This is a genomic window from Caballeronia sp. LZ029, from assembly GCF_031451275.1.
Classification (GTDB): Bacteria; Pseudomonadota; Gammaproteobacteria; order Burkholderiales; family Burkholderiaceae; genus Caballeronia; species Caballeronia jiangsuensis.
In genome coordinates, this window is the sequence record NZ_JARUXO010000003.1 from 213039 (window position 1) to 261320 (window position 48282).

Here is a 48282-nt window from a genome sequence, read left to right on the forward strand (position 1 = left end):
TGATCGTCGATGCGCCTTTCACGCTCACCTGTTGCCCGACGATCGTGCGCACCACGAGTTCGAAGCCGGACCACGCGCCCGGCACGCGCAAGCCCGGCGCGGCCGCGACGAGTGGCGCGAGCACCGGGTCATCGCCGAGGCATCGGGCGATTTCGCGTGGATCGACATGCAGATCGAACATGCGCGAGAGCGGCGCGGCGAGCGCATCGGCGTGGCGCGCCACGGCGCCCTCGACGTTCACGACGAGCCGATGCCTGCTTTCGTGCCGCGTGACTTCGATGGTGCCGTCGTCGCCTTGCCATTCGATCGCGCGCCGATACACGCCGTCTTCAACCGACTCGACGCCCGCGGACGCCCGCCCGGCGATGAATTTCAGCATGCGCGTCCAGTCGAAAGGCCGCTTGAAGGGCAGTTCGAGCGTGGCGTTCGATACATCGATGGTTGAATGCATTTTGAATGCCGTACGCGCGATGGTCGATTGCATGCCGATCTTACTCCGGCGGCTTACATGATCGCCGCGCGCCGATGCTCACTCTTCGCTAACTTTCGGCGGCCACAATGCCTCACATCGACAGCAACGATTCAGCGACAACAGCCAAAGGAGCCGAACATGAACGCCATCTCGATCAGCATCGCCGCCATCGTCATCACCGCCGCGCTCGCGGCCATCGCACCGGTCACGCATTACACGCAGCATGAAATCGCCATGCTCAGTGCGCATGCGGCGAGCACACGCGCCGAGGTTCAGCTCGGCACGGGCAGCGGGCTGACGGCCTGATCGATGCGCGCGATCACTGACGCCGCGCGAGTTCCATCGTGCTCGCGTTCAGCATCTGTCTGAATTCTGGGTCTTGAGATAGGGTCTGTCGCGCGCTCGTGACCAGTTGCGGACGGCGGTCCCATTGATCGGAACGCACGACGCAGCGCGCGAGGACATCACTGTAGATGGGACGAAGCCCTTCGCGGTCGTGCACCGCGGTCAGTCGGGCGATGCGGACTTTCTCGTCACGCGTGAGTCCGCGCGTGAGACAGTCGACAGTCTGGCGGTCCATGGCGGCCTGCGCATTGTCGAAGTCCGAAGAGTGATAGAAGGTGATGCCGGTAATGACGAGCACCACGCCGAGCGCGATGCATGCCCCTCGAATTCTGGTCAACGTTTTCCCCGATAGAAGGCTCTGGCGGCCCTGGGCCGGTATCGTATCCCATCTTCCGAGAAATCGCGTGACCGTTCTATTCTCTAGCGCTCATCCACCGTCGACTTTGTTCGTCGCACGCTTTTTCTGCGTCGCGGGTTTCACCGTCGTCAGCGTGCGCTCGGCGAGAACCGCGTCGCGCTTGGACAGCAAGTGCTTGCGCAGGATCTCGCCCATGCGCCTGCCGTCGCGAGTCTCGAGCGCCTCGATCATCTCTTCGTGATCGCGAATGGCGCTGTCCCACTTCGGCGTCTGGAAGTTCGAACGAAAACGCAGCGCCATCAGCCGCCGGTTGATCGACACATAGGTCTGACGCAAGGCGGTATTGCGCGCGGCTTCGTTGATCTTGTCGTGAATGGCCTGGTTGCGGCTGTAATAGCCCGAGAGATCGTTCTGCGCGCGGCACGCGAGCATCGCGTAATGCAGCGCCTTGATCTCCGCGATCTCCAGCGGCGTGATGCGCTCGCACGCCAGTTCACCCGAAAACGCTTCCAGCCCGCTCATCAATTCGAACATCTCGCGAATCTCGAACTCGCTCATCTGCGATACCGATGCGCCCCGGTTCGGCGAAATCTCGATCAGGCCTTCGGCGGCCAGCACCTTCAGCGCCTCGCGAAGCGGCGTGCGCGAAATGCCGAGCGTCTCGCATAGCTTGCGTTCGTTGAGCTTCACGCCCGGCGCGAGCAAGCCCTCGACGATGAAGCCGCGCAAGTGATCGACGACGGTGTCGTGCAGGCGCAGCCGCTCGACCTTCGGCAGTGACGAGGAAACGTGCGTTTCCGGAAAATCGGGATTTTGCATTCAATACCTCTGATTCCATTTGCGGCAATTTTAACCCAGCGCAAGCGGAAAAAACCGCCAGCGGGTTATCCCTAGGCCGTTCGGCCTATGTATTCCTTTACGCGCCTCGATCGCTGCGTTATTGTATTTTGCATTCAAAATTACATTTAAGAGGACGCGGACTCATGTTCAAGCTCGACTTCCATCCTGCTGGCCGTCACTTTCTGCAGATTCCTGGGCCGAGTCCGGTCCCCGATCGCATTCTGCGTGCAATGAGCTATCCGACGATCGATCATCGCGGCCCCGAATTCGGCGCGCTCGGATTGAAGGTGCTCGACGGCATCAAGAAGGTCTTCAAGACGAGTCAGCCGGTGGTGATCTATCCGGCATCGGGCACGGGCGCATGGGAGGCGGCGCTCTGCAACACGCTGAGTTCCGGCGACACGGTACTGATGTACGAGACGGGCCACTTCGCGACGCTATGGAAGAAGATGGCCGAGAACCTCGGGCTCAAGCCGGAGTTTCTGGGTTTGCCTGGCATCGACGGATGGCGGCGCGGCGTGCAGGCCGACATGATCGAGAAGCGCTTGCGCGAAGACACGCAAGGCGTGATCAAGGCCGTATGCGTGGTGCATAACGAAACGTCGACGGGCGTGACGTCCGATATCGCCGCCGTGCGGCGCGCCATCGACGCCGCGAAGCATCCTGCGCTGCTGATGGTGGACACGATCTCGGGTCTCGCGTCGGCGGATTATCGTCACGACGAATGGGGCGTGGACGTCACGGTCTCCGGGTCGCAGAAAGGCTTGATGCTGCCGCCCGGAATCAGCTTCAATGCGGTGTCGGAGAAGGCGCGCGAGGCGTCGAAACGGGCCACGCTGCCGCGTGCATTCTGGGACTGGACCGAGATCATCGAGATGAACAAGCAGGGTTACTGGCCTTACACGCCGAACACGAACCTGCTCTACGCGCTTTCGGAAGCGCTCGACATGATCCTCGGCGAAGGGCTCGATAACGTGTTCGCTCGCCATCAACGGCTCGCGGCCGCGTGCCGCTCGGCGGTCACCGCATGGGGACTCGAGATTCAATGCGCCGATCCCGCCGTGTATTCGCCGGTGCTGACGGGCGTGATGACGCCCGAAGGCGTCGATGCCGATGCGGTGCGCAAGCTCATCTACGAACACTTCGACATGTCGCTCGGCACGGGGCTCGGCAAGGTGAAGGGACGCATGTTCCGGATCGGCCATCTCGGCGATTGCAACGATCTCACGCTGATGGCCGCGCTCTCCGGCTGCGAGATGGGATTGAGGCTCGCGGGTATCGAAGTGAAGGGCAGCGGTGTCGCGGCGGCGATGGACTATCTGACGAGCCACGTCGCGAAGCCCGCGCTGAAGGCGGCAGCATGAGCGCCGTGTTCGACGCGGACGCGCTCGCACGGCTTTTTGTCGAGGCCCGCGCGCATCGGGCGAAGCTCGACGTGTTGCCGGAAGGCGCGCGCCCGCAGAACGCCGATGAAGCCTACGCAGCGCAGGAAGCGACGTTGCGTGCGCTGAACGCGGACATCGGCGGATGGAAGGTCGGCGCGAAATCGCACGATGGCCCGATTCAGGGCGCGCCGCTTCCTGCCGATGGCACGCATGATTCCGGCGCGCGTCTCTCGATGCATGCATTCGGCAAGGCCGGGCTGGAACTCGAAGTCGCGTTCAGGCTCGGCCGGCGCTTCGAGCCGGGCAGCGGTCCCTATAGCGATGAAGACGTGTTTGCCGCGATCGAGTCGGTGCATGCCGCGATCGAAGTCGTGGCGAGCCGTTTCGCCGCGTGGCCCGATGTCGAGAAGCCCTGGCAACTCGCCGACCTGCAGAATCATGGCGCGTTGATCGTGGGCGATGGCGTGCCCTACGACGCGGCGTTTCCTTTCGTGTCGCCCGCGATGACGTTCACCTTCGACGGCGCGCCGCTCTTTCAAGGCGCTCCCGCGAACCCTGCGGGCGACCCGCGTCGTCTGCTTGCCTGGACGGTGAACCACAGTGTGTCGCGCGGGTTTGCCGTCGAGCGCGGCACCGTGCTCACGGCGGGCTCGTACACCGGCCTCGCATTCCCCGATGCGCCCGGCACGGCTGTGGGCAGCATCGAAGGCTTGCCTGCCGTCGAATTGCATTTCGCATAACGCATTCATAAGGCCACGAACCGCACAGCGCTCTGGCACTCACCGACAGCGACGATGCTCAATTCCCCTACAGACCGGCTCGTCAAGCCGATTCATTTGATGCCCGCTTCCGCGCGTGCGCGGCCCGGGTCCACGCCGACGCCGCTGCAGGCGCGACTGCAACGCGAGCTGAAAGGCGATGTGATGTTCGATCGCGCATCGCGCGGGCGCTACGCCACCGATGCGTCGATCTATCAGATCATGCCGCTCGGCGTCGTCGTGCCGAAGGATCAGGACGATTTACGCCTCGCATTGCAGATTGCACGCGACAGCCACGCGAACGTGCTCGCACGCGGCGCGGGCACCAGTCAGTGCGGGCAGACGGTCGGCGAGGCGCTCGTCATCGACACGACGAAGTGGCTCAACAACATCGTTCATTTCGACAAGGATGCACGCACGGTCACGGTCGAACCGGGCGTCGTGCTCGATCATCTTAACGCGTGGCTCAGACCGTATGGCCTGTGGTTCCCGGTGGACGTTTCGACGAGCGCGCAATGCACGATCGGCGGCATGGCGGGCAACAACTCGTGCGGCTCGCGCTCGATGGAATACGGGATCATGGTGCATAACGTCGATGCGATCGACGCGATCCTCGCCGATGGTCACGAAGCACGCTTCGGCAAGCTCTCAACCATGACGAACGATGCACGCGTACGCGATCTCGTCGACGGCGTGCGTGGTATCGCGCTACGCGAGCAGCAGGAAATGCGCGAGCACATCCCCAAGGTGCTCCGGCGCGTCGCAGGCTACAACCTCGATCTCTTCGATTGCCAAAGCCCGCTCGCTTTCAGCGCCGACGGCGAGCCGAATCTCGCAAGTCTGCTTGTCGGTTCGGAAGGCACGCTTGCGTTCAGCCGTCAACTGACATTGAAGCTCGCGCCGCTGCCCGCGCACAAGACGCTCGGCGTGGTGAACTTCCCGAGCTTCTACGATGCGATGGATATGACGCAGCACATCGTGAAGCTCGGACCGGTCGCGGTGGAACTCGTCGATCGCACGATGATCGATCTCGCGATGTCGAATCCCGCCTTCCGCCCTGTGATCGAAAAGGCTTTGGTCGGCGAGCCGAAAGCGATCCTGCTCGTCGAGTTCGCGGGCGCGGATCACGATGCACAAGTCGCGAAGCTCGCGCAACTCGTCGAACTGATGAGCGATCTCGGCTTGCCCGGCTCGGTCGTGCAGATGCCCGACGCGGGTCCGCAAAAAGCGCTGTGGGAAGTGCGCAAGGCGGGCCTCAACATCATGATGAGCATGAAGGGCGACGGCAAGCCGGTGTCCTTCATCGAGGATTGCGCGGTGCCGCTCGAACATCTGGCCGAGTACACGAGCCGGCTGACCGAAGTCTTCAGGCAGCACGGAACCGAAGGTACGTGGTATGCGCATGCGAGCGTCGGCACGCTGCATGTGAGGCCGATTCTCGACATGCGCCGCGACGGGGCCATCAAGATGCGCGCGATCGCGGAAGAGGCCGCGGCGATGGTGCGCGAATACAAGGGCGCATTCTCGGGCGAACACGGCGACGGCCTGTGTCGCGGCGAATGGGTTGCGTGGCAATACGGCCCGCGTATCAATCAGGCCTTTCGCGAGATCAAGCAGCTCTTCGACCCGGAGAACTGCTTGAGCCCGGATCGAATCGTCACTCCGCCGAAGATGGACGATGCGCGCAACTTCCGCTTTCCGCCTTCTTATCGCGAGCGCGCGATGACACCGCGGCTCGACTGGTCCGCATGGAACGTGACGCGTGATCCATCGACGGGCGAAGAGGGCGCGGCGGGATCGGGCGGCGATCTGTCGGGCGGACTCGCGAAAGCGGTCGAGATGTGCAACAACAACGGTCATTGCCGCAAGTTCGATGCTGGCACGATGTGCCCGAGCTATCGCATCACGAAGGACGAGCAGCATCTCACGCGCGGCCGTGCGAACACGTTGCGGCTCGCGTTGTCGGGACAGTTGGGCGATGACGGGCTCGCGAGTCAGGATGTGAAGGACGTGCTCGATCTGTGCGTGTCGTGCAAGGGTTGCAAGCGTGATTGCCCGACAGGCGTCGATATGGCGCGCATCAAGATCGAGGCGCGCGCCGCATGGACCGAACGTCATGGCCTGCGCTTGCGCGAGCGATTGATTGCGTTCCTGCCGCGCTATGCGCCGTATGCGAGCCGCCTGCCGGCGCTGTCGAACGCGTTCGAAGCAAATATGCCGGGCGTTGCACGCTGGCTCAAGTCCAGGCTCGGCCTCGCGCCGCAGCGAATGTTCCCGCGCTTTGCAAAGCCCTTCCTCACCGATGCGGCCAGCAAACCGGTTGCATCTGCGACTAACGAAGTTCTGCTCTTCGTCGATACCTTCAACAACTACATGGAGCCGGAGAACGCGCGGGCCGCAAAGCGCGTGCTCGAATCGGCCGGCTACACGGTTCACCTGAACATCAAGGCGGGCGAGCGGCCGCTGTGTTGCGGACGCACGTTCCTCTCGGCGGGTCTCGTCGATGAAGCGAAGGCCGAAGCGCGCCGCGCGCTCGATGCGCTCATGCCGTATGTCGAACGTGGCGTGGCGATCGTTGGACTGGAACCGTCGTGCCTGCTCTCGTTGCGCGACGAGTTTCTCGGATACGGCTATGGCGATAGCGCTCGCGACCTCGCGCGCGTGTCGTTTCTGTTCGAGGAGTTCCTCGTGCGCGAAGAGGCGGCAGGGCGCTTGCGACTGAAGCTGAAGGCGCTGGATCGATCGAAAGCGTTGCTGCATGGCCATTGCCACCAAAAGGCATTCGATGCCGTGCGCCCCATCGAGAAAGTGCTCGGCTGGATTCCGGGGCTCGAAGTGAAGACGATCGAATCGTCATGCTGCGGCATGGCGGGCAGCTTTGGCTATGAAGCGGAGCACTACGCCGCATCGCAGGCGATGGCGGAACTGTCGCTATTGCCGACCGTGCGTGCGGCACCTGATGCCCTGATCGTGGCGGACGGCACGAGTTGCCGTCATCAGATCGCGGACGGTGCGCAAAGAGAAGCGCTGCATGTCGCTCGCGTCCTCGCGATGGCGCTCGACGCAAAGGATTGACGACGGCAGGACCAGAGTTTCATTCACCGAAGCAAAACAGCGGACAGCAAACGAGCCGCGACCCAGGAGACAAGCGATGACATCACCGCGCAAACCACGCATTCGCAAGCTGCGCCGCAGAACGCAATAAGCGGGCTCATATCGAGCCGCTGTCCTCATCCGACGTACCACGCGAAGTTCCGCATGCCGTGACATCGGGCGCCTTTCGAAAAGCGAAGGCGTCGCGCGCACGCACGCGGCCAACAAGGAGACGATGATGTTCCGTCGAGCCACGACGCGCGTTCTGTTACTGCTATGCGCGATGTATTTCATCACCTATATCGACCGGGTCAATGTCAGTACCGCGGCGGCCCAGTTCGGCGCGGAGCTTGGCCTCTCGCACACGCAGGTCGGTTTTGTGTTTTCCGCCTTCGCGTATCCGTATCTTGTGTTCCAGATCATCGGTGGATGGGTAGGCGACCGTTTCGGTCCACGCCGCACGCTCACGCTATGCGCGATCATCTGGGCGGGCGCCACCGTGCTGACCGGTCTCGCGGGCGGCTTCGTGTCTCTGATCGTGGCGCGCGTGCTGCTCGGACTCGGCGAAGGCGCGACCTTTCCGACCGCCACGCGCGCGATGTCCAACTGGATGCCCGCCGACCAGCGCGGATTTGCACAAGGTATTACGCATGCAGCATCACGTATCGGTAATGCGGTGGCGCCGCCGCTCATCGTCTGGCTGATGGTCGCGACGAGCTGGCGCGGCGCGTTCATCATCACCGGGATCATCAGTTTTCTGTGGGCGCTGGCGTGGGTCTTCTACTTCCGCGACAACCCGCGCGATCATCCGCGCATCACGGAAACCGAATGCGCGACGCTCGCGACATACTCGGGCGTGAAGCAACGCGCGCCGGTGCCGTGGCGCACGCTGCTCGGCCGGATGGCGCCCGTCACGGCCGTGTATTTCTGCTATGGCTGGGTGCTGTGGCTCTTTCTCGGCTGGATTCCGCAGTACTTCCTGCATAGCTATCACATGCAGCTCGGCAAGTCGGCGCTATTCGCATCGGGCGTGTTCTTCGCCGGCGTGCTCGGCGACTGGCTCGGCGGTTCACTCACCGACCGCATCCTGAGAAAGAGCGGGAATGTGCGCCTGGCGCGCAACGTGATGGTCGGCGTGTGCATGCTGCTGACGCTTCTGTCGCTCACGCCGATCATGCTGATCTCAGACATCTCGATCACGCTCGCGGCGGTGTGTCTCTCGGCCGGCTTCTTCTTCAATGAGATGACGATCGGCCCGATGTGGTCCGTGCCGATGGACATCGCACCGAAGCACTCGGGCACCGCGTCCGGCATCATGAATTCCGGCTCGGCGCTGGCGGCCATCATCAGTCCGGTCGTGGGCGGCTGGCTGATCGACCGAACGGGCAACTGGAATTTGCCGTTCACGGTGTCGATGATCCTGATGGCGGTCGGCATCATCCTGTCGTTCACGATGCGCCCGGACCGCACGCTCGAAACCGACGAGGAAAAGAAGGACCCGGCAGACGCGCGCAAGTTCGTGTAATCGGGTGGTGGTGGCGGCGGTTCAATGCGTTTTGCATGCATTGAACCGTATCGGATAACGCATTCAACATTCTGCATTCAATTCGAGGAGGCGATGTGGCGGAACCATCCATCCTGATCGAGCGCGATGGCGATATCTCGACGGTCGTGATCGACCGGCCCGAGAAGCTCAACGCGATGACCAAGCCCTTGTGGCGCGCGCTCGGCGAGACCATCGAGAACCTTTCCAGCGACGATACGGTGCGCTGCATCGTATTGCGTGGCGCGGGCGAGAAAGCGTTTTCGCCGGGCAACGATATCGGCGAGTTCCGCACGGATCGATCGAATGTCGAACAGGCGCGCGAGTACGGCGCGATCATGCATCGCACTTTGAATGCATTGCGCCAGTGCCGACATCCGATCGTCGCGATGATTCATGGCATCTGCGTCGGTGGCGGACTCGAGATCGCGGCGATGTGCGACCTGCGCATTTGCGGCGAATCGAGCCGCTTCGGCGTGCCCATCAAGAACCTCGGCCTCGTGATGGCGCATGCGGAAATGGAAGGGCTCGTGCGTCTCGTGGGCCCCGCCGTCGCGCTCGAAATTCTTCTCGAAGGACGTATTTTCGATGCAAAGGAAGCGCTCGCGAAAGGACTCGTCACGCGCGTCGTCGCGGATGGCGAAGTGACCGCGCACACGTATGAAACCGCGCGGCGCATCGCGGACGGCGCGCCGCTCGTCGCGCGCTGGCACAAGCAGTTCGTGCGCCGCGTGATGGACCCCGCGCCACTCACCGACCAAGAGCGCGACGAAGGCTTCGCATGCTTCGGAACCGAGGACTTCCGCACCGGCTATCAGGCCTTCCTCGACAAGATCAAACCGCAATTCAAGGGACGTTGACATGGCAGACACGAAACCGGCGGCCGCGCCCGGCGCGGGGCCGCTTGCAGGCATGCGCGTGATCGAGCTTGCACACATCATGTCGGGGCCGATCTGCGGGATGATGCTCGCGGACATGGGCGCCGATGTCATCAAGGTCGAAAAAATTCCAAACGGCGATGATTGCCGGCGCTTCGCGCCGATTCTCCCGAGCGGCGAATCCGCATCGTTTTTGATCGTGAACCGCAACAAGCGCGGCATCGCCCTCAATCTGAAGACGGACGGCGGCAAGGATGTGCTCAGCAAGATGCTCGCGAGCGCGGATGCGGTGACGGAGAACTACCGGCGCGGCACGATGGAAAAGCTGGGCATGGGCTACGAAACGCTCAAGTCGGTGAACCCCGGCCTCATCTACTGCGCGATTTCGGGTTACGGCCGCAGCGGGCCGATGGCCGACAAGGGCGGCTTCGATCTCATCGCGCAGGGCATGAGCGGCCTGATGAGCATGACCGGCGAGCCGGGACAGGCGCCGATCAAGGCGGGCTCGCCCGTCACCGACATCAACGCGGGCATCCTGGCGGCGCTCGGCATCAGCGCGGCCTATGCCAGAAAGCAGACGACGGGCCTCGGCCAGATGGTCGATACGTCGCTCTTCGAAGCCGGCCTGCAACAGATGTACTGGGCCTTCGCGAACTACTTCGCGGACGGCACGGTGCTGCCGAAAGCGGGCTCCGCCAATCCGACGAGTGCGCCGTATCAGGCGTTTCGCACGCGCGACGGCTGGATCAACATCGGTGCGGCGAACCAGCGTAACTACGAGCGGCTCGTCGGCGTGTTGAACATTCCCGGCCTCGCCGAAGACGAGCGCTTTCAGACCAATGCGGGTCGCCTGACGCATCGTGAAGCGCTCGTCGAGATCCTGAGCGCGCGCCTCGTCGAGCGGACCACCGACGAGTGGCTCGTCGCTTTCGATGAAATCGGTCTGCCGAGCGGCGCGGTGCTCGGCGTGCCGGAGGCGTCGTCACATGAGCAGGCGATCGCGCGCGGGATGATCGTCGAGACCGAACATCCACTCGCGGGTCCGATCCGCGGCCTCGGTTTGCCGATCCATTTCTCCGAGGGATCGACACAGGCTTCGCGTCCCGCGCCGCTTCTCGGTCAGCACACAGCCGAGGTGCTCAACGAATACGGCTTCGACGATGCGCGTATTCAGGCGCTCAAGGATGAAGGCGCGATCCTCGAAACGGAAGTTCCGGCATGACGTCGACTTCACGCGTACCGGTTTTATGCATTCGACATGCAAAATTCAGCGCTATGATCGATGCCTGATCCCGCTTCATCGACACGACTCGCCATGACCCTCGCACCTCCACCCGCCGCCCGCGTGGGCGACCCGCTCGCATCCGTCGCCACGCCTTCCCTGACGATCGATCTCGATGCCTTCGACGCCAATCTCGCGGCGATGTCGGCGTTCGCCGCACGGCATGGCGTCGCGTTGCGTCCGCATGCAAAGGCGCACAAGTCCAGCGAGATCGCCAGGCGTCAGATCGAAGCGGGCGCGGTCGGCGTGTGCTGTCAGAAGTTGTCGGAGGCCTATCCGTTCGCGGCGGCCGGCATCGCGAGCATTCATGTGAGCAACGAGTTCGTCGGCGTGGACAAACTGGCCATGGCGGTCGAGTTGGCCTCGCATGTGCGCCTCTCGGTTTGCGTGGATGCGTTGCCGCAAGTGCATGCGCTCGGCGACGCGGCAAAGCGTGCGGGCGTGTCGATCGATGTGCTGCCTGAAGTCGATGCCGGGCAACATCGCTGCGGCGTGACGAGCGAGGACGCGCTGCTCGAGCTCGTCGACGGTATCGCGTCGCAGAGCGTGTTGCGCTTCGCGGGGATTCAGGCGTATCACGGCGGCATACAACATGTCGCCGACTGGGCCGCGCGCAAGAACGAAGCAAACCGCGCCGCCGACGTAGCGGCACGCTACGTGCAGGCGCTCGATGCACGCGGCGTGCGTTGCGGCATCGTGACGGGCGGCGGCACCGGTACCGTCGAGTTCGATGCCGCGAGCGGCGTCTTCACCGAGCTGCAACCCGGCTCATATCTCTTCATGGACGGCGACTATGGCGGCATTGGCTGGGGCGGCGAGTCACGCTGGCGTCACAGCCTTTTCGTACTGTCGACCGTCATGAGCGCGACGCGGCCCGGCATGGCCGTGTGCGATGTCGGCCTCAAAGGGCTCGCAGTGGATTCAGGCTTGCCGCGCAGCGTGCACTGGCTCGACGCGAAGGGCGATCCGGCGCTGACCTATATATCCGCCAACGACGAGCACGGCATGTTGCAGGCGCAGCACGAGCCCGACGGCGACTTCGCGGGACTGGTGGGCAAGCGCGTTCTATTGCCGCCCGGACATTGCGATCCGACCGTGAATCTCTACGACGAATACGTGTGCCATCGCAATGGCCGCGTAACGGACATATGGCCTATCGATGCGCGCGGTCTTTCACGCTAGGCCGATGACTCCTTGAGCGGATAGATCGTCGCGATCAACGCATCGAGATCCGCGACGATCAGGCCGACGACGAACTGCGCCACTTCCTGCGCGCCATGCGTCGCCTCCTGCTTCGCGAGGATGTTCTTGAGTTCGATCACGGTGGAGCGTGCGCGCGCGAGTTTCGTATCGTCCTGACGATTCGATGCAAGAACGCTGGCGAGCGTCTCGAATAGCGACTGCAATTCGCGGCCCGTTGCGCCGAGCCGTGCCGCGCAGGTCTCGCGATCGAGACGCGACACCGCCTTCGCGAGAAAGAGCGCATCGCTATGCAGACGCCGCAGAAAAGGCGCGGCCTTGTCGATGGCATCCGAGCGGCGATTCTGCACCAGCACGATGATGTGCTCGCGCTCGGCTTCCTTCAACGCATCGTCGAACGCTTTTTGCGCGTCGGTGCTTTGCTTTTCGAGGCGCGTCGCGCGTGCTTCGTCCTGTTCGCCGGATAGATACAGCCCGATCAACTGACCGATGCTCTTCAAGGTATCGGCGACGCTGGCATGTGCCGACGTGAGCGCGCGATTCGGCCAGAGCGCCGCCACGACGAACGACGATGCCGCGCCGATCAGAATCTCCAGCACGCGATGCATGGGCCGTTCGAAAGGCGAGCCCGGTCCCGCCGGAATCAGCACGACGATCACGAGCGTCACACACGCAAGCCTGAACGCGGGACGCTTGGCGCTCAACGCGGCAAGCGGCAGGAGCGCGACGGAGAAGACCGCGAGCGGCGGCGCGCCGCGCTCCATCGCGACGATACCGAGCACGCCCGTCACCGCACCGATGAATGCGCCGATGATCTGATCGCGAGCGGTATCGACGGCTTGCGTGAGGCTCGGTTGCGTCACGATGACGAGCGTCGTGATGAGCGCCCAATAGCCTTCGGGAAGCGCCGCGAGCCGCGCGGCGGCGTAGCTGATCGCGCAACTCATCAGCGTACGAAGGAGGCGTCTTGCTTCCGGTGCGCCGAAGAAGGCGCGCACGCGTCGTCGCGTGCGAGTGATCGCTGTCATGCGGTTTCGTTCGGTGATGAAGCGGAATGATCGGCGAAGACGCGACCCATGCGCGTGCTCGTGCTGCATTATGCCAATGCGCACGGCGCGAAATGAAAGATGTGAGGGATGAAAAGAAACAAGGCGGCGCGCATGCTCCGTGTTACCGAGCATGCTGCCGCCCTTGTGCCGCGACGTACCGAAGTCTCGACGAAGCGTCAGGGTGTGTCGTCAGGTGAGCATCGGCACCGCTTCGATCAGCGCAAGCCCGAGTAGCGCCCCGATGGCTGCGCTGATGAGCTTCGGATGCCAGCGATCCAGATGCAGCGCCGTGAGCAGCGCGCCGATCAGGATGACGCCGAGCAAAGCGAAAACGACGACAAGATAGCCGATTTCAAACTCGTTATTGATAAGCACGACGCTGGCCTCCCGCCGGCTGGAACCGGCTGACTTGCGCATTGCGCCGCGCTGCGGCCCAGGTCAATCCGCCCGCGCGACAATTCAATTATATATCACGTTGTGACGTATTTAAAGTTGCGCGGCGAGCGTCCGCATGGCTAACTCATCGTGCAGGCCCGGCGTTGAGCGGCAGTTTCGACGCACGCGCGCTGTCCGCCGTCATCTTCGCGCCGCCGGGCTTGTAGCCGTTCGACATCAGCAGGAAGGCCATGATGTCGGCATAGTCCTGATCTTTCATCTTGCCGGGACGATCCGCGGGCATGTTGGTCGTCATGTAAGTAAAGATGCCGCCGACAGTAAGGTGCGAATTCGACGGAGGCGCGAATGCAGGACCTTGCAACGCAGGCGCGGTCACGCCCTGGAGCTGCGCGCCGTGGCACTTCGCGCATGAACTCGAATAAAGCGTCTTGCCGTGCGTGGTTTGCGCCTGTTCGAACGATGGCGGCTCGACGCCACCCTCATTCGCGACCTTGATGAAGCGGCCTGCGCGCGTTGCGTTGGCATCCGCGAGCATGATGCCCACACGCACGGACGATGCGTGCGATGGCTCGTCGAGATAGCGCATTGCCGACGCGGTCTGCGAAGGCAAGGCCCATTGCTTCGTCAGCGCCTGCAAGCGGCCATCGTTGGTCATCGACGTGAGCGCATCGTCTATGCGCGTGCGCAACGCGGCGGTCCTTGCGCCGAACGCGAAGGTCAGTTGCCAGTCCGCATACGGTGAATCGGCGGTCGCGACCGTGAAGCTGTGCTCGGGATGCGCCACGCGATACGCGACGACTGCGGGATACCATACGATCGCGCGTTGCGCGCGTCCGTTCGCCACCGCTTCGACCGTCGATGCCGACGTGTTTTCCAGATCGAGCGTCACGTCGTGTTGTTGCACGGCGATCAGTTGCGCCGGGCTCGCATAGGTCGCGGCGACCGTGCGCTTCGCGGCGTCCTTCAGATCCGCGCCGGGTGTTTCGATGCTGACATAGCCCGCGCGCAGATAGCCGCGCGAGAATTGCATCTTGCCGCCGGATGCATCGGCGACGGTGGAACGTGGAAAGCCCGCAATCACGTCGCAATCGCGCGCGAGTGTCTTGTCGAGTTCCGTGAGCGACACGCCGTCGTCGTCGCCCTCTCCGATGCCGTTTGAAACGATCGTCGCCGCGATGTTGGCGCGGGCGAAGACAGCCTGCGCGACGCTGCGATCCAGCGCCGCCGACGGGCTGCCGGGAAACGTGCAGATCTTCACGGCGGCATCGGAGGCCGATGGCGCGAGCGCGATGCATGCGGCCAGCATGCCCGCCGCGCGAATGGAGTTGAGAGGATGATTCATGTCGAAGCGTCCGGTGATGACAGTGAGCACCGCAAGCGCGCGATGACGCGAGCTCGCGGTCCGATCAGATTGGGTCAGGTGCGATTCAGCGCGAACACATAGAGCGTGCCGCCGCGCGGGACCTTGTCCGCGGCTTTCGCCATCGGTCCGCCCCAGATCGGATTCGCGCCGCCATAGCCCGCGAGAATGGCGACGTATTCCTTGCCATCGATCTCATATACCGAAGGCTGCGCGATGATGCCGCTCGCGAGCTTGGGGCTTTGCCACAAGACCTTGCCGGTCTTTTCATCGAACGCATAGAGATGGCCGTCGAGCGAGCCGCTGAATGCGAGACCGCCCGCAGTCGTCGCGACGCCGCCGTTCCAGGGCAGCTTGCTCCAGTGGCTCCAGACCTTCTTGCCGGTATCGACATCGATGGCCTGCAGTTCGCCATAACCTTTGCTGCCCGGCTCGGGCTTGATCTCGAAGCCTTCGCCGAGATAAGGCAGACCTTCCATGTAATTCACCGACTTGCCCGACAAGGACATGCACGCATGCAGGGCCGGCACGATCGCGAGATGCGTTTGCGGATCGTATGACACGGACCACCAGTTCTTGCCGCCCAGAAAGCTGGGACATGTTTCGATAGTCGTGCCTGTCTTCGGATACTTGGCTGCATCCTGAATCGGCTTGCCATCGTCCGTATAACCCGTGACCGATGTCGCGGTGACGAAAGGCCGCGCATAGATCAGCTTGCCGTTGCTGCGATCGATCGCATGGAAAAAGCCGTTGCGGTCAGCATGAATGATTGCGTCGTAGTCCTTGCCCTGATACTTGATGTTCGCGAGCACGGGCGTGTTCACGCCGTCATAATCCCACGTGTCATGGGCCGTATATTGATAGTGCCACTTGAGATCGCCTGTCTTCGGATCGAGTGCGAGCAGAGAATCGGAGTAGAGGTTGTCGCCGGGACGAAGATCGGCGAGCCACGGTCCCGGATTGCCGACACCCCAATAAAGCGTCTTGCTCGCCGCGTCGTATGTGCCGGTGAGCCATGCGGGCGCGCCGCCATGTTCCTGCATGCCGTCGGGCCATGTATTGCCGCCGGGTTCCTTCGCGCCAGGCACCGTATAGCGCTTCCAGAGCACCTTGCCGTCATTGGGATCGAGTGCCGCGATGAAGCCGCGGGCGCCATACTCGCCTCCTGAACTGCCGACGACGAGTGCGCCATCGAGCGCGAGCGGTGCAAGCGAGAACGCATAGCCGACGCCCGGATCGAACATCGCCTTCTTCCAAACGAGCGCGCCTGTTTGCGCATCGAGCGCCGCTACTTCGCCGCTCAACATCGCGACGTAGACATTCTTTCCGTATAACGCGACGCCGCGATTGACTACATCGCAACATGCGGTCTTGAACGATCTCGCATCGAGATTCGGCTCGTATTTCCAGAGCTGTTTGCCCGTCGCGGCATCGAATGCATAGACGTTGTCCTTGGGCGTCGTCACGAAAAGAAAGCGCCCGTTGACGATGGGTGTCGCTTCGAAGCCCTGTTGCAGGTCCTTCGGAAACTTGTAGCTCCATACCTGCTTCAGGTTCTTCACATTGCTCGTGTCGATCTGCTTGAGCGGCGAATGACCATGACCGTTATACGTGCGGTAGTACGTGAGCCAGCCTGGATCATCCTGTGCGCTCGCGAGCCGCTCATAGCTGACATCGGGATACTGCGTCGGCGTGGTGCTCGCCGCGATGGCCTGATGCTGCGCTACGCTGAATGCGGCAACGGCGCCTGCTGCAATGGCCGCGATGCGCAATGCCGGACTGAAGCGAATCTTCATCGTTGTCTCCTGGGTATTGTCGATGCAACTTCTTTTTGAATCTCGATAGCGATGCGAAACGGTTGCGGCATCTTCAAGGCAAGTCATATGCCATTGACCATTCACGCACGCGAGTGCCTTGCTGCATGCGGATCTCATGCACGAGCACTGCGCGCGAGGGCGCATGTGGCATTGATGCGTGGGTGTTGCATCGTGGAGCAGTGGGACGTTTGACGTGTTGCCCGATGTGACAACGCGAGTTCAGCAGAGCCAGCCGAGACGTCGCGCTTCATCGATGAAGCGATACACGTCGACTGCAAGCCCCTCCATGCCGAAGCGCACTTCGAGCTCGCCGATGATGTCGTCGAGTTCGCGCGTGCCATCACAGCGCGCGAGTATTTCGCCGGCGCTGCGATTGAGTTCGACGCTGCCGCTCGGATGCACGATTTCGCACGTGCTCATGTCCGCATGCCAATGCAGCTTCAGAGGCGCACGCAGACGCGGGCGCGTGGGTGCGCCCGCATGCGCGGTCGTTGGGTTCATGTGGGACGGAGAAAGAAGGGTGCAGGCCCGGGTGCGATGCAACCCGGGCTTGCATCATCGAAGCATCAGCGTGTGGCGATATACATCGTGATCTCGAAGCCGAAGCGAAGATCGGTGAAGGCGGGTGTCGTCCATTGCATGTTCATCTCCTTGGGTGATGTTCGAGTTGGATCGCGAAGCGTTCGCAATCGGACGTCGAAAATGCAAGCTCTATGCCTTCGATGAAAAGACAGTGCATGTGCACGCTTCTGCCTTTCAGTTCAATTTCGAAGATGCGCGGCCGATGTGCCGCGCTGTGCCTCTTCGTGACAGGGGTGTATCGAAGTGGAACACCGCATGGAACAGCTCATTGCTCCATCGGTGAACAAGCGGGCATCTTGCGATAGATCGTGTTGCGCGAAACGCCGAGCGAGCGCGCGGCGGCGGATACGTTTCCACGATGTCGCGCGAGCGCGGCCGCAATCACGGATGCCGTGACTTCCTGTAGCCGTCCCGAAGCGAGCGTCGATGAAGGGTACGCTTCAGACATGTTTTGTACATTGCCGAGGGGCTCGTCGAAGAAGTCCTCCGGAAGATGTTCCCGACGAATGCAGCCATCGTCGTCCACCATCGCGGCCGCGGTGCGCAGCAGATTGCACAGTTGCCGGAAGTTGCCGGGCCACGCGTAACGCTCGAAGAGCGTCATCACTTCATCGTCGATGGACAGGCGCATTCCGCACGCTTCGTCGGCGCTCACGGCCTGCAGCATCTTCGTGATCACGGTCGCGAGGTCGGTGCGCTCGCGCAATGGCGGCAGCTTGACGACGAGTCCATTCAAGCGATAGTACAAGTCTTCGCGAAAGCTGTTCTGCTCGATCATCTCTCGCAAGTTGCGGTGCGTCGCGCAGATGATGGCCACGTCGACCGGTATCGACTTGCTGGAACCGAGTGGATCGACGACGCGCTCCTGCAGCACACGCAGCAGGCGCACTTGCAATGGATAGGGCATGTCGCCGATTTCATCGAGAAACAGCGTGCCGCCATTCGCCTGCAGCAGCTTGCCGGCCGCGCCCTTGCGTCGTGCGCCGGTGAACGCGCCTTCCTCATAACCGAAGAGTTCCGATTCGATCAGGTTCTCCGGAATCGATGCGCAGTTCACCGCGACGAATGGCCCCGCGCGACGCGGAGAATCGCTGTGAATCGCCTGCGCGAGCAACTCCTTGCCGGTGCCGGTCTCGCCGGTGACGAGTATCGGTATGTCCTTGCCGATGACCTTGCGTACCTTGCCGATCACCGCAGCCACTCTGGGATCGCCCGTATCGAGCGATGCGAGTTTCGATGACGCATCGATCGCAACGGATACGCGCGGCGCGGGTTTGTTCGCGACGGACGAGGACGTCATTCCGGCGATCGGGGCGCGGTTCAGGCGCACGCGTGCGCACACGACGGCGCCGTTGTTCAGGTCGAGGGGAATATGCGGCGCGCGGCTCGCTTGCGAACGATCGATCAGTTGCGCGCTCGTCAGTCCGAAACACCGCATGGAACAGCTCATTGCTCCATCGGTGAACAAGCGGGCATCTTGCGATAGATCGTGTTGCGCGAAACGCCGAGCGAGCGCGCGGCGGCGGATACGTTTCCACGATGTCGCGCGAGCGCGGCCGCAATCACGGATGCCGTGACTTCCTGTAGCCGTCCCGAAGCGAGCGTCGATGAAGGGTACGCTTCAGACATGTTTTGTACATTGCCGAGGGGCTCGTCGAAGAAGTCCTCCGGAAGATGTTCCCGACGAATGCAGCCATCGTCGTCCACCATCGCGGCCGCGGTGCGCAGCAGATTGCACAGTTGCCGGAAGTTGCCGGGCCACGCGTAACGCTCGAAGAGCGTCATCACTTCATCGTCGATGGACAGGCGCATTCCGCACGCTTCGTCGGCGCTCACGGCCTGCAGCATCTTCGTGATCACGGTCGCGAGGTCGGTGCGCTCGCGCAATGGCGGCAGCTTGACGACGAGTCCATTCAAGCGATAGTACAAGTCTTCGCGAAAGCTGTTCTGCTCGATCATCTCTCGCAAGTTGCGGTGCGTCGCGCAGATGATGGCCACGTCGACCGGTATCGACTTGCTGGAACCGAGTGGATCGACGACGCGCTCCTGCAGCACACGCAGCAGGCGCACTTGCAATGGATAGGGCATGTCGCCGATTTCATCGAGAAACAGCGTGCCGCCATTCGCCTGCAGCAGCTTGCCGGCCGCGCCCTTGCGTCGTGCGCCGGTGAACGCGCCTTCCTCATAACCGAAGAGTTCCGATTCGATCAGGTTCTCCGGAATCGATGCGCAGTTCACCGCGACGAATGGCCCCGCGCGACGCGGAGAATCGCTGTGAATCGCCTGCGCGAGCAACTCCTTGCCGGTGCCGGTCTCGCCGGTGACGAGTATCGGTATGTCCTTGCCGATGACCTTGCGTACCTTGCCGATCACCGCAGCCACTCTGGGATCGCCCGTATCGAGCGATGCGAGTTTCGATGACGCATCGATCGCAACGGATACGCGCGGCGCGGGTTTGTTCGCGACGGACGAGGACGTCATTCCGGCGATCGGGGCGCGGTTCAGGCGCACGCGTGCGCACACGACGGCGCCGTTGTTCAGGTCGAGGGGAATATGCGGCGCGCGGCTCGCTTGCGAACGATCGATCAGTTGCGCGCTCGTCAGTCCGAAGAGCGATGAAAGCGTGTGCGCGCGCAACGCCGAAAGCGGCAGGCCGAACTGAAACTGCGCACTGCGGTTGGCGGAGAGAAAGCGGCCATCGCAGGTGAAGGCCATGATGCCCTCCATCAGCGTGCCGAGAAATTCGGGGCGGCTATGGAACGCGATCTGCAGCATGCCCTGAAAAGTGCTGGAAAACAGATGGTTTTCGATCATCTGCACCGACATGCGCGCGAGCGCCATTGTGTGGCGATGGTAGCTTCGATGATCGCCGGTGACGTCCAGCACGCCGATCAGATCGCCATAAGGATCGAGGATCGGCACGCTCGAGCACGTCAGAAAGCGATTGGCCGCGAGATAGTGCTGATCGCCATGCACGACGGTCGGGGAGCATTCAGCGATCGCAGTGCCGATCGCATTGGTGCCTTGTCGTTCCTCGGCCCAGTTCGCGCCGGCTATGAGCGCGACCTTTTCGGCGCGTGCCAGGAAGTCGTCGTCGCCGGTGGAATGGAGAATGAGGCCTTGAGCGTCGGTCAACACGATCATGCTCTGCGTGTTGACGATTTGTTCACGCAGCGTTTCCATCACCGGCGTCGCGTGTGCGCATAGCACGCGGTTTTGTTCGAGCTTGAGCAGCAAGTCGCCATCGGTGAGCACGTCGTAATCGGGACGAGTCGATTCGTTCAGGCCGAATGTCTCCGACCGCTCATGCGCCTTGCGGATCGACGGGATCAGCCAGCCGCTCTCTCGCTCATCGTGGGTCGCCGCGATCTCGCGGACATCTTCTTGCATCATCTCCTCCTTGTGCAAGTTCCGGTCGTATCGCCGGTTGCGTGAGCGCGGATAAAAGCAAGTCCTGAGCCAAAGGCCACGAGTGACGTTTGTGTTGGCGAAACGAAAGGATGTGAGATGTCGCCATGATGCAGACAGTGCCGCGCTTCGTGTGTTGGCCAGCATCTGACTTGTCGGCCGATGGTTGACGCGGGTTTGCATGTCACAAGCCCACGGCATAAGGCGCCGCAGGCTTTGAAGGCTTATGCCCGAGCGTTGGCATACAGAATGCAAAAGACTGAAGCGAGCGCCTCTACGCTCGATTCGATTCTAATCAACTCCCGCTTACGCACCGCAAGGAGAAACGCCATGGCGAACCTGAAGCTCGACGATCTGCAACATGCCCAGAAACTGTCCTCTGCCGAGATGTCCCGGATCGTCGGAGGCGACAAGAAAGAGCCAGCCGGCAAGCCGACTCATATCGACGCTCAAAGCGGCGTGCTGACATTCAAGGACGGATCACAGTGGACGATGGACCTCAACGGCAAGCTGCATCCGCTGTGATGCGGGAGCATCGCTCCCGCCATTGAGAAGGCCGGACGCGCCTCGCGGCGCGTCCGGCCTTTTGTCTTTTGCCTTCTGTGTTTTGCCTTATGTCTTTTGCATGCGGAATTACAGACCGGTTCTGCCCGCGGTGAGTATGAGCCGCAGGCCGAGCATGGCGATCACGCTCGCAGCAATGCGATCGATCCACTTCCTCGTGCGCAGATACATCTCGCGCGGACGCTTGCTGGAGAAACCCAGAGCGACGACGGTGTACCACCCCGTCTCGATCGCGAAGACCATCGGCGGCAGCACGAAGTAGCACCACAGCGGAGGATGTTGCGGCAGAAGCGCCGCGAAGATGCTGCCGTACCAGATGGCAGTTTTTGGATTGCTCAGTTGCGTCGTGAGGCCGAGCCAGAACGATTTGCGCGCGCTCGTCGTGAGCGTCGGCGCGTCGTCTTGTGTCGGCATCTGCATGGGCTTCGCGGCGCCGCGCCAGATCTTCGACGCGATGTAGATCAGATACAGCCCGCCCGCGATCTTCAGCGCGATGTAGAGCCACTCGACGGCGACGAGCAACGTATAAAGCCCCGCGAGCGCGATGCCGCCAAAGAAGATGCCGCCAACGCCCATGCCGAGCGCGGTCGCGAGACCATCGGCGCGCGATATGCCGATCGAGTTGCGGGCCACGATCACGAAACTCGGGCCGGGAATCATCGCGCCCAGGAGCAGCGAGAACAGAATCGCGAATACGGCGGTGGATGCAGTCATCGGATTGTCTCCTTCTGTTCTGAATTCGCTCGAATGTGGTTTGCATGCGGCATACATAACGCACGATTGCATTCACGATGCATCATACGCGCGATGTTGCGGGTGTCGCTCTACGTATCGCCGCCAGCAACGCTGTCTTCGTGGATCGCGCGATTGCGTCCGGTGCGTTTGGCGAGATAGAGCGCGGAGTCGGCACTATTGAGCAGCTTGAGCGCGTCTTCGATCTGACGCGGCGAGGCGGTCGCGATGCCGATGCTGATCGTCAGCACGCGCCTGGGCGCGGCGCTGTTGGCGATGGCGAGTTGTTCGACTCTCTCACGAAGGCGCTCGGCGAACGTGAGCGCGCCGCTCGCCTCTGCGCCCGGCAGCACGACCACGAATTCCTCGCCGCCGTAGCGCGCAACGATATCGCCGGGCCGCTTCGCGGAATTCTGTATGCAATCAGCCACCGCGACGAGCGCATCGTCGCCCATCGCGTGGCCGTAGGTGTCGTTATAGAGCTTGAAGTAGTCGACGTCGACGAACAAAGCGGATAGCGGTTGATCGGCGCGGCGGGCACGTCGCCATTCTTCGTCGAGCCGGCGATCCAGCGCGCGGCGGTTGCACAGGCCGGTGAGCGAATCGGTACCTGCGAGCCGTTGCAGCTTCTCTTGCGCGATCGCCCGCGACCGCAGCGAGATTGCGAGCAGCCAGGAGATGACGATAAATCCGCCGCCGAACATCATGGTCAATCCGCCGATGACGATGCTGCGCTCGCGCCACGCAGCGAGCACTTCATCCTCGGCGGGCGCGACCGCCGCGATAAGCTGGGTGCCCGGCACATGCTGGAAGGTATAGAGCCGCCGCACGCCGTCGATTGGCGATCGCGAGAGATACGAACCGGACGACGCGTTCTGCATCGCAGCGAAGGTCGGCGACCGGGCGACGTATCCGGTGCCGTCAGAGGGCAATGCAGGCTTGCGGGCGATCATCACGCCGTCCTGCTGCACGATGAACACCGAGCCCGACTTGCCGACGCTCACGCGCGAAAGCAGGTTCTTGAAATAGGCGACGTTCAGCGCGATCACGGCGACGCCTGCGAACGAGCCATCCGGTGCATCGATGCGCCTGCTCAACGCGAGCGAGGTCGTACCTTTGCGCAGCCGGGATATGTACGGTCCGGAAATGAAGAGGCCGACGTCGGGATGCTCGGCGTGAACCTTGAAGTAGTCGCGGTCGTCGAAGAGCAGGTCGGAGTGCTCTGAAGGCTCGCGTTCAACGACGATGCGTCCTTCGCGATTCATCACGAACGCGCCGCCGATAAAGTTCGTGCCGGTGGCGCCGTCGAAGAGGACGAGCTTGCGCAGATCGGGAGGCAGCGCCATCACGGCGGGATTTTGCGTGCCGCTGACGATGGTACGCAACGACAGATCGCTCGATTCGACATTGCGTGCGATATCGGCGCTCAACGTGGCGACGAGATTGGCCGCTGCCTGATGGGCGTTTTGCAGCGCCTGCGCGCGTCCCTGCCATAGCGCGGCAAACGACAATACGGCCATGGAAATGGCGATGGCTGTGCCGATGAGTCCGGCGAGCGCCGGAAAGCGCGAAAACGCATCGGCGAAGCGCATCGCGGCGGTGCTGTTGCGTCGCATCAGCCGGCGACTGACCATGCGTCCGGTCTTGCGAACCGCATTCAATCTGGCGGGCATTCAGTTTCTCCGCGTGACGCCATTTCCGCACGACCCGGCACGACATCGTGTGCGGCGCGATCACGCCTTGCGTCGGAAAGCCCCTGTTTTCAGGGGCTTATTCGTATATGACGCGCATCTGATGAATAGTCCCGCGCGTGTTCGCACACCGATTGTAGTCGTTCCGACCGCATTGGTTTCGCACGGGCGTCCGGGAATCGAGCGACGTTGCCGGTGATGGTAGACGAGGTTGTCTACGTCATCGCATTCGAAAGATCGAAAGTCAGCCTATTTCACGAGGTGCAGCCGCTTCGTGATGATCGTGCCTTCCTTCCGATCGATGAGCCACGCAGCGTCGACCCTTCCATTCAATGTCGATGTCCTGCGCGTGATGTCGGTGGGTTCTTCGTCGGTCGGCGCGCTGTGCTCGACATCATCGGTCAGATAGGGCGGCGCGAGCGAGCAGATGAGCACGATCGCGAAGTCGCCACTGCCATGCTCGTGATCGAAACTCGGGAGCATGATCCGACCGTTGACTGTCGTTTTGATGCCGTTTTCCGGCTTCAACTGAATGACGTCGAAGTTCTGAACGAATCCCTTCGCCTTGGCCTCGGGCGCGACGACGAGCTTACGGCCGCTTTGTCCCTTCACCGTCTGCTTGAGCAGAATCGCGTCGGGGCTTTCGGGCGCCGCGAGCGAGACGTTCACCGAAAGCACTTTCTTCTTCGACAGGTAGCGCACCCCGTACGAAACCGGAATGACGAACGTGAATGTGCGATCGGTCTGCTCGCGAGTTTGACTCGCGCCCGCAGCCGCGGAGGCGCCTTGCTCCGTTTTTCGAAATGGACGCGACAGAAATGCCCGGACGCGGTTCGTGATTGAGACCGGCTGTCCTGGGGCAGGGTGACCTGCGAGCGCGTCGCGGACGTGCTCGGGATCGTCGCCGGTGAAGTCCGGGGCAAGCGCATCCGCGGACATGATGCCTTGCATCGATGCACCGCTCGCGGCTTCGACAGCACTCGCCGTATGGCCCGCGCGCGGCGCGGCCGCGAAAGCGCATATCGGTCCGAACGACAACGCGCAGGTCACGCACAGCGCTGCGCCATGTCCACGTTTCAATAAAAGCACCTGCCGCTCCTGGCGCATCGGCCGGTCACGATGAAGTGGCTATCTTAAAGCGAAGCGCGCGGATCGGCATGTTGCATGCGTGATATTGAATTCATCAATCCGCGCACCATCATCGCCGAGGAATCACACCACGCGTCGTCGTTGCGCGCAGGAAATCGAAATCGACGCCCTTGTCCGCTTGCGTCACCGTGTCATAGAACAGCTTTTGATAACCGCGATCCGCGCTCGGCACGCTAACCGGTGATGCGTTTGCGCGCGCGGCGAGTTCTTCATCGCTGACGAGCAGACTGATCTCGCGCTTCGATACGCTCAGGCGAATGCGATCGCCGGTTCGAACGTGCGCGAGCGGCCCGCCCACCGCAGATTCAGGCGTCACATGCAGAACGATGGTGCCGAATGCGGTGCCGCTCATGCGCCCATCGGAGATGCGCACGATATCCTTCACGCCCTTCACCGCGAGCTTGCGCGGAATCGGGATATAGCCGGCTTCCGGCATGCCCGGTGCGCCTTTGGGGCCGATGTTCTTCAGCACGAGAATATCGTCGGGTGTGACGTCGAGATCGTCGGAATCGATGCGCGCCGCGAGATCCGCGCCATTCTCGAACACGACCGCGCGGCCTTCATGCTCCATCAACTCGGCATTAGCCGCCGATTGCTTGATGATCGCGCCACCTGGCGCGAGGTTGCCTTCGAGCACCGCGATGCCACCTTGCGGATAGATCGGCTTGTCGAAGGCACGCACGACGTCCTGCTCGAATGCCGGACCCGCCGCTTCGATTTCTTCGCCGAGCGTGCGCCCGGTTACCGTCAATGTATTCAGGTTCAGGAGCGGTTTCAATTCGCGTAATAACGTGGCCATGCCGCCGGCCTTATGGAAGTCCTCCATGTAATGCGACCCGGACGGCTTCAGATCGACGAGCACGGGCGTCTCGCGTCCCATGCGATCGAGTGCCTTCAGATCGACGTCATAGCCCATGCGTCCGGCGATCGCGGTGAGATGCACGATACCGTTTGTCGAGCCGCCGATCGCGAGCAGCACACGCATCGCGTTTTCGAATGCTTCGTTCGTGAGGATCTTGTCGATGGTGAGGTTATCGCGCGCCATCTGCACCGCTTGCGTGCCCGTGAGTTCGGCGATGCGCATGCGATCCGACGTGACCGCGGGCGGCGATGCGCCGCCGGGCATCGTCATGCCGAGCGCTTCGGCGATACATGCCATCGTGCTCGCCGTGCCCATCACGGAACAAGTGCCCACGCTCGCGACGAGTTGATTGTTCACGGCCGCGATTTCCGCTTCGTCGATTTCTTCTGCACGAAAACGGCCCCAGTAGCGGCGGCAATCGGTGCATGCGCCGACACGCTCACCGCGATGCGCGCCCGTCAGCATCGAACCCGTGATGAGTTGAATCGCAGGAATGCCGGCCGATGCTGCGCCCATCAGTTGCGCGGGCACGGTCTTGTCGCATCCGCCGATCAACACGACCGCGTCCATCGGCTGGGCGCGGATCATTTCTTCCGTGTCGATCGACATCAGATTGCGCAAGTACATGCTCGTCGGTTGCGAGAACGATTCGGCGATCGATATCGTCGGAAAATCCATCGGCAAGCCGCCGGCCAGCATCACGCCGCGCTTTACCGCTTCGATCAGTTGCGGTGCATTGCCGTGACACGGGTTATATGCGCTGCCCGTGTTGACGATGCCGATCACCGGGCGATCGAGCGCACTGTCGGTATAACCCGCGCCCTTGATGAACGCTTTGCGCAGGAACAGCGAGAAGCCGTTGTCTCCATAGCTCGTCAACGATTTACGCAGACCCTTCGGTTGCACGGGTTCTTCGCCGGGTTTTTTCTTGAACGTATCGGTCATGGTCGCACTACCGTTTGATGAGCGTTGAATGTATCCGTGTTTCGATTATCGCGGCTTTACGCGAGCTTTGAGCGCGTGTGGCGCTTCCTTCAAACCATAGAAATATTTGTTTCCGGAAGCAACCGGCGCTGATGGTTCATCGCGTTTTCAATTCCGTCCGACAGACTCGGCGGCAGCAAGAAACGCTTGCACGAGGCGCAGTCGCGCGGAAGATCGTCCCCACAGCAAACCGACGAGACGCTTCGGTGCGGCATGCGGCAACGCCCACTTCTTCAACGATAGTCCGCCCGATTCGTGCGACGCCCAATCCGGTATCAGCGATACGCCAAGGCCGCGATCGACCAGCGTCGCGATAGCGGCGAGGCCATCCAGCTCGCAACGTTGATGCGGCTTGATGCCATGTTGCCGCAGATAAGCATCCGCAAGCTGTCCGCCGACGACATTGCGGTCATAACGCACGAACGGCTCGGTTTGCAGCGTGGCATGCACATCGGTAACGTGCATCGAAGCGGGTGTCAGAAGAACCAGCGCTTCCTTTCTGAACGTATGCCAGTCGCAACTCTTCGGCAGATTGAAAAGCGGCTGCGCAATCACGGCGGCGTCGAGATCGCCGCTCGTCACCTTGCGATAGAGGTCGAGCGACGTGCCTGGCTCCAGATAAAAGTCCATCTGCGGATGACGATTCAGCAGCACCGCGAGCGCATCGGGGATGAGGCCCGCCATCATCGTCGCCATGCCGCCGAGACGTAATTGACCGCCCAGTTGTTCCGTATTGTCGATGTCCGCGCGCAGGTCGCGGATATCGTGCAGCACGGCTCGCGCACGCGCCAGAATGCGCTCGCCAGCCTCCGTCGCGCCGACTGTGCGGCCCGAGCGGCGCACTAGCGTCGTGCCGAGTTCGGCTTCCAGCATCTTCACCCGTTGAGCGACGGCGGCCGGCGTGAGATCGAGTCTGCGCGCCGCTTCGGCAATGGAGCCGAGTTCGACGACGAACACGAAACTCTGCAGATAGCGCGAGTCCATCGATAAAAATATTTGGGTTTGAAGAAGCCAAAGGATACTTCCTCTTGCGCATGCGTGCCATCAAACTGATTGCAATCGCAATGACCTAAAAATCACGGAGACGAAGTTATGCCCATCATCGAATCGATTGCGGTTTGCGCGGCCGCGGTGCCGCTCGATCGCGTCACGTCGTTTTCCACTCGCACCGTTTCGACGCGTCACTATGGTCTCGTCAAGGTCCGCTCGACGGACGGCGTCGAAGGCATCGGCTTTTGCTATATCGGCAGCGCGGCGGGCGAGTTGCTGACGGTGGCGGTCGAGCAATTGCTCGCGCCGGTGTTGATCGGCAAGGACTCGTATGCTGTCGAAGGACTGTGGCAGGCGATGTACGACGAAGCGCTTCTGCAAGGTCGCGCGGGCACCGTGATGCGCGCGCTGAGCATTCTCGATATCGCGCTCTGGGATCTGAACGCGCGCACGCACGAACTGGCGCTGCACAAGTATCTCGGCGCACATCGGCTCGACACGGTGCCCGCTTATGCGAGCGGCGGTTATTACCTGGAAGGCAAGACGCCGGAGATGCTCGGCGAGGAAATGGCGAGCTATGTCGAGAAGGGTTTTCGCGCAGTGAAGATGAAGGGCGGAAGACTCTCGCCGCAGGAAGAGGAACGTCGTGTGAAAGCGGCGCGTGAAGCAGTGGGGCCGGACGTCGAACTCATGATCGACATGAACAATGGCTGGACCGATATCACGCAGGCGCTGCAACACGTGAGGCGCTTCGAGCAATACGATCCGTACTTCATCGAAGAGCCTTTCTCTCCCGACGATGTCGACAATCACGCGCGTCTCGCCAAAGCCACGCGCATTCCGATCGCAACCGGTGAAATCGGCTATGGCCGCTGGTATCACAAGGAACTGCTCGACAAGGGCGCGGCAGCGATTCTGCAAACTGATGCGGCGGTGTGCGGCGGTATTACCGAATGGCGCAAGATCGCGGCGACGGCTGCGAGCCATGGCGTCGTGATGTGCCCGCACTGGTTTCACGATCTGCATGCGCCGCTCGTCGCCGCGACGCCGAATGCGCGCTATGTCGAATTCTTCTGGGACGATCAGGTGCTGAACTTCCGCAGGCTGATCGACCGGCAGTTATCGCATCGCGATGGCCGCGTGAAGCTGCACGATGCGCCCGGTCTCGGCTTCTCGTTCGACGAGAAAGAAGTCGCGAAGTATGCCCGATGGAAGCGCATCGCCTGAGATCAGCCGTCGATCGTCTCGTGCACGCCTTGTTCGCCGCGCTTCCAGTAAGCGGATGCGCGAATGCGCTTCTTGTCGACGCCGCGTTCATCGCATAGCAGCTTGCGGACCGCGCGCATCAGCGTGGCTTCGCCCGCAGCCCACACATAGCCTTCGCCATCGGGCACATAGGTTTCGCGCAAGGCGAGCAGCAGCGCACCGCCGGGATGCTCGCTCTCGTTGCGATAGCGCCATTGCGCATAGAGATCCGCGCGCGTATCGAATTCGATGCGCGCGGATTGATCGGCGACTTCGATCAGCGTCGCGACGCGCGTGCCTTCGGGCAGTTCTTCCAGCCGCCGCGCGATGGCAGGCAGCGCGGTTTCATCGCCGATCATCAGATGCCAGTCGAACTGCGTCGGAATCACGAACGATCCACGCGGTCCGCCGATGCCGAGATACTGACCCGGCGCGGCTTGCGCGGCCCATGCCGTCGCGGGGCCGGCTTCATGCAATGCGAATTCGATATCGAGCTCGCGCGCTTCACGGTCGAAGCGACGTGGCGTGAAATCGCGCGCGATGGGACGCGGCTTCGAAGGATCGAACGTGGGGCCATCGGGACCGGCTTGCGGGATCGCGGGCATCGCCTCGCCGGGCTGCGGGAAGAACAGCTTCACGTGATCGTCGAATGAGGCGCTGACGAAATCTTCGAGCGAGTCGCCCGTGAAGGTCACGCGCACGAGATACGGATTGAGCGCCTCTACGCGCGTGACTTGCACCAGGCGAAACTTGAGCGGGTGGCGTACGCGCGTGACTTCGAGATCGGGCCGGTCTTGCAGAATGGAATCTGTCATCGTGTATGGCTCCTTCTTACGCCTGTTTCGGCGCGGGGTTCTGTTCGATTTCGGCCGTCGCGCGCGCAAGGATCGCGGCGATGCGGCGTTGCTCGTCCTGCGATGCGTCGGTGCGCAAGAGCAGCGCTTTCTTTAGCGCACGGCGCGCGGCAATCAGTTCGGGCGCCCAGCCGCTGTCGGCGGCGGTGTCATCGACTTCCTCGCCCATATAGGCGCGGCGGACGAGATCCATTTTGCGTGCGAAATGCGTGAGTTTCGCGAGCATGATGTCCACGCGCTCGCGGTTCGACGCGAGATAGTCGCGGCCCGCATCCGAGAGCGCGTAGCGCTTGCGATTGCCTTCCAGTTCGACGGTCGCATAGCCCAGCTCTTCCAGATACGTGAGCGCCGGATAGACCATGCCGGGACTCGGCGCGTAAAAACCGTTCGAGCGGTCTTCCAGCGCCTTGATGAGTTCATAGCCATGACGCGGCGCTTCGGCGAGCATCGCGAGCAGCAGCAGTTGCAGATCGTCGGACGAGAACTTGCGGCCGCGCGGCATGCCGTCTTCGCCGCCGAATCCACCCATGCCGCCCATGCCACCGGGACCGCCGCCGAAGCGGCCGCCGCCACCATGCCGATGACGGCCGATCATGCCCCAGCGTTCGAAGACCGAGCGCTCGGCCCACTCGGGGGCGTCGAAGGGGAAAGCAAATCCGAATGCGCGGAAACCGGCTTCACGCGCGCGCTGAAAGCAACGAGATTTCATAGGAACACTCCAGATGTGTCGTAAAACATATCTAAAGATATATATCGTAAGAGCGTCTGTCAAGCACGATTCGCAGGGCGCGGGACGGCGGCACGCATTTTGAACACCGCATACAATCACGCGAATTGTCCTTTGCATCCATAAAACCATGAGCCACTTTCGTCCTGTCAGGCTGGAGCACGCCAGCCGTCTCATCAATCACGGTCCGACCGTCCTCGTCACCAGCGTGCACGGCGGACGCCGCAACGTGATGGCCGCCGCCTGGTCGATGCCGGTGGAGTTCACGCCGCCGCGTATCGCCGTCGTGATCGACAAGCGCACCTATACGCGCGAACTGGCTGCCGCGAGCGGCACGTTCGGCCTCATCGTGCCGGGCGCGGCGATGATCGATCTCGCTTACGCGGTCGGCACGACGAGCGGGCGCGAGGTCGACAAGTTCGAAGCCTTCGGCATCGAGACCGTCGAAGGTCCGGTGCTCGGCCTGCCGCTCATCGAGACGAACTGCGCGGCGTGGCTCGAATGCAAGCTCATCGACGAGAAGCACACGGAAGACGCCTACGACACCTGTTTCGCGGAAGTCGTCGCGGCCGCCGCCGACGAGCGTGTGTTCGTCGATGGGCACTGGTTCATCGACGAGTCGAATCAGCCGCTGCACACGATTCACCATCTGGGCGCGGGCAAGTTCGTGCGCGCATCGTCGATGGAACAAGCAAAGCCGCTCACGCGCTGACACTCATCCGCTTCGGCCCGCACACAAGGGCTAAAGATTTCCCGCTTCCCCGTCGATAAAGAGACGTCGACCGCGAAAGACCGAAAGGCTATTCGCGGCGGCGCTTTTTGAGCGCGCGATCCGTCATTCGAATTCGGACGCGGGCGATAGATGGGCGAGGACAGGTCCCATAAGGTCTGCTGCGGCGCGCCACCACACGGCGCGCGGCAGAGCGACCGCACCGGCGACCGCTCGCACCGTCAGGGGAATGGGGTGAGGTATGAAACAGCGTTTTTCGGTTGTGCGGTTCCTGGTTTATCTCGTCGGCTTCACGAGTCTCCTCATGCTGAGACTCTTCGTTTCGCCGAACGGGCAGGGCGGCATTCTCGCGTTCGTCGCTAGTGTGGCGGCGATCGCGGCGGGATACATGGTGTATTACGTGTCGTCGGAAGGCTATCTGCGCAATCTGATGAGCGGCGTCGTGGTCTATCTCGCGCTCGCGGCCGTGGTGGCCGCATGTCCGCCGTTCGTGCTTGCGCTGGCGTTCTGGTCGGTCACGGGGCTCCTTAAGCAGCGGCGCGCGCTGCTCGTTCACGCGATGTCGAGCATCGTGCTCTTCGTTCTGATTTTCCCGATGCCGCTCGCGCAACGTATCGGCATGCCCGAACTGGCGGGCGCGCCCGCGGGCATCGCCTATATGGGATTCGCGCTTGCGTGGTCCGCGTGGGCGTCACGCAGCCCGCTGAAACTCGGTCTCTTCAAGTTCGCGACGATGCTGCTCGCGGTGCCGCTCATCGCCTCGTTCGTCGCACTGGTGGGCGGCGGCATGATCAGCCGCCCGGAGCGGCGCGTGCGCAACTCGCTGATGCGCGCGCGCAAGGCGATGACGCTGGCGTTGCCCGCGCCGGAGGTCGCCGTGCCGCGAGAGGTCGTCGTCGAAATGCGCTGATTTCGCGCACGCGGGCGAGGGTGACGTCATCGATCTCCCTGTGATAAAAACGTGCCACGGCGGCTTGCAGGCACACGAATAGTCACAGGAGACGCGATGACTTCCCCCCGGCGCGACGAGATCGACGAAATCAACGCAATCGACACGATCGACCAGAAAGCCCCGCACGAGCCGCTCACCTCCTACTATTCCGACGAGCCTGCCAGGCGTCTCTGGCTGCGCGGCATCTTCGATCGCACCGCCTCTGATTACGACGCCATCGAGCGCGCGATGGCCTTCGGCTCCGGCTCGTGGTATCGCAACCGCGCGTTGCGTTCGGCGGGTCTCTCGCGCGGCATGCGCGTGCTCGACGTCGGCATGGGCACGGGGCTCGTCACGAAGGAAGCGGTCGCGATCACGGGCGATCCGGCGCTCGTCACGGGCGTCGATCCGAGCCCGGGCATGGTCGGCGAGGCGCATCTGCCGAAGGGCGTAGAGACGCGCATCGGCACCGCGGAAAATCTGCCGTGCGACAGCGCCGCGTACGACTTCCTCAGCATGGGTTTCGCGCTGCGCCACGTGAGCGATCTCGCGAAAGCCTTCGATGAATACTTCCGTGTACTCGCGCCCGGCGGACGGCTCTGCGTGCTGGAGATCACGCGGCCCGCGCATGGCATGGGCGTCGCGGCATTGAAGTTCTATATGCGCGGCGTCGTGCCGATGATCGCCCGCATCGTCGGAAAGAAAGGGGAAAGCGTCGAACTGATGCGCTACTACTGGGACACGATCGAGGCCTGCGTGCCGCCCGACACCGTGATCGCCGCCATCGAACGCGCCGGCTTCGCGAACGTGCGCCGCGATGTCGAGCTCGGCATCTTCTCCGCTTATTGCGCGACGAAACCGGCGGCCTGAGCCGCGTCTAGAATCACGGCGGCGCGTCCGCTCAGCAGCAATCTTCCCGCGCAGTGAATGGTGAAGCGGTATAGCACGGTGACATCGTCGCCGCCCATGCGCTCGGCTTCGATATCGAGCGGGGCGGCGAGCGTGTCGAGACGATCGACGTGCATCTGAACGCCACGCACGCTCGTCAGCATGCCGACGCGTGGACGTGGGCTTTCCTCGCCGACGAGCGCGCCATGCACCGCCATCGCCTGCGCGGCGTATTCGATGCCGCACACCGACGCGAGCCGGCCTTTCGACCGCAGCGGGTTGTCCGGGCGAAGATGGCTCGTCGCTTCGCAGCGGATGCGTTGCGCATCCCACGCGACGACGGCATCCAGCAGACACATCGCGCCGCCATGCGGAATGCGCGCGGCGATCCAGTCGCGATCGAGCATTTGCGCAGCCGTCATGACGGGTCGATATCCACGGCGACGCGGGTGCCATCGAGATAATCGAGCACGACATTCGATGCTTTCCCGCACGCCAGCGCTTCGAGCAGCGGCAACGCGCGCGCGGCGGGATTCGACAGGCGCAGCGCTTCGAAATCGGCATCGGCGAAGGTGAACGCGTTCGCATCGGTGAGATGCACGTCGATGCGCGCGAGCGTGCGCTCGCTCTTTTGCGGCGCGAGCACCAGCGCGACGCCGAACGCATCCGCGATCGGGCGAACGTGGTGCAACGGCTCCGGATATTCCGTGTCATACGCGACGAGCAGCGTCGCGGCGCCATCGACGCTCACTTGCGCGAGGCTTTCCAGCAGACCCGCCGCGAAGCTGCCGTCATACGCGCACAGCACATTCGATGCGGCCATCGCGCGTGTCGCGATGCTCCAGTAGCCTGCGGGCGCGTTGTGGACGGAGTTATGGAAGCGCGTCGGCGAGATTTGCGGATCGTCGCTCGCGAGGGTTTCGCAGATCGCATGAAAATTCCCGCCATCGCCGCCGGATGCCGCGAACACGGCGGCGAGCGTCGCGGCATCGCGGCCGCTTTGCGCGACGGCTTCGTGCGCAGCCGCGAGCGCCGCGCGCACGACCGGCCCGGTGCGGCGGCGTTCGGCGGAAGGCAGACCGGCGGGCGCGGGCAGCACGGTCTGCGCGGCTGTCCGCGAGGCGCGCCGCGCGAGCACGTCGGCGGTGTGAGGCCAGCCGGCGAGTCCTGGCCCGATCACGCCGACGCCTTCGATAAAGCCACGCAATGGAGTCATGCCGGGCCCGCTCCCTTGCGTCCGAACACGAGACTGCAATTCGTCCCGCCGAAGCCGAACGAGTTGGACAGCACCGCGCGCAACGGCGCGCCGCGCGATGCGAGCACATAGTCGAGGCCGAGCGCGGGGTCCGGCTCGCTCGTGTTGGCGCCCGCCGGGATCATCTGATGCCGCAACGCGAGCGCGGCGATCACCGCTTCGAGCGCGCCCGCCGCGCCTAGCGTATGACCCGTCGCGCCCTTGGTCGAACTGCACGGCACGCGGTCGAACAGGCTCGTGAGCGCGCGGCTTTCGGCGGCGTCGTTACTGGGCGTCGCCGTGCCGTGCAGATTGACGTAGCCGATATCGCCCGCGTCGAGTCCAGCGCTCGCGAGCGCCTGCTGCATCGCCATGCGCGCGCCGAGTCCTTCGGGATGCGGCGACGACATGTGATACGCATCGCTCGATTCGCCGATGCCGAGCAGACGGATCGCGTCGTCATCGGCGTGGCTGGCCGAGTCGCGTTCGAGCACCGCGAACGCCGCCGCCTCGCCGATCGAAATGCCGTTGCGCTTCACGTCGAACGGTTTGCACGGCCCCGGCGCGAGCAGTTCGAGCGAGTTGAAGCCGTAGAGCGTGGTGAGACAGAGCGTATCGACGCCGCCCACCACGGCCGCATCGATCAGACCGGTTTCCAGCATGCGCCGTGCGGACCCGAACACCTTCGCCCCCGACGAACACGCCGACGACACCGACACCGCCGGTCCGCGCAACCCGAAGTACGCGCGCACGAAACCGGCGAGCGAATAGGGATTGTGCGTGGTCGCGTAGTTGAAGTCGGCGGGCAGCGCGCCGGTTTGAGCATCGCGCCGCTGATAGGCGAGTTCGGTTTCCAGAATGCCCGCCGTGCTCGTGCCCATGAACACGCCGACGCGTTGCGCGCCATGACGCCCGATCGCCTCGCGCACGCGCTCGTCGAAGCCGTCCTGCGTCATCGCCAGTTGCGCGAGGCGGTTGTTGCGGCAGTCGAATTCGGCGAAATCGGCGCGTACCGGCGCGTCCTCGATGCCGGCGACGCGGCCCGTGAACGTGTGCAGCGCGGCGCCTTCGAAGTCGCACGGCGCGAGTCCGCTGCGCGCCGCCGAGAGCGCGTCGAGCGTCGCGTCGAGGCCGCGGCCCGCGCAGCTCGTGGCGGTGAAATGCGTAAGCAGAAGAGGGTTCACTACGGGCTAGATTCCCAAAGTCCGATGGCGTTCGAATACGATGAATTGTAACAAACGGGCCTTTCGGGCCGCGCCCGCCTCAGTCTACAGGTCGCGCAATAATCAGACGATTGGCGGTGTGTGCGCCGTTGCCCATCGGACGGATCGTCACGTCAAAGCGCAGATCGCCGAGCAGCGCGAGCCATTGCGCTTCGCTGCGCACCGTGAGTCCATTCGTGCGCCCCGAGCGGGCGATCTGCATGCCGAAATCGACGGCGCGATCGACGTTCGCGCGCCAGCCCGCGGCGGCATCGCTGACGCGCAGCAGGAGCAAGCCATCCGCGGCGAGACTTGCGCGCACGCGGCGCAGCACGGCTTCCTGCGCGTTTGCATCGACGTAATGCAGCACATCGCACGCGACGACGACATCCGCCTGCGGAAACGGCGCGACGCGAATGTCGTCGCAGATGAAGCGAATGCGCGCCGCGTGCGCCTTCAACGCGATGCGCGCCCAATCGATGTCGCGTGGCGTCAGATCGATGCCGTGGATCGAATGCGGCACGGGCGGGGCGGGCCAGAGTGCGGGCCATGCTTGAGCCGCGTCATCGCGATGCCATGCGTGCGCGCCGACCAGGCACGCAGCGAGCAAACCCTGGCCGCTGCCGAGATCGAGGATGCGCGCGCCATCGGGAATCAGGCCGTGCGCGAGGATGTGGGCGAAGAACGGATCGTGACGCAGTTTCGCCGACGCGAAGTGCCATGCGAAGCGGCCTGCGGCGCGGTAGGGGAGGCTGGCGGTTTCGATGAGTTTGGGTGGGAGCATGGGGGTGGGCGAGCGGATGCTTGTGAATTTTAGGCTTTTGCCGGGATCCACCGAAAGCCTAATCAACCGCCCCAACCCCACTCAATCCCGCCCCCGAAGCGTATCGAGCTCCCCCGCATAAAACCGCTGCAACTCACCGATGAAAGCCTGCAGCGCAGCATGATCCCGCCCCGGCGGCGCAAACCGGCGCCCGAGCGTCACACGATAAGTAATAGGCAGCGCGGGCTTTCTAAAAATCTGCCACCCCTTACCAAGAAAGCCCGAATCCGTCTCGATGATAAGCGTCTGCACCGGCACTTGCGCGCGCCCCGCGATCAGCGCGATGCCACCCTTCAGCGGATTCACCGACGCATGTTCCGTGCGCGTGCCTTCGGGAAACAGCAAAAGCGGCGAGCCGCGCTCCAGTTCGGCGACGGCAGCGCGAATCAACCCGACCGGCGTATCGTTGACGATGTACCCCGCGAGCAGCGCCCCCGGCCCGAGAAACACGTTCCCGGCGACATCGCCCTTCATCACGCAACACGTATCGGGAACGCGCGACGCGATCAGCAGCGCATCGAGCAGGCAAGGATGATTCGGCGCGAGGATCATTGCGGACTGGCCCGCGAGTGAATCGAGTTCGGAAAGATCGAAGCGACACGCGCCGAGCGTGCGCAGGAGCACGAAATAACCCTGCCACACGCGCTGCACGACGCCGCGCCCCACGCGCCGCCCGGCATCGGCGGAAAGCACGCGCCGCAGGATCCACGCGAACGGAAACCACGCGAGACACACGAGCGCCAGCACGACGAGCGCGAAATAGAACGCCACGCATTGCCACGCGGATTCGAGCGCGCGGACCAGCGAAACCCGCTCGCCCGCGCCGCCGATTTTCCGATGGGCGTCACTCATCGCTCGCCACCATTTTCGACGACTGCCCGAACACCCACGCCACCGCCACGCCGCCCGAGAGCACGCTCTTTTGCCGCACGAGCGGGCTGTCGGCGAAGCTCGCGCCGGCGAGGTTCGCATAGCGCATGAACGCGCCGACCCAGTAACGGCTGAAGCGCCGCGACATCGACACCAGCGCCTGGGTGCCCGCGTAGCCGCCGTTCGCCTGGAACGCGGGACGGCCGGGCGTCGCGTATTGCGGCGCGACCGTGTAGTAGTGGTCGCTGTATTTGCCGTCGGCGAACATCGGTCCGGCGAGCATGCCGACGCGCAGTCCCGACACGCCCGCGACATCGACCAGATCGAGATTCAGGTTCGGCTCGAACTGCCAGCCGACCGTCTTCGGCGACGATTCCAGCGTGATGCCCATGCGCACCGGCAGGCGCAGATCGAGCAGCATGTCGCGCGACGGCGAGCGCCACAGGTGCACTTCCATCGACGGGCCGATTTCGATCGTTGGCTTGAGATCGGGCATGCCGGCGCGCGCGTTGTCGTCGCGGCTGGACACGGGCAGCGAACCGAGCAGGCTGATATTGAAGTTGACGCGGTCGGTGTCCAGCAACTGGCCGCGCACGCCATCGCGATCGGCGCGAAAGAACTTGCCGCGATAGATCACGTACGGAAACGGAAAGACCCACGCGCGCGTCTGGTCCGAGCCCGGATAGTGCGGGAAGCCCGCCACGCCCATGCCGACGCCGACCTCCCACAACGGCTTGCTCGGCGGCGGCGCTTCATCGGCGCACGCAACCGTGCTCGCGGCAAGCAACATAAGGGGCGCAAGGCGCGACAAGCGAAATCCCGGCATCGTGATCAATTGGCCGATAGCTCCGCGCGTTTCGCGTCGCTCAGATGGCGGCGTCGCTGGCGATATGCGCGCAGCGAATTGCGCCAGTCGAGCGCGGCCGAAATGTAATAGATGCCCTTGAACGCGCGCAGCGAATGCCAGATCGGCGTCGTGCCGAAGATATCGCCCGCGAGCAGCGACAAGAGCGCTTCCTTCATGCGCAGCGGGTTTCTCGGGCCCATGAAGAGATCGCGCATCGTCGGCGAGGTCATGCGGTAGATGAACCACGAAAATTCGCGCGGACCGTGACGCACATCGCGGTCGAACTTCGCGAGCGCGGCGGGCGCATCGGCGGGATTCGAAAGCGCCGCGTCGATCGCCTCCGCGCCCGCGAACGCGCTCTGCATCGCGAGCATCACGCCCGACGAGAACACCGGGTCGATGAACGCGAACGCATCGCCGAGCAAGAGGAAGTTGCGTCCGTGTGTCATGTCGCCGGTGTACGCATAGTTGCCCGTCGCGTGGACTTCGCTGATCAGTTCGGCATCTTTCAGGCGCTCGGCGAGCGGCGCACACAGCGCGATGGTCTCGCGGAAGAACGTTTCGAGCGACGTGCCCTTCGGACGCCGCTTCAGATACGCGGGCCACACGACCGCGCCGATGCTCGTCGCGCCGTCCGCGAGCGGGATGAACCAGAACCAGCCGTGCTCGAACCAGAACACGGTGATGTTGCCTTCGTTCTGGCCGTCGTTGCGGCGGGCATTCCTGAAATGGCCGTACAGCGCCGACGAATTGTGGCGCTCGTTGCGGCGCTTGGTCTTGAAGTGATTCGCGAGCAGCGTGTCGCGCCCCGACGCATCGACGACGAAACGCGCGCGCACTTCCTCGATGCGGCCATCGTCGTGCTCGGCGGCGATCGTCGCGCTGGCGCCATCGGCCGCGAACACGACATCGCGCGCGCGGCAGCCTTCGCTCACGTGCGCGCCGTGTTTCGCCGCGTTGCGCAGCAGGATTTCGTCGAGCTCGGAGCGGCGCACCTGATACGCGCTCGGCATCGATTTGTCCCAGGCATCGGCGAAAAGAAAGCGCTGCATGCGATCGCCATGCTGCGGCGACACGAACTCGGCCGCGAGCTTGACCATGCCGATCGCGCGCACTTCATCGGCGACGCCGAGCCGTTCGAAGAGCCGCAGATTCGCCGGCAAAAGCGATTCGCCGATATGAAAGCGCGGATGCCGCGCCTTCTCCAACACCCGCACGCGATAGCCGCGGTCCGCGAGCAGCGTCGCCGCGGTCGATCCGGCTGGTCCGCCGCCGATCACCGCCACGTCCCAGGTTTGCGTCGCTTCGCTCATCCCACTCCTTTCGATCCGATTCAAGCGATTCCGCCGTTGATCGACAGAACCTGCCCCGTGACATAAGCCGCCGCGTCCGACACCAGATACGCGACCATGCCCGCGATTTCCTCCGCCGTGCCCGCGCGTTGCGCCGGCACCAGTTGCTTGATGCGCTCGGGCGGAAAAGCCTGGCCGAGCATCGGCGACTCGACGACGCCCGGCGCCACCGCGTTCACCGTAATCCCGCGCGACGCGAGTTCCTGCGCGAGCGCGCGCGTCGCGCCGATCAGGCCTGCCTTGGCGGCCGCGTAATTCACCTGCCCGCGATTGCCCATCAGCCCCGACAGCGACGACATGTTGACGATACGGCCCCAGCGCGTGCGGATCATCGGCATCAGAAGCGGCTGCGTGACGTTGAAAAAGCCGTCGAGCGTCACGTCGAGCACGCGTTTCCACTGCTGGCGCGTCATGCCGGCCATCGGCGCGTCGTCGTGGATGCCCGCGTTGTTCACCAGAATCTGCACCGGGCCGTCGGCCAGGATGCGCGCGATCGCGGCGTCGGTGGCGTCGGGATCGGTCACGTCGAAGGCGATTGCATGCGCCGTGCCGCCCGCCGCGCGAATTGCTTGCACGCAGCTTTCAGCGCGTTCGATGCCGCCGTTCGCGTGAATCCAGACTTCGTGTCCGGCCGCGCCCAGCGAGCGGCCGATGGCTTGTCCGATCGCGCCGCTGCCGCCTGTCACGAGCGCGCGCATGGCCTGGTTTCCGTCATCGATTGCATTGCGCCTGTCCGTATTCCGTGTTGCGCGGCCGCATCGGCGAGCGCACGAGCGTGCGCGTCGTTCAGTCTCGATGCGGCGGATTTCACTTGCATGACAGCGGCTGTCGAGGCTTGGCGCCGCGCGTTATCGGGTGCGATGCGCCGCGACGTGCGCCGCGAGCGCGCCGAGATTCGCGAAGATCTTCTGATTATCCGGATTGTCCGAGCGCAGCTCGAAGCCGTATTTCTTCGAGATCAGGAGCGCTATCTCCAGGATGTCGATGGAATCGAGCCCGAAACCTTCTTCATACAATCGCGTATCGGCCGAGACGGCCTTGGGATCGACGTCCTCGAGATTCAATTCGGCGACGATCAGCTCGGCGAGCTCTCTTTCCAGTTCATTCATCGTATGTGCAGACCAGCCAGAAACGCGCGCAAGGCGGCTCGTAAGACGTGCGCCCCGCGTACTCCGCACGCCACCGGCTGCCTGTTATCGAGATAATTGCAGTGGCGAAATTCTAGACGATGCCCTCTGGGACGCCTAGTAGGAAAGGTAACCGGCCGGAAGATGTGCCGGACCGCGATATTTCTGAGAAAAATCAGCGGTTTCGCCACGGGGCGGGACCCCTGCGCCGGTAGGGTAAAATCCGCCGGTCTGACGAATGTAAGATCATCGAACAATCGGTTACAGACCGGGCGCGCAAGGGCGCGGGAAAATGATCGTCAGGCGGGCGACTGCCGAGTTTTTGTTCAATAACGGAGCGTTCTGAAGAGAACGCCGCAGCCGCATTCCATGTTGCGTACCTTTTTCCTTCTTTCAGGCGCACCGCGCGCACGCGGAGCACGCCGATGAACGCAGCCCGCTTTCTTCGCGCGGCGGGCGTCGTCGGCGCGATCGCCGCTTACCAGCTTGCCGCGCATCATGCCGCGTCCACGCCGGACGCGCACGGTCTCGGGCTCGCGCTCGTTCTCGCGCCGATCCTGCTCTTCGCGCTGAATGCCGTCGTGCGTTCGCCCGCGCGTGGCTGGCTGCTGCCGCTCTGGGTGCTCGCGTGCGTCGCGTTGTGGCTCGGGCGCGCGCCGCTCACCGCGCATTTCGGCTGGGGCCTGTGGCTCGAACACGCGAGCTTCAATCTCGCACTCGCATGGATGTTCGGCCGCACGCTCGTTCAAGGCCGCGAACCGCTTTGCACGCAGTTCGCGACGATGGTCCACGGCCAGATCGAAGCGCGTGTCGTGCGCTACACGCGGCATGTCACGCTGGCGTGGACGCTCTTTTTTGTCGCGACCGCGTTCGTGTCGACGGTGCTGTTCGCGTGCGCATCGATCGTCGCGTGGTCCACGTTCGCCAACTATCTCGCGCTGCCGCTCGTCGGGCTGATGTTCGTCGTCGAATATGCGTGCCGCCGCATCGCGCTGCCGGACATGGAGCCGTCGAGCATCATGGACGCCGTGCGCGCCTACACGCAGTCGATGCAGATGCGTCGCGGCGGGGCGCAGTAATGTCGTCGAATTCATCGCACATGCAGACCTTTCCGCTGGTTTTCCATTCGTCGCCGGATCAGACGATCGCCTGGCGCGACGGCGCGCCCGTCACGGTGCGCGCGTTTCTCGCCGACGTGCAGGCGCTCGCCGATGCGCTGCCCGAAGGCGGACATGTATTCAACGTCTGCACGGACCGCTATCGCTTCACGGTGAGCCTGTGCGCGACGCTCGTCGCGGGCAAGACGAGCCTGTTGCCCTCGACGCATACGCCCGAAATGGTGCGCGCCCTCGCCTCGTTCGCGCCGGACGCGTTTTGCCTGCACGACAACGACGATTGCGCGATCGACCTGCCGCGCTTCCGGTATCCGCAAGCCGCCGCCTCTCGCGTGACGAGCGAGGCGCATGTCCCGCACATCGACGGCGCGCGCGTGGTCGCTTACGTGTTCACGTCGGGTTCGACGGGCGTGCCGGTGCCGCATCGCAAGACGTGGGGCTTTCTCGTGAAGAACGTGCGCGCGGCGGCAGCGCGTCTCGGCCTGCTCGGCGAGGCAAGCGCGACGCTCATCGGCACCGTGCCGCCGCAGCACATGTACGGCTTCGAATCGACGGTGCTGCTCGCGCTGCTCGGCGGCCTCGCGTTCAGCAACCGCCAGCCGTTCTATCCCGTCGATATCCGCGCGGAACTCGCCGCCGTGCCCGAGCCGCGCGTGCTCGTCAGCTCGCCGATTCATCTGCGTGCGCTGTTCGCGAACGAGGAAGCGTTGCCGCGCGCGTCGCTGGTGCTGTCGGCGACCGCGCCGCTCGCGGAAAAGCTCGCGCTCGATGCCGAAGCGCGTCTAAACGCGCCGCTGATGGAAATCTACGGCAGCACCGAAACCGGCCAGATCGCGACGCGCCGCACCGCGCGCACCGCCGCGTGGGAACTGTTTCCGGACATCGCCCTGACGCCGCGCGCCGACGATGCCGGCGAACAAACGATGTGGGCATCCGGCGGCCACGTAGAAGTGCCGGTGCCGATGGGCGACGCGCTCGAACTCATCGACGACACGCATTTTCTGCTGCACGGGCGCAAGGCCGATCTCATCAATATCGCGGGCAAGCGCACGTCGCTCGCGTATCTGAATCATCAGTTGAACGCGGTACCCGGTGTGATCGACGGCGTGTTCTACATGCCCGACGAAAGCCCCGCCGACAGTGAAACCGTGCGCCGTCTGATGGCGCTCGTCGTGGCGCCGGAGCTCGCGGCGGCGGACTTGCAGCGCGCGTTGCGCGAGCGCATCGACGCCGCATTCATGCCGCGTCCGCTGCTGTTCGTCGATTCGCTGCCGCGCAACGCGACCGGCAAGCTGCCGCGCGAAGTGCTGACTCAGTTGATCGAACAGGAACGCAGCCGCCGCGCCGCGCTGAGCTTCACCGTGCCGCCGGAACATCCCGCGCTCGCCGGACATTTCCCCGGACGCCCGATCGTGCCGGGCGTCGTGCTGCTCGATCACGCGCTCGACGCGATCGGTTCCGCGCTCGGAAAGAACGTCGGCGCATGCAGGATCGAATCCGCTAAATTCCTGAGCCCGGCCGCTCCCGGCGAAGCGCTCGACATCACGTACGAAACCTCCGCGAGCGGCGCGATCCGCTTCACGATTCGCGCGGGCGTTCGCGCGGTGGCGAGCGGCGCGGTCGGCATGATCGACAACGGCACGCAAGCATCGTGAACGAGCCGCGCAACCGCGACGACTGGGCCGAGCGCCAGGAACGCAGCAACCTCGCGTTGCTGCGCTTCATGACGTGGATATCGCTGCGTTTCGGGCGGGGCATCGGGCGCGTGTTGCTGCGGATCATCACCGCGTATTTCGTGGTGTTCGCGCCGCGTGCGCGACGTGCATCGCGCGCTTATCTGAATCGCGCGCTCGGCCGCCATGCGGGCTGGCGCGATGGCTATCGCCATGTGTTCTCGTTCGCGTCGACGATTCACGACCGCATATACCTGCTCAACGAACGCTTCGATCTGTTCGATATCCGCACGCATGGCGTCGAGGATGTCGAGGCCGCGCTCGCCGGCGGACACGGCGCGTTCCTGATGGGCGCGCATCTCGGCAGCTTCGAGGTGGTGCGCGCGATCGGGCGGACGCAGCCGCATATCCGCATCGCGATCACCATGTACGAAGAAAACGCGCGCAAGATCAACGCGATTCTCGCCGCCGTGAATCCGGCCGCGCATCACGACGTGATCGGGCTAGGCAAGGTCGATGCGATGCTGAAGGTGCGCGAACGGCTCGATGCGGGCACGCTCGTCGGCATTCTCGCGGATCGCACGCTGCGTCAGGCGGGCGACGCGTTGAAGCAACGCGAATTCCTCGGCGCGCCGGCCGCGTTTCCGCTCGGACCGCTGCATATGGCGGCGGTGTTGCGGCGTCCGGTCGTCTTCATGACGGGGCTGTATCTCGGCGGCAACCGCTACGATATCCACTTCGAAACCCTCGCCGATTTTTCGATTATCGGGCGCGGCGAGCGCGCCGCCGCAGTCGATGCCGCGCTCACGCGCTACGTCGCGCTGCTCGAAAAATACTGCCGCGCGGCGCCGTACAACTGGTTCAACTATTTCGACTTCTGGCAGGCGAACGCCGCGCAGCAACCGGCGCAAGCGCGCGCGGCCGGCGCACGTCTGCGCGAAGTCACGAGGGATTCCTGAGCTTATGCGAGTTTTTTCCGCGATGCTGACCGCCGCCGTGCTGTGCGTCATGTCGGCGCCGACTTTTGCCGCCGATGCGTCCTGGACGCTCGATCGCCTGATGAACACGCTCGGCGCAAAAAAATCCGGGCGCGCGCAGTTCACCGAGACGCGCTATCTGAAGATCGCGCAGGAGCCGCTCGAATCGTCGGGCGAACTCGTGTTCGTCGCGCCCGATCATCTGGAAAAGCATACGGTCAGCCCGAAGCCTGAGAATCTCGTCGTCGATGGCGACATGCTCACCGTCGATCGCAACGGCCGCAAGGTGACGATTCCGCTGCGCAACTATCCGGAACTGGGCGCGTTCATCGAGAGCATCCGCGCGACGCTCGCGGGCAACCGTTTCGCGCTGGAGAACGCGTACAAGGTGTCGGTTGATGGAAAGGGCAACGACTGGACGATGACGCTCGTGCCGATCGATTCGCGCATGAAGCAGAAAGTCAGCTCGATCACGCTCGCGGGCAGCGGCGCGGCGCTCGCGCGCGTCGAGATCAAGCAGGCCGACGGCGATCGCTCGCTCATGCGCCTGCAAGACGCGTCGGCGCACTGAACACCGTATGCGCGCTGTCCTTCGTCAGCCTGCGGTCATTGTCTGGCTGTGCTTTCTCGCGGTGTGCGCCGCGATCATCGCGCGTACGAACTTTTCCGCCGATCTCTCCGCTTTCCTGCCGCGCTCGCCCAGCGAACAACAACGCGTGCTCGTCGAGCAATTGCGCGATGGCCTCGTTTCGCGGCTGATACTCGTCGGCATCGAAGGCGGCGATGTCAACGGCCGCGCCGATGTCTCCCGCAAGGTCGCGGCGAAACTGCGCGCGGACAAGCGCTTCTCCGCGATCAGCAACGGCGAGCCGGTCGGCGCGGCGCGCGACGAGCGTTTCGTTTTCGAGCATCGCTATCAATTGAGTCCAGCCGTGACGCCCGAGCGCTTCAGCGTCGCCGGCCTGAAAGACGCGCTCGCCGACAGCCTCGATCTGCTGAGCTCGTCCGCTGGGATGATGACGAAGGACTTGCTGCCGCACGATCCGACCGGCGAAGTCACGGCGCTCATCAGTCAACTCGACAGCGGCGCGCAGCCTTCGATGCAGGATGGCGTATGGGCATCGCGCGACGGCCAGCGCGCCGTGCTGCTCGCGCAGACCGCGAGCGCCGGTTCCGACACCGATGCGCAAGCCAGCGCGATGGCCGCGATCCGCGATGCGTTCGGGCAAGCCGCGCCGGGCGCATCGGCGTATCGGCTGCTGATGACGGGACCGGGCGTATTCGCCGTGGAAACACGCGACACGATCATGCACGACGTGCGCTGGCTGTCGGCGGCGAGCATCGTGCTGATCGTCGTGCTGCTGCTGGCGGTGTATCGCTCGGTGCCTACGTTGCTGCTCGGTCTGATGCCGGTGCTGTCCGGCGTCGCGGCGGGCGTCGCCGCCGTGAGCCTCGCGTTCGGCACCGTGCATGGACTCACGCTCGGTTTCGGCACGACGCTGATCGGCGAGGCCGTCGATTATTCGATCTATCTCTTCGTGCAGTCGGCGGGCGTACAGCGACGCGAATCGCTGAAGGACTGGGTCGCGAGTTTCTGGCCGACGATCCGCCTCGGCGTGCTGACGTCGATCTGCGGCTTCGCCTCGATGCTCTTCTCCGGCTTTCCGGGCCTCGTGCAACTCGGGCTGTATTCGATCGTCGGTTTGTCGACGGCGGGCATCGTCACGCGTTTCGTGTTGCCGCACGCGTTGCCGCAAGGCTTTGCGATCCGCGACGTCTCGCGCCTCGGCAATCGGCTCGCGCGTGTCGCCCGCCATGCGTCGCGTTTGCGCGTGGCGCTCGTTGTGTTGTTGTTGGCGGCAGTCGCCACCTTGTTCATGCACAGACACGGGCTCTGGAGTCAGGAGTTGGCCGCGCTGAGTCCGGTTCCAAAGGCGAGCCAGGATCTCGATGAACGTCTGCGCGCCGACGTCGGTGCGCCGGATGTGCGCTATCTCGTCGTGGTGTCGGCGGCGAACGAGCAGGCGGCGCTCGAACGGGCGGAAGCGGTGGCGCGTCGGTTGCAGCCGCTCGTCGATGCGCACGTGATCGCCGGTTATGAAAGTCCGGCGCGCTATCTGCCGAGCGACGCCGCGCAACGTGCGCGTCTCGCGAGCCTGCCTTCGGCCGGGGAACTGCGCACGCGTCTCGCCGTCGCGCTGCGCGATCAGACGATCCACGTGAAGCCCGAAGTCTTCGAGCCGTTCATCGCCGATGCCGACGCGGCCCGCACGCAGCCGTTGCTGCGTCGCGCCGATCTGCAGGGCACGTCGATGGCGCTTGCCGTCGATTCGCTCCTCACGCAACGCGACGGCCACTGGACGGCGATGCTGCCGTTGCGCGCGGCCGAAGGCTCGGATGTGGAGGCGCAGAAGATTCGCGCGGCGGTGACGGCGTCGCAGGTGCCGGACGCGCTGTTCGTCGATATGAAAGCCGAAGCCGACCGTCTCTATCAGAACTACGTGCACGAGGACATTCGCCTGTCGCTCGGCGGATTCGCCGCGATCGTCGTGCTGCTCGTGCTTGCGCTGCGCTCACCGGTGCGCGCGGCGCGCACGCTCGCGCCGCTCGTCGCGGCGGTGATCGTCGTGATCGCGGGGCTCGCGCTCGCGGGCAAGTCGCTGACGATTCTGCATCTGATCGGCATGTTGCTGATCGTCGCGGTCGGCTCGAACTACGCGCTCTTTTTCAACTATCGCGCGCACGCCGAAGACAACGCGATATCCCCGCAAACGCTCGTGTCGCTCGTGATCGCGAATCTCGCGACCGTGCTCGGTTTCGGGCTGCTCGCGCTTTCCAGCGTGCCGATGCTCAAGACCTTCGGGCTGACGATCGGCCCCGGCGCGATTCTCGCGCTGCTGTTCTCGGCGATCCTCGCGCCGCGTTCCGGATTTTCGCGATGAACGCGCCCGGCCAGCCGCGTCGATGGACCCCGACGCCTTTGATCGGCGGCGCGGCGGTCGTGCACGCGGGCGCGCTCGCGGCGCTCGCCGTATCGCCCGCGACGTGGCCGTGGGCGGCGGGCGGCGTGATCGCGTCGCACTGCGCGCTGGCGGCGGCGGGACTCTGGCCGCGCAGCGCGCTGCTCGGCCACAACTGGACGACGCTGCCGGAAGCGGCGGGCGCGTCCATCGCGATCACGATCGACGACGGCCCCGATCCCGACGTCACCCCGCGCGTGCTCGATCTGCTCGACGCGCATCGCGCACGGGCGACGTTTTTCTGCATCGGGGAGCGCGCGCGGGAACATCCGCGCATCGTCGAGGCGATCGTCGCGCGGGGGCATGCGGTGGAGAATCACAGCCAGCGGCATCGGCACAACTTTTCGCTGATGGGGCCGGGTGCGATGCGGCGTGAAATCGACGCGGCGCAAACGACGCTCGGTGACATCGCGGGCGTGCGGCCGCTGTTCTTTCGCGCGCCGGCGGGATTGCGCAATCCGTTTCTCGAACCGGTGCTGTGCGGTCTGGGGCTTCATCTCGCGAGTTGGACGCGGCGCGGCTTCGACACGCGCACGGGCGATGCGGCGCTCGTTGCGCGGCGTTTGCTCGATGGGTTCGCTGCGGGCGATATCTTGCTTGTTCATGATGGGCACGCTGCGAGGGATGTGTGTGGCGTGCCTGTCGTGTTGGGTGCGCTCGATACGGTACTGCGGGCGGCGGCGGATCGGGGGTTTGGGACCGTGACTTTACGTGATGCGATCTTGCGGTAGGGGTTGGTCGTTTGCCGGATCCCGTGATCGTGTTGGTTTATTAGCGTTGCCCCTGTGCGGGGCGGCACCTACTTTCTTTGCTGCTGCAAAGAAAGTAGGTGTTAGCGCCGATGTAAAACTGACCCTGTCGCCGACATAAAATTGACCCACCTGGGAGACGATGGCGGCTTTTGCCGCCGATGCTGACTCAGGAGCAAG

The 48282-nt window shown here is 63.7% G+C and carries 46 protein-coding genes and 1 pseudogene (1 of these 47 cut by a window edge); 19 read left to right on the top strand and 28 right to left on the bottom strand.

The annotated features are described in order from the left end of the window. A protein-coding gene (locus QCE73_RS20330) for an AlkA N-terminal domain-containing protein (RefSeq protein ID WP_309883294.1) crosses the window boundary here: on the bottom strand, window positions 1–451 show its beginning. The gene continues 473 nt to the left of window position 1, outside the view; only the first 451 of its 924 coding nucleotides appear in the window; it begins with the start codon at window positions 449–451; its stop codon lies beyond the left edge, outside the window. Between the two features lie 159 nt (window positions 452–610). Here QCE73_RS20330 and QCE73_RS20335 point away from each other — a divergent pair, with 159 nt between their 5' ends. Beyond that, entirely contained in the window at window positions 611–778 is a 168-nt protein-coding gene (locus QCE73_RS20335) for a hypothetical protein (protein WP_309883295.1), read from the top strand. Between the two features lie 13 nt (window positions 779–791). On the opposite strand, the gene QCE73_RS20340 is transcribed toward QCE73_RS20335, so the two are convergent. Both QCE73_RS20340 and QCE73_RS20345 read right to left on the bottom strand, forming a co-directional pair. Beyond that, a complete protein-coding gene (locus tag QCE73_RS20340) occupies window positions 792–1154 on the bottom strand; it encodes a hypothetical protein (RefSeq protein ID WP_309883296.1) in 363 nt (120 codons plus the stop codon). 90 nt (window positions 1155–1244) lie between these two features. Next, window positions 1245–1994 carry a GntR family transcriptional regulator gene (locus tag QCE73_RS20345; RefSeq protein WP_187604311.1) on the bottom strand — a complete coding sequence of 250 codons (750 nt, stop codon included), beginning with the start codon at window positions 1992–1994 and terminating at the stop codon, window positions 1245–1247. A gap of 164 nt (window positions 1995–2158) precedes the next feature. Here QCE73_RS20345 and QCE73_RS20350 point away from each other — a divergent pair, with 164 nt between their 5' ends. The 7 genes from QCE73_RS20350 (at window position 2159) to QCE73_RS20380 (ending at window position 12136) form a co-directional block, all read left to right on the top strand. Further along, window positions 2159–3379, top strand: coding sequence for an aminotransferase class V-fold PLP-dependent enzyme (locus tag QCE73_RS20350; RefSeq protein ID WP_309883297.1), 1221 nt, complete (start codon window positions 2159–2161; stop codon window positions 3377–3379). After that, a complete protein-coding gene (locus QCE73_RS20355; protein ID WP_309883298.1) occupies window positions 3376–4140 on the top strand; it encodes a 2-keto-4-pentenoate hydratase in 765 nt (254 codons plus the stop codon). The genes QCE73_RS20350 and QCE73_RS20355 overlap by 4 nt, the downstream gene beginning before the upstream one ends. Window positions 4141–4194: 54 nt before the next feature. Next, window positions 4195–7233 (top strand): FAD-linked oxidase C-terminal domain-containing protein, encoded by a 3039-nt coding sequence (locus QCE73_RS20360; RefSeq protein WP_309883299.1) that lies wholly within the window; start codon window positions 4195–4197, stop codon window positions 7231–7233. 253 nt (window positions 7234–7486) lie between these two features. After that, entirely contained in the window at window positions 7487–8776 is a 1290-nt protein-coding gene (locus tag QCE73_RS20365) for an MFS transporter (RefSeq protein ID WP_309883300.1), read from the top strand. Between the two features lie 95 nt (window positions 8777–8871). Continuing rightward, window positions 8872–9654, top strand: a complete 783-nt coding sequence (locus QCE73_RS20370) for an enoyl-CoA hydratase-related protein (protein ID WP_309883301.1) — start codon at window positions 8872–8874, stop codon at window positions 9652–9654. A gap of 1 nt (window position 9655) precedes the next feature. Continuing rightward, complete coding sequence (locus QCE73_RS20375; RefSeq protein ID WP_309883302.1) at window positions 9656–10894, top strand: CoA transferase; 1239 nt, start codon at window positions 9656–9658, stop codon at window positions 10892–10894. A 93-nt stretch (window positions 10895–10987) separates the two neighbouring features. Continuing rightward, window positions 10988–12136 carry a DSD1 family PLP-dependent enzyme gene (locus QCE73_RS20380; RefSeq protein WP_309883303.1) on the top strand — a complete coding sequence of 383 codons (1149 nt, stop codon included), beginning with the start codon at window positions 10988–10990 and terminating at the stop codon, window positions 12134–12136. On the opposite strand, the gene QCE73_RS20385 is transcribed toward QCE73_RS20380, so the two are convergent. The 8 genes and pseudogenes from QCE73_RS20385 to QCE73_RS20420 form a co-directional block, all read right to left on the bottom strand. Then, window positions 12133–13182, bottom strand: coding sequence for an FUSC family protein (locus QCE73_RS20385; protein WP_309883304.1), 1050 nt, complete (start codon window positions 13180–13182; stop codon window positions 12133–12135). The genes QCE73_RS20380 and QCE73_RS20385 overlap by 4 nt on opposite strands. Before the next feature lie 210 nt (window positions 13183–13392). Beyond that, entirely contained in the window at window positions 13393–13578 is a 186-nt protein-coding gene (locus QCE73_RS20390) for a hypothetical protein (protein WP_035505719.1), read from the bottom strand. A 145-nt stretch (window positions 13579–13723) separates the two neighbouring features. Then, a complete protein-coding gene (locus QCE73_RS20395) occupies window positions 13724–14941 on the bottom strand; it encodes a c-type cytochrome (RefSeq protein ID WP_309883305.1) in 1218 nt (405 codons plus the stop codon). Between the two features lie 74 nt (window positions 14942–15015). Continuing rightward, entirely contained in the window at window positions 15016–16755 is a 1740-nt protein-coding gene (locus QCE73_RS20400; protein ID WP_309883306.1) for a methanol/ethanol family PQQ-dependent dehydrogenase, read from the bottom strand. 240 nt (window positions 16756–16995) lie between these two features. Further along, window positions 16996–17277, bottom strand: a complete 282-nt coding sequence (pqqD, locus tag QCE73_RS20405) for a pyrroloquinoline quinone biosynthesis peptide chaperone PqqD (RefSeq protein WP_238290901.1) — start codon at window positions 17275–17277, stop codon at window positions 16996–16998. Between the two features lie 65 nt (window positions 17278–17342). Further along, window positions 17343–17417, bottom strand: coding sequence for a pyrroloquinoline quinone precursor peptide PqqA (pqqA, locus tag QCE73_RS20410; protein ID WP_008347847.1), 75 nt, complete (start codon window positions 17415–17417; stop codon window positions 17343–17345). Between the two features lie 206 nt (window positions 17418–17623). Continuing rightward, window positions 17624–18787, bottom strand: a pseudogene (locus QCE73_RS20415) (sigma-54-dependent Fis family transcriptional regulator); the annotation flags it as partial. A gap of 17 nt (window positions 18788–18804) precedes the next feature. Beyond that, complete coding sequence (locus tag QCE73_RS20420; RefSeq protein ID WP_309884174.1) at window positions 18805–20748, bottom strand: sigma-54-dependent Fis family transcriptional regulator; 1944 nt, start codon at window positions 20746–20748, stop codon at window positions 18805–18807. Between the two features lie 348 nt (window positions 20749–21096). Between QCE73_RS20420 and QCE73_RS20425 the strand changes: the two genes are divergently transcribed. Continuing rightward, entirely contained in the window at window positions 21097–21291 is a 195-nt protein-coding gene (locus tag QCE73_RS20425; RefSeq protein WP_035505713.1) for a hypothetical protein, read from the top strand. A 108-nt stretch (window positions 21292–21399) separates the two neighbouring features. On the opposite strand, the gene QCE73_RS20430 is transcribed toward QCE73_RS20425, so the two are convergent. The 5 genes from QCE73_RS20430 to QCE73_RS20450 all read right to left on the bottom strand — a co-directional run bounded on the left by QCE73_RS20430 (window position 21400) and on the right by QCE73_RS20450 (window position 27732). Next, a complete protein-coding gene (locus QCE73_RS20430; RefSeq protein ID WP_309883307.1) occupies window positions 21400–22044 on the bottom strand; it encodes a LysE family transporter in 645 nt (214 codons plus the stop codon). Between the two features lie 110 nt (window positions 22045–22154). Next, a complete protein-coding gene (locus QCE73_RS20435; RefSeq protein ID WP_404989804.1) occupies window positions 22155–23678 on the bottom strand; it encodes a diguanylate cyclase in 1524 nt (507 codons plus the stop codon). A gap of 324 nt (window positions 23679–24002) precedes the next feature. Continuing rightward, complete coding sequence (locus QCE73_RS20440) at window positions 24003–24842, bottom strand: hypothetical protein (protein WP_309883309.1); 840 nt, start codon at window positions 24840–24842, stop codon at window positions 24003–24005. A gap of 109 nt (window positions 24843–24951) precedes the next feature. Beyond that, window positions 24952–26709 carry an IlvD/Edd family dehydratase gene (locus QCE73_RS20445; protein WP_309883310.1) on the bottom strand — a complete coding sequence of 586 codons (1758 nt, stop codon included), beginning with the start codon at window positions 26707–26709 and terminating at the stop codon, window positions 24952–24954. A gap of 147 nt (window positions 26710–26856) precedes the next feature. Beyond that, entirely contained in the window at window positions 26857–27732 is an 876-nt protein-coding gene (locus tag QCE73_RS20450) for a LysR family transcriptional regulator (protein ID WP_309883311.1), read from the bottom strand. Between the two features lie 108 nt (window positions 27733–27840). On the opposite strand from QCE73_RS20450, the gene QCE73_RS20455 reads away from it, so the two are divergent. Continuing rightward, on the top strand, window positions 27841–28965 hold the full coding sequence (locus QCE73_RS20455; RefSeq protein WP_309883312.1) for a mandelate racemase/muconate lactonizing enzyme family protein: 1125 nt from the start codon (window positions 27841–27843) through the stop codon (window positions 28963–28965). A 2-nt stretch (window positions 28966–28967) separates the two neighbouring features. Here the strand turns inward: QCE73_RS20455 and QCE73_RS20460 are convergent, their stop codons facing one another. After that, the gene (locus tag QCE73_RS20460; protein WP_309883313.1) at window positions 28968–29798 is read right to left on the bottom strand and encodes a siderophore-interacting protein; all 831 of its coding nucleotides are present in this window, start codon (window positions 29796–29798) and stop codon (window positions 28968–28970) included. Window positions 29799–29814: 16 nt separating this feature from the next. Next, window positions 29815–30546 carry a PadR family transcriptional regulator gene (locus tag QCE73_RS20465; RefSeq protein WP_404989794.1) on the bottom strand — a complete coding sequence of 244 codons (732 nt, stop codon included), beginning with the start codon at window positions 30544–30546 and terminating at the stop codon, window positions 29815–29817. Window positions 30547–30694: 148 nt separating this feature from the next. Here QCE73_RS20465 and QCE73_RS20470 point away from each other — a divergent pair, with 148 nt between their 5' ends. From QCE73_RS20470 to QCE73_RS20480, 3 genes are all read left to right on the top strand, one after another. After that, entirely contained in the window at window positions 30695–31276 is a 582-nt protein-coding gene (locus QCE73_RS20470) for a flavin reductase family protein (RefSeq protein ID WP_309883314.1), read from the top strand. Window positions 31277–31598: 322 nt separating this feature from the next. After that, window positions 31599–32204: a hypothetical protein gene (locus QCE73_RS20475; protein WP_309883315.1), complete on the top strand. Its 606-nt coding sequence runs from the start codon at window positions 31599–31601 to the stop codon at window positions 32202–32204. A 96-nt stretch (window positions 32205–32300) separates the two neighbouring features. Next, a complete protein-coding gene (locus QCE73_RS20480; protein WP_309883316.1) occupies window positions 32301–33095 on the top strand; it encodes a class I SAM-dependent methyltransferase in 795 nt (264 codons plus the stop codon). On the opposite strand, the gene QCE73_RS20485 is transcribed toward QCE73_RS20480, so the two are convergent. From QCE73_RS20485 to QCE73_RS20525, 9 genes are all read right to left on the bottom strand, one after another. Next, a complete protein-coding gene (locus QCE73_RS20485) occupies window positions 33068–33535 on the bottom strand; it encodes a hotdog family protein (RefSeq protein WP_309883317.1) in 468 nt (155 codons plus the stop codon). The genes QCE73_RS20480 and QCE73_RS20485 overlap by 28 nt on opposite strands. Next, on the bottom strand, window positions 33532–34329 hold the full coding sequence (locus tag QCE73_RS20490) for a beta-ketoacyl synthase chain length factor (protein ID WP_309883318.1): 798 nt from the start codon (window positions 34327–34329) through the stop codon (window positions 33532–33534). Before QCE73_RS20490 ends, QCE73_RS20485 begins: the two co-directional genes overlap by 4 nt. After that, window positions 34326–35531, bottom strand: a complete 1206-nt coding sequence (locus tag QCE73_RS20495) for a beta-ketoacyl-[acyl-carrier-protein] synthase family protein (RefSeq protein WP_309883319.1) — start codon at window positions 35529–35531, stop codon at window positions 34326–34328. Before QCE73_RS20495 ends, QCE73_RS20490 begins: the two co-directional genes overlap by 4 nt. A 79-nt stretch (window positions 35532–35610) precedes the next feature. Next, window positions 35611–36333 (bottom strand): class I SAM-dependent methyltransferase, encoded by a 723-nt coding sequence (locus QCE73_RS20500; RefSeq protein WP_309883320.1) that lies wholly within the window; start codon window positions 36331–36333, stop codon window positions 35611–35613. An 81-nt stretch (window positions 36334–36414) separates the two neighbouring features. After that, a complete protein-coding gene (locus QCE73_RS20505) occupies window positions 36415–37224 on the bottom strand; it encodes a lysophospholipid acyltransferase family protein (RefSeq protein WP_309883321.1) in 810 nt (269 codons plus the stop codon). Next, window positions 37217–38032, bottom strand: a complete 816-nt coding sequence (locus tag QCE73_RS20510) for a MipA/OmpV family protein (RefSeq protein WP_309883322.1) — start codon at window positions 38030–38032, stop codon at window positions 37217–37219. The genes QCE73_RS20505 and QCE73_RS20510 overlap by 8 nt, the downstream gene beginning before the upstream one ends. 41 nt (window positions 38033–38073) lie before the next feature. After that, entirely contained in the window at window positions 38074–39402 is a 1329-nt protein-coding gene (locus QCE73_RS20515) for an NAD(P)/FAD-dependent oxidoreductase (protein ID WP_309883323.1), read from the bottom strand. Window positions 39403–39422: 20 nt separating this feature from the next. Beyond that, window positions 39423–40139: a 3-oxoacyl-ACP reductase FabG gene (gene fabG, locus QCE73_RS20520; RefSeq protein WP_309883324.1), complete on the bottom strand. Its 717-nt coding sequence runs from the start codon at window positions 40137–40139 to the stop codon at window positions 39423–39425. 150 nt (window positions 40140–40289) lie between these two features. Further along, complete coding sequence (locus QCE73_RS20525; protein WP_014252231.1) at window positions 40290–40550, bottom strand: phosphopantetheine-binding protein; 261 nt, start codon at window positions 40548–40550, stop codon at window positions 40290–40292. A 443-nt stretch (window positions 40551–40993) separates the two neighbouring features. On the opposite strand from QCE73_RS20525, the gene QCE73_RS20530 reads away from it, so the two are divergent. The 6 genes from QCE73_RS20530 (at window position 40994) to QCE73_RS20555 (ending at window position 48084) form a co-directional block, all read left to right on the top strand. Continuing rightward, the gene (locus QCE73_RS20530; RefSeq protein ID WP_309883325.1) at window positions 40994–41647 is read left to right on the top strand and encodes a hypothetical protein; all 654 of its coding nucleotides are present in this window, start codon (window positions 40994–40996) and stop codon (window positions 41645–41647) included. Between the two features lie 20 nt (window positions 41648–41667). Beyond that, window positions 41668–43338, top strand: a complete 1671-nt coding sequence (locus QCE73_RS20535) for an AMP-binding protein (RefSeq protein WP_309883326.1) — start codon at window positions 41668–41670, stop codon at window positions 43336–43338. A gap of 68 nt (window positions 43339–43406) precedes the next feature. Beyond that, window positions 43407–44315 (top strand): acyl-CoA synthetase, encoded by a 909-nt coding sequence (locus QCE73_RS20540; RefSeq protein WP_309884175.1) that lies wholly within the window; start codon window positions 43407–43409, stop codon window positions 44313–44315. 4 nt (window positions 44316–44319) lie between these two features. After that, window positions 44320–44904: an outer membrane lipoprotein carrier protein LolA gene (locus QCE73_RS20545; RefSeq protein WP_309883327.1), complete on the top strand. Its 585-nt coding sequence runs from the start codon at window positions 44320–44322 to the stop codon at window positions 44902–44904. A 7-nt stretch (window positions 44905–44911) separates the two neighbouring features. Beyond that, complete coding sequence (locus QCE73_RS20550) at window positions 44912–47275, top strand: MMPL family transporter (protein WP_309883328.1); 2364 nt, start codon at window positions 44912–44914, stop codon at window positions 47273–47275. Further along, window positions 47272–48084: a polysaccharide deacetylase family protein gene (locus tag QCE73_RS20555; protein WP_309883329.1), complete on the top strand. Its 813-nt coding sequence runs from the start codon at window positions 47272–47274 to the stop codon at window positions 48082–48084. Before QCE73_RS20550 ends, QCE73_RS20555 begins: the two co-directional genes overlap by 4 nt. Here the strand turns inward: QCE73_RS20555 and QCE73_RS20560 are convergent. Then, window positions 48061–48282, bottom strand: a 222-nt coding sequence (locus QCE73_RS20560; RefSeq protein WP_309883330.1) for a hypothetical protein, incomplete at its 5' end; no start/stop codon positions are given. The genes QCE73_RS20555 and QCE73_RS20560 overlap by 24 nt on opposite strands.

What these genes read in the sequence shown, in the direction of transcription:
- fabG (WP_309883324.1), bottom strand. Translation starts at nt 40,139, where the DNA reads ATGCGCGCGCTCGTGACAGGCGGCAGCGGCGCGATCGGACAAGCCATC.
- QCE73_RS20505 (WP_309883321.1), bottom strand. Translation starts at nt 37,224, where the DNA reads ATGAGTGACGCCCATCGGAAAATCGGCGGCGCGGGCGAGCGGGTTTCG.
- QCE73_RS20435 (WP_404989804.1), bottom strand. Translation starts at nt 23,678, where the DNA reads ATGCGACGCAACAGCACCGCCGCGATGCGCTTCGCCGATGCGTTTTCG.
- QCE73_RS20510 (WP_309883322.1), bottom strand. Translation starts at nt 38,032, where the DNA reads ATGTTGCTTGCCGCGAGCACGGTTGCGTGCGCCGATGAAGCGCCGCCG.
- QCE73_RS20545 (WP_309883327.1), top strand. Translation starts at nt 44,320, where the DNA reads ATGCGAGTTTTTTCCGCGATGCTGACCGCCGCCGTGCTGTGCGTCATG.
- QCE73_RS20455 (WP_309883312.1), top strand. Translation starts at nt 27,841, where the DNA reads ATGCCCATCATCGAATCGATTGCGGTTTGCGCGGCCGCGGTGCCGCTC.
- QCE73_RS20395 (WP_309883305.1), bottom strand. Translation starts at nt 14,941, where the DNA reads ATGAATCATCCTCTCAACTCCATTCGCGCGGCGGGCATGCTGGCCGCA.
- QCE73_RS20450 (WP_309883311.1), bottom strand. Translation starts at nt 27,732, where the DNA reads ATGGACTCGCGCTATCTGCAGAGTTTCGTGTTCGTCGTCGAACTCGGC.
- QCE73_RS20485 (WP_309883317.1), bottom strand. Translation starts at nt 33,535, where the DNA reads ATGACGGCTGCGCAAATGCTCGATCGCGACTGGATCGCCGCGCGCATT.
- QCE73_RS20555 (WP_309883329.1), top strand. Translation starts at nt 47,272, where the DNA reads ATGAACGCGCCCGGCCAGCCGCGTCGATGGACCCCGACGCCTTTGATC.
- QCE73_RS20430 (WP_309883307.1), bottom strand. Translation starts at nt 22,044, where the DNA reads ATGACTGCATCCACCGCCGTATTCGCGATTCTGTTCTCGCTGCTCCTG.
- QCE73_RS20345 (WP_187604311.1), bottom strand. Translation starts at nt 1,994, where the DNA reads ATGCAAAATCCCGATTTTCCGGAAACGCACGTTTCCTCGTCACTGCCG.
- QCE73_RS20425 (WP_035505713.1), top strand. Translation starts at nt 21,097, where the DNA reads ATGGCGAACCTGAAGCTCGACGATCTGCAACATGCCCAGAAACTGTCC.
- QCE73_RS20460 (WP_309883313.1), bottom strand. Translation starts at nt 29,798, where the DNA reads ATGACAGATTCCATTCTGCAAGACCGGCCCGATCTCGAAGTCACGCGC.
- QCE73_RS20385 (WP_309883304.1), bottom strand. Translation starts at nt 13,182, where the DNA reads ATGACAGCGATCACTCGCACGCGACGACGCGTGCGCGCCTTCTTCGGC.
- QCE73_RS20470 (WP_309883314.1), top strand. Translation starts at nt 30,695, where the DNA reads ATGAGCCACTTTCGTCCTGTCAGGCTGGAGCACGCCAGCCGTCTCATC.
- QCE73_RS20550 (WP_309883328.1), top strand. Translation starts at nt 44,912, where the DNA reads ATGCGCGCTGTCCTTCGTCAGCCTGCGGTCATTGTCTGGCTGTGCTTT.
- QCE73_RS20540 (WP_309884175.1), top strand. Translation starts at nt 43,407, where the DNA reads ATGACGTGGATATCGCTGCGTTTCGGGCGGGGCATCGGGCGCGTGTTG.
- QCE73_RS20375 (WP_309883302.1), top strand. Translation starts at nt 9,656, where the DNA reads ATGGCAGACACGAAACCGGCGGCCGCGCCCGGCGCGGGGCCGCTTGCA.
- QCE73_RS20475 (WP_309883315.1), top strand. Translation starts at nt 31,599, where the DNA reads ATGCTGAGACTCTTCGTTTCGCCGAACGGGCAGGGCGGCATTCTCGCG.
- QCE73_RS20465 (WP_404989794.1), bottom strand. Translation starts at nt 30,546, where the DNA reads ATGAAATCTCGTTGCTTTCAGCGCGCGCGTGAAGCCGGTTTCCGCGCA.
- QCE73_RS20480 (WP_309883316.1), top strand. Translation starts at nt 32,301, where the DNA reads ATGACTTCCCCCCGGCGCGACGAGATCGACGAAATCAACGCAATCGAC.
- QCE73_RS20360 (WP_309883299.1), top strand. Translation starts at nt 4,195, where the DNA reads ATGCTCAATTCCCCTACAGACCGGCTCGTCAAGCCGATTCATTTGATG.
- QCE73_RS20445 (WP_309883310.1), bottom strand. Translation starts at nt 26,709, where the DNA reads ATGACCGATACGTTCAAGAAAAAACCCGGCGAAGAACCCGTGCAACCG.
- QCE73_RS20365 (WP_309883300.1), top strand. Translation starts at nt 7,487, where the DNA reads ATGATGTTCCGTCGAGCCACGACGCGCGTTCTGTTACTGCTATGCGCG.
- QCE73_RS20420 (WP_309884174.1), bottom strand. Translation starts at nt 20,748, where the DNA reads ATGCAAGAAGATGTCCGCGAGATCGCGGCGACCCACGATGAGCGAGAG.
- QCE73_RS20490 (WP_309883318.1), bottom strand. Translation starts at nt 34,329, where the DNA reads ATGACTCCATTGCGTGGCTTTATCGAAGGCGTCGGCGTGATCGGGCCA.
- QCE73_RS20535 (WP_309883326.1), top strand. Translation starts at nt 41,668, where the DNA reads ATGCAGACCTTTCCGCTGGTTTTCCATTCGTCGCCGGATCAGACGATC.
- QCE73_RS20500 (WP_309883320.1), bottom strand. Translation starts at nt 36,333, where the DNA reads ATGCTCCCACCCAAACTCATCGAAACCGCCAGCCTCCCCTACCGCGCC.
- QCE73_RS20400 (WP_309883306.1), bottom strand. Translation starts at nt 16,755, where the DNA reads ATGAAGATTCGCTTCAGTCCGGCATTGCGCATCGCGGCCATTGCAGCA.
- QCE73_RS20380 (WP_309883303.1), top strand. Translation starts at nt 10,988, where the DNA reads ATGACCCTCGCACCTCCACCCGCCGCCCGCGTGGGCGACCCGCTCGCA.
- QCE73_RS20525 (WP_014252231.1), bottom strand. Translation starts at nt 40,550, where the DNA reads ATGAATGAACTGGAAAGAGAGCTCGCCGAGCTGATCGTCGCCGAATTG.
- QCE73_RS20335 (WP_309883295.1), top strand. Translation starts at nt 611, where the DNA reads ATGAACGCCATCTCGATCAGCATCGCCGCCATCGTCATCACCGCCGCG.
- QCE73_RS20515 (WP_309883323.1), bottom strand. Translation starts at nt 39,402, where the DNA reads ATGAGCGAAGCGACGCAAACCTGGGACGTGGCGGTGATCGGCGGCGGA.
- pqqD (WP_238290901.1), bottom strand. Translation starts at nt 17,277, where the DNA reads ATGAACCCAACGACCGCGCATGCGGGCGCACCCACGCGCCCGCGTCTG.
- QCE73_RS20530 (WP_309883325.1), top strand. Translation starts at nt 40,994, where the DNA reads ATGAACGCAGCCCGCTTTCTTCGCGCGGCGGGCGTCGTCGGCGCGATC.
- QCE73_RS20350 (WP_309883297.1), top strand. Translation starts at nt 2,159, where the DNA reads ATGTTCAAGCTCGACTTCCATCCTGCTGGCCGTCACTTTCTGCAGATT.
- QCE73_RS20355 (WP_309883298.1), top strand. Translation starts at nt 3,376, where the DNA reads ATGAGCGCCGTGTTCGACGCGGACGCGCTCGCACGGCTTTTTGTCGAG.